This window comes from Diaminobutyricibacter sp. McL0608 (assembly GCF_039613825.1).
Classification (GTDB): domain Bacteria; phylum Actinomycetota; class Actinomycetes; order Actinomycetales; family Microbacteriaceae; genus Diaminobutyricibacter.
The window spans coordinates 3,178,088-3,233,118 of the sequence record NZ_CP154826.1; the positions used below are offsets into that span (position 1 = coordinate 3,178,088).

The 55,031-nt window shown below is 68.2% G+C and carries 57 protein-coding genes (2 of these 57 running past the window's edge); 32 read left to right on the forward strand and 25 right to left on the reverse strand.

What is annotated here, in order from left to right:
• Together AAYO93_RS15225 and AAYO93_RS15230 are read left to right on the forward strand one after the other, a co-directional pair.
• Positions 1-569, forward strand: partial view of a sulfotransferase domain-containing protein gene (locus tag AAYO93_RS15225; RefSeq protein ID WP_345762005.1) — the 3' portion only. It extends 349 nt beyond the left edge of the window; the window shows 569 of its 918 coding nt (coding positions 350-918); its start codon lies off the left edge, out of view; its stop codon occupies positions 567-569.
• Positions 560-1,498, forward strand: a complete 939-nt coding sequence (locus AAYO93_RS15230; protein WP_345762006.1) for a phosphotransferase — start codon at positions 560-562, stop codon at positions 1,496-1,498. Before AAYO93_RS15225 ends, AAYO93_RS15230 begins: the two co-directional genes overlap by 10 nt.
• Here AAYO93_RS15230 and AAYO93_RS15235 read toward each other — a convergent pair.
• The 4 genes from AAYO93_RS15235 to AAYO93_RS15250 form a co-directional block, all read right to left on the reverse strand.
• On the reverse strand, positions 1,483-3,243 hold the full coding sequence (locus tag AAYO93_RS15235) for a glycoside hydrolase family 35 protein (protein ID WP_345762007.1): 1,761 nt from the start codon (positions 3,241-3,243) through the stop codon (positions 1,483-1,485). The genes AAYO93_RS15230 and AAYO93_RS15235 overlap by 16 nt on opposite strands.
• Before the next feature lie 93 nt (positions 3,244-3,336).
• Complete coding sequence (locus AAYO93_RS15240) at positions 3,337-4,686, reverse strand: ABC transporter substrate-binding protein (protein ID WP_345762008.1); 1,350 nt, start codon at positions 4,684-4,686, stop codon at positions 3,337-3,339.
• Between the two features lie 79 nt (positions 4,687-4,765).
• Positions 4,766-5,701: a carbohydrate ABC transporter permease gene (locus AAYO93_RS15245; RefSeq protein WP_345762009.1), complete on the reverse strand. Its 936-nt coding sequence runs from the start codon at positions 5,699-5,701 to the stop codon at positions 4,766-4,768.
• A 1-nt stretch (position 5,702) separates the two neighbouring features.
• Positions 5,703-6,617 (reverse strand): carbohydrate ABC transporter permease, encoded by a 915-nt coding sequence (locus AAYO93_RS15250; RefSeq protein ID WP_345762010.1) that lies wholly within the window; start codon positions 6,615-6,617, stop codon positions 5,703-5,705.
• Between the two features lie 107 nt (positions 6,618-6,724).
• Here AAYO93_RS15250 and AAYO93_RS15255 point away from each other — a divergent pair, with 107 nt between their 5' ends.
• The 4 genes from AAYO93_RS15255 (at position 6,725) to AAYO93_RS15270 (ending at position 11,138) form a co-directional block, all read left to right on the forward strand.
• The gene (locus AAYO93_RS15255) at positions 6,725-7,756 is read left to right on the forward strand and encodes a LacI family DNA-binding transcriptional regulator (protein WP_345762011.1); all 1,032 of its coding nucleotides are present in this window, start codon (positions 6,725-6,727) and stop codon (positions 7,754-7,756) included.
• Between the two features lie 152 nt (positions 7,757-7,908).
• Positions 7,909-9,405: an APC family permease gene (locus AAYO93_RS15260; RefSeq protein ID WP_345762012.1), complete on the forward strand. Its 1,497-nt coding sequence runs from the start codon at positions 7,909-7,911 to the stop codon at positions 9,403-9,405.
• Positions 9,406-9,514: 109 nt separating this feature from the next.
• Positions 9,515-10,075 (forward strand): cysteine hydrolase family protein, encoded by a 561-nt coding sequence (locus AAYO93_RS15265; RefSeq protein WP_345762013.1) that lies wholly within the window; start codon positions 9,515-9,517, stop codon positions 10,073-10,075.
• A 112-nt stretch (positions 10,076-10,187) separates the two neighbouring features.
• Entirely contained in the window at positions 10,188-11,138 is a 951-nt protein-coding gene (locus AAYO93_RS15270; RefSeq protein WP_345762014.1) for a D-2-hydroxyacid dehydrogenase family protein, read from the forward strand.
• A 6-nt stretch (positions 11,139-11,144) separates the two neighbouring features.
• Here the strand turns inward: AAYO93_RS15270 and AAYO93_RS15275 are convergent, their stop codons facing one another.
• Positions 11,145-11,708, reverse strand: coding sequence for an ArsR/SmtB family transcription factor (locus AAYO93_RS15275; RefSeq protein WP_345762015.1), 564 nt, complete (start codon positions 11,706-11,708; stop codon positions 11,145-11,147).
• A gap of 74 nt (positions 11,709-11,782) precedes the next feature.
• On the opposite strand from AAYO93_RS15275, the gene AAYO93_RS15280 reads away from it, so the two are divergent.
• Entirely contained in the window at positions 11,783-13,060 is a 1,278-nt protein-coding gene (locus AAYO93_RS15280; protein WP_345762016.1) for an MFS transporter, read from the forward strand.
• Between the two features lie 48 nt (positions 13,061-13,108).
• Here the strand turns inward: AAYO93_RS15280 and AAYO93_RS15285 are convergent, their stop codons facing one another.
• The 5 genes from AAYO93_RS15285 to AAYO93_RS15305 all read right to left on the reverse strand — a co-directional run bounded on the left by AAYO93_RS15285 (position 13,109) and on the right by AAYO93_RS15305 (position 16,072).
• On the reverse strand, positions 13,109-13,633 hold the full coding sequence (locus AAYO93_RS15285; protein ID WP_345762017.1) for a DUF4231 domain-containing protein: 525 nt from the start codon (positions 13,631-13,633) through the stop codon (positions 13,109-13,111).
• Between the two features lie 94 nt (positions 13,634-13,727).
• Positions 13,728-14,489, reverse strand: a complete 762-nt coding sequence (locus AAYO93_RS15290) for a DUF899 domain-containing protein (RefSeq protein WP_345762018.1) — start codon at positions 14,487-14,489, stop codon at positions 13,728-13,730.
• A 32-nt stretch (positions 14,490-14,521) separates the two neighbouring features.
• Entirely contained in the window at positions 14,522-15,172 is a 651-nt protein-coding gene (locus AAYO93_RS15295) for a DUF2182 domain-containing protein (protein ID WP_345762019.1), read from the reverse strand.
• Between the two features lie 19 nt (positions 15,173-15,191).
• Positions 15,192-15,650, reverse strand: a complete 459-nt coding sequence (locus tag AAYO93_RS15300; RefSeq protein WP_345762020.1) for an SRPBCC family protein — start codon at positions 15,648-15,650, stop codon at positions 15,192-15,194.
• The gene (locus tag AAYO93_RS15305) at positions 15,647-16,072 is read right to left on the reverse strand and encodes an ArsR/SmtB family transcription factor (RefSeq protein ID WP_345762021.1); all 426 of its coding nucleotides are present in this window, start codon (positions 16,070-16,072) and stop codon (positions 15,647-15,649) included. Before AAYO93_RS15305 ends, AAYO93_RS15300 begins: the two co-directional genes overlap by 4 nt.
• Positions 16,073-16,139: 67 nt before the next feature.
• Between AAYO93_RS15305 and AAYO93_RS15310 the strand changes: the two genes are divergently transcribed.
• Both AAYO93_RS15310 and AAYO93_RS15315 read left to right on the forward strand, forming a co-directional pair.
• Entirely contained in the window at positions 16,140-16,667 is a 528-nt protein-coding gene (locus AAYO93_RS15310) for a hypothetical protein (RefSeq protein ID WP_345762022.1), read from the forward strand.
• 9 nt (positions 16,668-16,676) lie between these two features.
• Positions 16,677-16,931, forward strand: coding sequence for a TM2 domain-containing protein (locus AAYO93_RS15315; protein WP_345762023.1), 255 nt, complete (start codon positions 16,677-16,679; stop codon positions 16,929-16,931).
• 104 nt (positions 16,932-17,035) lie between these two features.
• On the opposite strand, the gene AAYO93_RS15320 is transcribed toward AAYO93_RS15315, so the two are convergent.
• Together AAYO93_RS15320 and AAYO93_RS15325 are read right to left on the reverse strand one after the other, a co-directional pair.
• Positions 17,036-17,746: an ABC transporter ATP-binding protein gene (locus tag AAYO93_RS15320; RefSeq protein WP_345762024.1), complete on the reverse strand. Its 711-nt coding sequence runs from the start codon at positions 17,744-17,746 to the stop codon at positions 17,036-17,038.
• Positions 17,743-18,846 carry an ABC transporter permease gene (locus AAYO93_RS15325; RefSeq protein ID WP_345762025.1) on the reverse strand — a complete coding sequence of 368 codons (1,104 nt, stop codon included), beginning with the start codon at positions 18,844-18,846 and terminating at the stop codon, positions 17,743-17,745. Before AAYO93_RS15325 ends, AAYO93_RS15320 begins: the two co-directional genes overlap by 4 nt.
• Positions 18,847-19,011: 165 nt before the next feature.
• Here AAYO93_RS15325 and AAYO93_RS15330 point away from each other — a divergent pair, with 165 nt between their 5' ends.
• Complete coding sequence (locus AAYO93_RS15330) at positions 19,012-20,193, forward strand: sensor histidine kinase (RefSeq protein ID WP_345762026.1); 1,182 nt, start codon at positions 19,012-19,014, stop codon at positions 20,191-20,193.
• Positions 20,190-20,810, forward strand: coding sequence for a response regulator transcription factor (locus tag AAYO93_RS15335; RefSeq protein WP_345762027.1), 621 nt, complete (start codon positions 20,190-20,192; stop codon positions 20,808-20,810). Before AAYO93_RS15330 ends, AAYO93_RS15335 begins: the two co-directional genes overlap by 4 nt.
• 12 nt (positions 20,811-20,822) lie before the next feature.
• Here the strand turns inward: AAYO93_RS15335 and AAYO93_RS15340 are convergent, their stop codons facing one another.
• Positions 20,823-21,974 carry an FAD-dependent oxidoreductase gene (locus AAYO93_RS15340; protein WP_345762028.1) on the reverse strand — a complete coding sequence of 384 codons (1,152 nt, stop codon included), beginning with the start codon at positions 21,972-21,974 and terminating at the stop codon, positions 20,823-20,825.
• Positions 21,975-22,019: 45 nt separating this feature from the next.
• Positions 22,020-22,730 (reverse strand): signal peptidase I, encoded by a 711-nt coding sequence (gene lepB, locus AAYO93_RS15345; RefSeq protein ID WP_345762029.1) that lies wholly within the window; start codon positions 22,728-22,730, stop codon positions 22,020-22,022.
• Between the two features lie 148 nt (positions 22,731-22,878).
• Between lepB and AAYO93_RS15350 the strand changes: the two genes are divergently transcribed.
• A complete protein-coding gene (locus tag AAYO93_RS15350) occupies positions 22,879-23,352 on the forward strand; it encodes an SRPBCC family protein (RefSeq protein ID WP_345762030.1) in 474 nt (157 codons plus the stop codon).
• 7 nt (positions 23,353-23,359) lie between these two features.
• Here the strand turns inward: AAYO93_RS15350 and AAYO93_RS15355 are convergent, their stop codons facing one another.
• A complete protein-coding gene (locus AAYO93_RS15355) occupies positions 23,360-23,491 on the reverse strand; it encodes a hypothetical protein (protein WP_345762031.1) in 132 nt (43 codons plus the stop codon).
• Between the two features lie 552 nt (positions 23,492-24,043).
• Here AAYO93_RS15355 and AAYO93_RS15360 point away from each other — a divergent pair.
• The 12 genes from AAYO93_RS15360 to AAYO93_RS15415 are packed head-to-tail and all read left to right on the forward strand — an operon-like array spanning position 24,044 to position 36,248.
• Positions 24,044-25,765, forward strand: coding sequence for a nitrite/sulfite reductase (locus AAYO93_RS15360; protein ID WP_345762032.1), 1,722 nt, complete (start codon positions 24,044-24,046; stop codon positions 25,763-25,765).
• Positions 25,762-26,487 (forward strand): phosphoadenylyl-sulfate reductase, encoded by a 726-nt coding sequence (locus AAYO93_RS15365; RefSeq protein ID WP_345762033.1) that lies wholly within the window; start codon positions 25,762-25,764, stop codon positions 26,485-26,487. The genes AAYO93_RS15360 and AAYO93_RS15365 overlap by 4 nt, the downstream gene beginning before the upstream one ends.
• The gene (gene cysD, locus AAYO93_RS15370; protein ID WP_345762034.1) at positions 26,484-27,419 is read left to right on the forward strand and encodes a sulfate adenylyltransferase subunit CysD; all 936 of its coding nucleotides are present in this window, start codon (positions 26,484-26,486) and stop codon (positions 27,417-27,419) included. The genes AAYO93_RS15365 and cysD overlap by 4 nt, the downstream gene beginning before the upstream one ends.
• A 5-nt stretch (positions 27,420-27,424) precedes the next feature.
• A complete protein-coding gene (locus AAYO93_RS15375) occupies positions 27,425-28,783 on the forward strand; it encodes a sulfate adenylyltransferase subunit 1 (protein ID WP_434056690.1) in 1,359 nt (452 codons plus the stop codon).
• The gene (locus tag AAYO93_RS15380; RefSeq protein ID WP_345762036.1) at positions 28,780-29,877 is read left to right on the forward strand and encodes an ABC transporter substrate-binding protein; all 1,098 of its coding nucleotides are present in this window, start codon (positions 28,780-28,782) and stop codon (positions 29,875-29,877) included. Before AAYO93_RS15375 ends, AAYO93_RS15380 begins: the two co-directional genes overlap by 4 nt.
• 3 nt (positions 29,878-29,880) lie before the next feature.
• A complete protein-coding gene (locus AAYO93_RS15385; RefSeq protein ID WP_345762037.1) occupies positions 29,881-30,627 on the forward strand; it encodes an ABC transporter ATP-binding protein in 747 nt (248 codons plus the stop codon).
• Positions 30,617-31,543 (forward strand): ABC transporter permease, encoded by a 927-nt coding sequence (locus tag AAYO93_RS15390; RefSeq protein WP_345762038.1) that lies wholly within the window; start codon positions 30,617-30,619, stop codon positions 31,541-31,543. The genes AAYO93_RS15385 and AAYO93_RS15390 overlap by 11 nt, the downstream gene beginning before the upstream one ends.
• Positions 31,540-32,823: a uroporphyrinogen-III C-methyltransferase gene (gene cobA / locus AAYO93_RS15395; protein WP_345762039.1), complete on the forward strand. Its 1,284-nt coding sequence runs from the start codon at positions 31,540-31,542 to the stop codon at positions 32,821-32,823. The genes AAYO93_RS15390 and cobA overlap by 4 nt, the downstream gene beginning before the upstream one ends.
• Positions 32,824-34,203, forward strand: coding sequence for an FAD-dependent oxidoreductase (locus tag AAYO93_RS15400; RefSeq protein ID WP_345762040.1), 1,380 nt, complete (start codon positions 32,824-32,826; stop codon positions 34,201-34,203).
• The gene (fdxA, locus tag AAYO93_RS15405) at positions 34,200-34,532 is read left to right on the forward strand and encodes a ferredoxin (protein ID WP_345762041.1); all 333 of its coding nucleotides are present in this window, start codon (positions 34,200-34,202) and stop codon (positions 34,530-34,532) included. Before AAYO93_RS15400 ends, fdxA begins: the two co-directional genes overlap by 4 nt.
• Positions 34,522-35,511, forward strand: coding sequence for an NAD(P)/FAD-dependent oxidoreductase (locus AAYO93_RS15410; protein ID WP_345762042.1), 990 nt, complete (start codon positions 34,522-34,524; stop codon positions 35,509-35,511). The genes fdxA and AAYO93_RS15410 overlap by 11 nt, the downstream gene beginning before the upstream one ends.
• Complete coding sequence (locus tag AAYO93_RS15415) at positions 35,508-36,248, forward strand: sirohydrochlorin chelatase (RefSeq protein ID WP_345762043.1); 741 nt, start codon at positions 35,508-35,510, stop codon at positions 36,246-36,248. The genes AAYO93_RS15410 and AAYO93_RS15415 overlap by 4 nt, the downstream gene beginning before the upstream one ends.
• Here the strand turns inward: AAYO93_RS15415 and AAYO93_RS15420 are convergent.
• Complete coding sequence (locus AAYO93_RS15420; RefSeq protein ID WP_345762044.1) at positions 36,184-36,780, reverse strand: hypothetical protein; 597 nt, start codon at positions 36,778-36,780, stop codon at positions 36,184-36,186. The two genes, AAYO93_RS15415 and AAYO93_RS15420, sit on opposite strands and share 65 nt — an antisense overlap.
• A gap of 140 nt (positions 36,781-36,920) precedes the next feature.
• Positions 36,921-37,856: a ribokinase gene (locus tag AAYO93_RS15425; protein WP_345762045.1), complete on the reverse strand. Its 936-nt coding sequence runs from the start codon at positions 37,854-37,856 to the stop codon at positions 36,921-36,923.
• A gap of 43 nt (positions 37,857-37,899) precedes the next feature.
• Here AAYO93_RS15425 and AAYO93_RS15430 point away from each other — a divergent pair, with 43 nt between their 5' ends.
• The 6 genes from AAYO93_RS15430 to AAYO93_RS15455 all read left to right on the forward strand — a co-directional run bounded on the left by AAYO93_RS15430 (position 37,900) and on the right by AAYO93_RS15455 (position 45,087).
• The gene (locus AAYO93_RS15430) at positions 37,900-38,088 is read left to right on the forward strand and encodes a hypothetical protein (RefSeq protein WP_345762046.1); all 189 of its coding nucleotides are present in this window, start codon (positions 37,900-37,902) and stop codon (positions 38,086-38,088) included.
• A gap of 167 nt (positions 38,089-38,255) precedes the next feature.
• Positions 38,256-39,965, forward strand: coding sequence for a cation:proton antiporter (locus tag AAYO93_RS15435; protein ID WP_345762047.1), 1,710 nt, complete (start codon positions 38,256-38,258; stop codon positions 39,963-39,965).
• Between the two features lie 100 nt (positions 39,966-40,065).
• Positions 40,066-42,069, forward strand: a complete 2,004-nt coding sequence (locus AAYO93_RS15440) for a cell wall-binding repeat-containing protein (protein WP_345762048.1) — start codon at positions 40,066-40,068, stop codon at positions 42,067-42,069.
• Between the two features lie 74 nt (positions 42,070-42,143).
• A complete protein-coding gene (locus AAYO93_RS15445; RefSeq protein ID WP_345762049.1) occupies positions 42,144-43,361 on the forward strand; it encodes an NAD(P) transhydrogenase subunit alpha in 1,218 nt (405 codons plus the stop codon).
• A complete protein-coding gene (locus AAYO93_RS15450) occupies positions 43,358-43,678 on the forward strand; it encodes an NAD(P) transhydrogenase subunit alpha (protein WP_345762050.1) in 321 nt (106 codons plus the stop codon). Before AAYO93_RS15445 ends, AAYO93_RS15450 begins: the two co-directional genes overlap by 4 nt.
• Positions 43,675-45,087, forward strand: a complete 1,413-nt coding sequence (locus AAYO93_RS15455; RefSeq protein ID WP_345762051.1) for an NAD(P)(+) transhydrogenase (Re/Si-specific) subunit beta — start codon at positions 43,675-43,677, stop codon at positions 45,085-45,087. Before AAYO93_RS15450 ends, AAYO93_RS15455 begins: the two co-directional genes overlap by 4 nt.
• 33 nt (positions 45,088-45,120) lie before the next feature.
• Here AAYO93_RS15455 and AAYO93_RS15460 read toward each other — a convergent pair whose 3' ends face one another.
• The 5 genes from AAYO93_RS15460 to AAYO93_RS15480 all read right to left on the reverse strand — a co-directional run bounded on the left by AAYO93_RS15460 (position 45,121) and on the right by AAYO93_RS15480 (position 50,774).
• Positions 45,121-45,372, reverse strand: coding sequence for a DUF6457 domain-containing protein (locus tag AAYO93_RS15460; protein WP_345762052.1), 252 nt, complete (start codon positions 45,370-45,372; stop codon positions 45,121-45,123).
• Positions 45,369-47,189 carry an NTP transferase domain-containing protein gene (locus AAYO93_RS15465; RefSeq protein WP_345762053.1) on the reverse strand — a complete coding sequence of 607 codons (1,821 nt, stop codon included), beginning with the start codon at positions 47,187-47,189 and terminating at the stop codon, positions 45,369-45,371. The genes AAYO93_RS15460 and AAYO93_RS15465 overlap by 4 nt, the downstream gene beginning before the upstream one ends.
• Positions 47,190-47,203: 14 nt before the next feature.
• A complete protein-coding gene (locus AAYO93_RS15470) occupies positions 47,204-49,495 on the reverse strand; it encodes an FdhF/YdeP family oxidoreductase (RefSeq protein WP_345762054.1) in 2,292 nt (763 codons plus the stop codon).
• The gene (fdhD, locus tag AAYO93_RS15475) at positions 49,492-50,352 is read right to left on the reverse strand and encodes a formate dehydrogenase accessory sulfurtransferase FdhD (RefSeq protein WP_345762055.1); all 861 of its coding nucleotides are present in this window, start codon (positions 50,350-50,352) and stop codon (positions 49,492-49,494) included. The genes AAYO93_RS15470 and fdhD overlap by 4 nt, the downstream gene beginning before the upstream one ends.
• 80 nt (positions 50,353-50,432) lie before the next feature.
• The gene (locus tag AAYO93_RS15480) at positions 50,433-50,774 is read right to left on the reverse strand and encodes a DUF488 domain-containing protein (RefSeq protein WP_345762056.1); all 342 of its coding nucleotides are present in this window, start codon (positions 50,772-50,774) and stop codon (positions 50,433-50,435) included.
• Positions 50,775-50,818: 44 nt separating this feature from the next.
• Between AAYO93_RS15480 and AAYO93_RS15485 the strand changes: the two genes are divergently transcribed.
• Positions 50,819-51,622 carry a phosphotransferase gene (locus tag AAYO93_RS15485; protein ID WP_345764903.1) on the forward strand — a complete coding sequence of 268 codons (804 nt, stop codon included), beginning with the start codon at positions 50,819-50,821 and terminating at the stop codon, positions 51,620-51,622.
• Positions 51,606-51,860 (forward strand): Smr/MutS family protein, encoded by a 255-nt coding sequence (locus tag AAYO93_RS15490; RefSeq protein ID WP_345762057.1) that lies wholly within the window; start codon positions 51,606-51,608, stop codon positions 51,858-51,860. Before AAYO93_RS15485 ends, AAYO93_RS15490 begins: the two co-directional genes overlap by 17 nt.
• Before the next feature lie 22 nt (positions 51,861-51,882).
• Here the strand turns inward: AAYO93_RS15490 and AAYO93_RS15495 are convergent, their stop codons facing one another.
• The 3 genes in view from AAYO93_RS15495 to AAYO93_RS15505 are tightly spaced (at most 38 nt apart) and all read right to left on the reverse strand, a layout consistent with a single transcriptional unit that may run on beyond the window.
• Entirely contained in the window at positions 51,883-53,064 is a 1,182-nt protein-coding gene (locus AAYO93_RS15495; RefSeq protein WP_345762058.1) for an MFS transporter, read from the reverse strand.
• 38 nt (positions 53,065-53,102) lie between these two features.
• The gene (locus tag AAYO93_RS15500; RefSeq protein ID WP_345762059.1) at positions 53,103-54,176 is read right to left on the reverse strand and encodes an amidohydrolase family protein; all 1,074 of its coding nucleotides are present in this window, start codon (positions 54,174-54,176) and stop codon (positions 53,103-53,105) included.
• Positions 54,177-54,214: 38 nt separating this feature from the next.
• Positions 54,215-55,031: the 3' portion of a carbohydrate ABC transporter permease gene (locus AAYO93_RS15505; RefSeq protein WP_345762060.1), read on the reverse strand. Its footprint extends 44 nt past the window's final position; the window shows 817 of its 861 coding nt (coding positions 45-861); its start codon lies beyond the right edge, outside the window; it ends in the stop codon at positions 54,215-54,217.

Here is a 55,031-nt window from a genome sequence, read left to right on the forward strand (position 1 = left end):
AACCCGTGGTCGTGGGTGAGGCGTCGCCTTACTACCTCTTCCACCCGCTCGCCGCCGAACGGGCGGCGGCCATGGTGCCGGATGCCAAACTGATCCTCCTGCTGCGCGACCCGGTCATGCGCACCTACTCCCATTGGAAGGAACGGCGCCGCAACAACGCCGAACCGCTCGACTTCCTCGACGCGCTCGACGCGGAGGACTCGCGTCTCGCCGGCGAACAGGAACGGATGCTCGCTGAGCCGGGCTACTACAGCTACGCGCACGAGCAGCAGTCGTATGCGACGCAGAGCCGCTACATCATTCCCCTCCGGCGCTGGGTCGAACTCTTCGGGATCGACAACGTGCTCGTCATCGCCAGCGAGGACTACTACGCCGATCCGGGCGCGGCGGTCGAGGGGGTCGCCCGGTACCTCGGGATCGACTATTCGCCACTCACCGCCCCCGAGCATCGGAACGCCGCCGCGGGCGAGGCACTCGACCCTGCCGTGCAGAAGATGCTGTCCGAGCGGTTCGCCCCCGATACGAAGGAGCTCGAAGAGCTCATCGGGCGGAAGCTCCCGTGGGTGTGACGGAGACGTATTCCCGGGAGAGCATCCGTTTTCCGCCTTCCGGCTTCGTCTGGGTTCCGCGCGCCGGACGACGAGAAGCCGCTGCCGGCCTGTCCATGTATTCGCCGTGCGCGCCCCTGGTGGTGCTGGCTCAGCGCGCCCTCTATGCGGCGGTGAGGGCAGTCGGGCCGTGGGTGATGCCCGGCCCGCGGGCGAGCTGGGCCGAGCCGGCGGGCGATGCCTGGGATGCACTGTGCGCCGCCTGGCGAGCGACGCTGGGCGAGTGGGATGCTGTGGCGCTCTACCATCGGCCCGACCAGGGTCGCACGGGGTTCGCCCTGCTCCTTCTGAGGGAGGGCCGGCCGCTCGCATTCGTGCGGGTGACGACCGACCCGTCGCGGACCGAACGGGAGTTCGCGGTCCTCGCCGGGCTGCACGCGGCAGCACCCCGTTCGTTCGTCACTGCCGCTCCGATCGCACACGGGGAGGTCGACGGCTGGGGCTGGCTCGCCACCGAATCGGTGCCCAACTACCCGCTCGGAGCGCTCCGCCGCGCCGAAACCCGTCACACGATCGCCGGCGAGATCGGCACCGTCCTGACCGGGATACTGGAACGTCCGGCGGGCACACCTGAGCACTGGATCGCCTGCCATGGCGACTTCTCCCCCTGGAACCTGCGAACGAGCATCCGCGGAACCGTGTGGGTGATCGACTGGGAGGACGCCGCCTGGGCGCCTCCTGGGGTCGACCTCCTCTACGGGGACCTCACGGCGCACACGACGTTCGGCAGCCCCCTGCCCGCGCAGACGAGTGCGGAAGCGGCCGAGTGGGTCGGTGCGATCCTCAGCGCCCGGCTGACCGCGGGCGAGGACCGGTCATCGATCAACAACCGTCTGCTCGCCGCGCTCGCACAGGTACCGCGAGACCAGGAGCACTACTCCTCGCAGTGACCGAGCTCGGGCCGTGAGACGAAGCGGATCGCGGGGGACGACCCGGCGTCGAGTTCCAGGATCGTGACCTCGTTGACGCCGGCGCGCACGACCGGTCGGGGCACGTAGAGGGTACGCTGCGGGCCCCGCGACCAGTAGCGGCCGAGCGCGAAGCCGTTGACCCAGGCGACGCCCTTCCCCCAGCCGGAGGTGTCCAGGAAGAGGTCCGCCGCTTCGTCGAGCGTGAACTCGCCACGTGCGAAGGCCGGACCCGCGAGGCCGCCGTAGACGGGATCGCCCGAATCGAGCGCCTCCGTGATCTCGGCGAAGCGGCCGAGATCGAGTGGCAGCACAGCCCAGGGCCCGAGGTCGGATCCGCCGAGCCGGCCGGCGCCGATCAGGCCTTTGGCCTCGCCGATGCGATTTCCGTAGTCGACGCGGCCGAGGTCCTCCACAAGCAGTCGGAGGGTGCCCGCGCCTGCCGGCACAGTGATGGCGCGCTCGTGATGGTCGCGGGCCAGCACGCCGACCCTGGTGTCGCCGACGAACACGGTCGCGCGGTCGCGCACTTCGGACACATCGAGGACTGCCGGTGCGGCGGGTTCGATCGGAGTGGCGTAGACGGCGAGCGGGCCGAAGTGGCCGACCGCGTCGAAGCTGGGGAGCGCATCCGCCGACACCCAGTCGCCGAGGCGGTCCTCCACAGCGTGAAGGGGGACCGTGGTCGTCAGCGACGCTGTGAGCTCGGGCGCAAGGGACGCGAGTGCCGGCCGCTCGGCGGGAACCGGCGCATGACGGGCGATCACCTCACGGAACGCCCAGAACTTCTCGGTGGGGTTCCCCGCCTCGTCGAGCGGGGCGTCATAGTCGTAACTGGTCACGATCGGCTTGTAGATGCCCTTGTCGTTCGCGCCGTTCGTGAACCCGAAATTGGTTCCGCCGTGGAACATGTACAGGTTGACGGATGCACCGGCCCCGAGCAGGTCGTCGAGATCCGCGGCCGTCTGCGCGGCATCCGTGACGTGGTGGTGGCCGCCCCAGCTGTCGAACCAGCCGTTCCAGAACTCGGAGCACATCAGCGGCCCGGTCGGCTGGTGCCGGCGGAGAGCTTCGAGCCGCTCGGTGGAGCGCGAGCCGAAGGATGCGGTCTTCAGCACCCCCGGCAGCGACCCGTTCTCGAGCATGTCGTCCTGGGGCTGGTCGACCGTGGTCAACGGAACGGTGATCCCGGCGGACCGGGTGATCGCCGCAAGCTTCCCGAGGTAGCCGGTGTCGTGGCCGTAGGCGCCGTACTCGTTCTCGACCTGCACGAGGATGACCGGTCCCGACTGCGAGACCTGGCGGGGCTCGACGATCGCGAGAGTGCGTTCGAGGAAGCGCTCGACGGCCGCCATGAAGTGCGGCTCGTCACGGCGCACGCCGACTGCGGGGTCGGCGAAGAGCCACGCGGGGAATCCGCCGTTGTCCCACTCCGCACAGATGTACGGGCCCGGCCGCACGATGGCGCGCATCCCTTCAGCGGCCACGGTGTCGAGGAAGCGCTCCAGGTCTGCGCCCCCCGACCAGTTCCACTCGCCCGGCTTCGGCTCGTGCAGGTTCCACGGAACGTACGTCTCGACCGTGTTCAGCCCCATCAGCCGCGCCTTGCGGATGCGGTCGGCCCACAGGTCGGGGTGGACGCGGAAGTAGTGGATCGCGCCCGAGATGATCTGGAACGGCTGACCGTCGAGCAGGAACTGGTCGCCGGCGATCTCGAACGTGGACATCGGATTCTCTCCTGGGTGTGGCTGGATGGTGATGGATGCGCTGAGCGCGTGGTGGCCGGCCCCGGGATACGAGGCCGGCCACCTGCGTCGCTGCTACTTCGACGTGACGCTGAAGCCCTGCTGGTTGCCGTAGTCGACGAGCGACTTCTGCCACGCCTGCAGGCCGGTGTTCAGGTCGCCGTTGCTGGAATACGACTGCCCGACGGTGTCACCGAAGATGCTGTTCGCGTAGACCTGGTAAGGCAGGTACTGCCAGCCCGTCTGCACGTCCTTCGCACCCTGCACGAGCACCTCGTTGATCTTCTGGCCGCCGAAGTAGTCGGGGGCCGAAGCGAGGAAGTCGCTCGAGTTGAGGTCCTTCGTGGTCGACGGGAAGCCGCCGGACGCGAGGAACACCTTGATCGACTCGGGGTCGTTGTTGAGCCACTTCAGGAACCCCGCGGCGAGCGCCGGGTTCTTGCTCTGCTTCATGACGACCTGGGCGCCGCCGCCGTTCTCGGAGTTGGTCGCGGTGCCGTCATACGTCGGCGTGGGCGCGACCCGCCAGTCTCCGGAGGCGTCCTTGACGCTCGACTCGAGCACACCGGGCATCCAGGCGCCGGTCACGAGGGTCGCGATCGTCCCGTTGCCGAGGGCCTTGAACCAGTCGTCGCTCCAGCCCGGGATGGTCGACAGCAGCTTGCCCTGGACCAGCTGGTTCCAGCTGCTCGTCCACTTCTTGGTGCCGTCGTCCTGCAGGTTGACGCTGACCTTGGAACCGGAGGCGCTGAATGGCCGCCCACCCGCCTGCCAGATCATGCTGGTCGCGAAGCCGGGGTCGCCCGAGTCACTGGTGATGTACTTGGTGGGGTCGGCCGCGTGCAGCTTCTTCGCGTCGGCCACGTACTCGTCCCAGGTCTTCGGCACGGTGAGCCCGTACTTGTCGAAGACCGCCTTGTTGTAGAAAAGCGCCATGGGGCCCGAGTCCTGCGGCAGGCCGACGAGCTGACCGCCCACGTTGACTGCGTTCCACGGGCCGGGCGTGTAGTCGCTCTTCAGTGAGTCGAAACCGTACTGCTTGAGGTCGACGAGCGCCTTGCCGAGCGCGAACTGCGAGATGGCGTAGTACTCGACCTGCGCGACATCGGGCGCACCCGAGCCGGCCTTGACCGCGTTCTGCAGCTTGGTGTACTCGGTCGTGTTCGTTCCGGCGTTGACGAGCTTGACGTGGACCTTCGGGTACGCCTTCTCGAACGCCGCGACCTGGGCCTCGGCGGACGGGGTCCATGACCAGTACGTGATCGTCCCGCCCTTCTTCAGTGCGGCCTCGACATCGGATGCGCTGCTGGATGACGTCGTCGAGCCGCTCGAGCAGGCGACGAGGCTCGCTCCGAGCATGGCGCTTGCGACCAGCGCCGTAGCGACTCGGCGTGTGATGGCGGCCGAGCGTGTGGTGCTCTTCATGCTGTTCCTTTCACTTCTTCGGGATGAGGACGGGCAGGACGCCCTGGGAGGGGTGGTGGGAATCAGGCAGTGTCTCCCGTCACTGCTTGACGCTTCCGGCGCTCAACCCCGACTGCCAGAACCGCTGCAGGAAGAGGAAGGCGACGACGATGGGGATGATCGTGAGCAGCGAGCCGGTGATGACCAGGTTGTAGATCGGCTGGGCCGCGACGCCGGTCGCCTGGGCGCTCCACTGGCTGAGACCGACGGTGAGCGGATACCAGGTGGGGTCGCTGAGCATGATCAGGGGGAGGAAGTAATTGTTCCAGGTGGCGACGATCGCGAACAGCAGCACCGTGACGATGCCGGGCGTGAGGAGCCGGAGCGAGATCGTGAAGAAGGTGCGGAATTCGCCGGCCCCGTCCATCCGCGCCGCTTCAAGGAGTTCGGTGGGGACCGCATCCACCGCGTACGTCCAGACCAGATAGAGGCCGAAGGGGCTGATGAGGGAGGGCAGGATGACCGCCCAGGGCGTGTTGGTCAGCCCGACCTGGCTGAAGAGCAGGAAGGTGGGCACGGCGAGGGCGGTGCCCGGAACAGCGACGGCGCCCAGGATCACCGCGAAGACGGCGCGCTTGCCGGGGAAGCGGTATTTGGCGAGACCGTATCCGGCGACGGTCGCGAGGATCGTCGCTCCGCCGGCACCGGCGACGACGTAGAGCAGGGTGTTGCCGAACCACTGCACGAAGATCCCGTTGCGGTAGGTCAGCGTATCGGCGATGTTCTGGAACAGGTTGAACCCGTCGCCGAACCAGAGCCCGAACGACGAGAAGAGGTCCGGCTGGGTCTTGGTCGCGTTGATGATGAGCCACGCGAGCGGAACGAGTGCGTAGAGGACGAACAGCACCATGACGATGGTGAGGACGATCGACTTGCGCTCGCGGCGCGAACGAGGTGTGCTCGAGGCGCCCGCTCGGCGGGGACGGAGGGCGGACGGGCGCTGCTGCTTCGCCGCGGGAGGGGTGAGGGTCGCCATGTCAGCGGTTCTCCTGTCTCGTACCGCGCAGCTGCACGATGTAGGCGATGACCGCCGTGATGACACCCATCACGATCGCGACCGTCGCGGCGTAGTTGAACTGCTGGCCGGCGAACGAGAGGTTGTAGGCGTACATGTTCGGTGTGTAGTAGCTGGTGATGGCGTTCGGGGCCAGCACCTTGAGCAGGTTCGGCTCGTTGAACAGCTGGAAGCTGCCGATGATCGAGAAGATCGTCGCGATGACGATCGCGCCGCGCAGGGCGGGGAACTTGATGCTGAACACGGTGCGGAATGCCCCGGCGCCGTCGATCTCCGCGGCCTCGTACAGGTCGGTCGGGATGACCCGCAGGGCGGCGTAGAAGATGAGCATGTTGTAGCCCATGAACTCCCAGGTGACGATGTTGCCGATGGAGGCGAGGATCCACCCGGGAGCCAGCGGCGCGAGATGGGTTCCGAGAAGGCTGTTGACGCCGGCGGTGAGACCGAACTGGTCGCCGTAGATGAAGCCCCAGATGAGCGTAGCCACGACTGCAGGCACCGCGTAGGGGAGGAAGATCGCGATGCGGAAGAAGGCGGCGCCGTGCAGCCGGGCACTGTCGAGTGCGAGAGCTGCGGTCAGCGAGAGCGCCAGCATGATCGGGACCTGAACCAGGAGGAACAGGGTCACCCGGCCGAAGGACTCCCAGAACTTCGGGTCGCTGAGGACCTTCAGGTAGTTGTCGAAGCCGACGAAGTGGTTGCCGCCGATGAGCTGCTCGCGGAACAGGCTGAGGTAGAGGGCGTACACGACGGGGGCGATGATCATCGCGATGAAGACGATCATGAACGGGGCCACGAATGCCCAGCCGCGCCAGTCGCGTCGCTGGCGTCGCAGGCTGCGGCTCGCACTCGGCGTTCGGAGTGACGTCGTCGTCATGGATCGCTTCCTTGTCGGTGTTCGGGCGGATGTTTACGTCAACATCTGCTCAGGTAACATAGCATGTTGACGTCAACATGCAACACTGCGATCGAATGAGGACAGCAATGACGCAAGCTCCGCCGGCGCGCAGCCGCCCCGCGCGCGGCCCCTCGATGGCCGACGTCGCCGAGCACGCGGGCGTCTCGACGCAGACGGTATCCCGCGTGGCGAACGGCCTGACGAACGTCGAAGCGGCCACCCGCGACCGCGTGCTCCATGCTATGCAGGTTCTCGGCTACCGGCCCAACAAGGCCGCCCGTGCCCTGCGATCGGGGCACTTCCGCAGCATCGGCGTCATCATGTTCACCCTCTCGTCCTTCGGCAACATGCGCACGCTCGACGCCATCGCGATCTCGGCCGCACGCGCCGGCTACTCGCTCACGCTGATCCCCGTCGAACGTCCGACCCAGGCGGACGTCAGCGTCGCCTTCGCCCGGCTTCTCGAACAGGCCGTCGACGGCGTGGTCATCGTCATCGAGGCGCACATCGTCGACCAGGCCGACGTCGAGCTTCCGCCCGGGCTTCCGGTCGTGGTCATCGACTCGTCCGAACGCGCCGACTACCCGGTCGTCGACACCGACCAGGCCCAGGGCGCATCCCTCGCCACCCAGCACCTGCTCGACCTCGGACACCCCACGGTGTGGCATGTCGCGGGGCCAGACTCGTCCTACTCGGCCGCGCGGCGAGAGGAATCCTGGCGACAGACGCTGGAGGCCGCGGGTGTATCCGTTCCCCCGGCGTTCCGCGGCGACTGGTCCACCGCATCCGGCTACCGGGTGGGGCTCGAGATCGCCGACCAGCCCGAGATCACGGCCGTCTTCGCTGCCAACGACCAGATGGCGCTCGGCATCCTTCGCGCCCTGCACGAACGGGGTCGCCGGGTGCCGGAGGACGTGAGCGTCGTCGGCTTCGACGACATGGCCGAATCGGACTCGTTCTGGCCGCCCCTGACCACGGTGCACCAGGATTTCGATGTGGTCGGGCACCGCAGCATCGACCTCCTCCTCGCCGAGATCGAAGAGGGTCCGGCTACGCCCGACACCTCGCTCGTCCCGACGCGACTGGTCGTGAGATCGAGCACCGCCGCACCCGCCTGACACGACGGAATCCATCGGATATTTCAGATACGTCTTCGGATCACGCGGCTGTCGTCCGCGAAAGCGACAGATTCCGTCGTAATTCGAGTTGTTCTCACCCGGCCAACACTGCTAACGTCAGCGCAGGTATCGGCAACGAAGCAGGAGAACCAATGACCCGGACAGACGCAACGGCGCGACCGTCACAGGACGGCCCGTCGGGCGAGCACACCCACGACCTGAAGGCTGACGGCGTCAGCGCTGCCGGTTCGGTCGTCATGGCGGTCGCAGGAAGCGCACCCGCCTACTCGATCGCGGCGACGACCGCCACCCTCGTCGCCGCAGCAGGGCTCGCCAGCCCCGCGGCCCTCCTCTGGTGCGGCCTTCCGATGCTCGGAATCGCTTGGGCCTTCGCCTACCTGGGACGCGCCGATGTGAACGCGGGAGCCGCCTACTCCTGGGTGGGCCGCGCGCTGCACCCCATCCTCGGCTTCCTGTCGGGCTGGGCTCTCGTCATCTCGGCCACGATCTTCATGGTCGCGGGCGCACTGCCCGCCGGTGTCATGACTGTCGCCCTGTTCGGCGGAGACCAGAACAACGTGCCGCTCGTGACCGGGGTCGGCGCCATCTGGTTCCTCATCATGGCCGCCTGTGTCCTCGTCGGCGTGCAGATCACCGCCCGCGCGCAGTGGATCATGTCGACCATCGAGGTCGGCATCCTGGCCGTGTTCGCGATCGTCGCGATCATCCGCGCCGCGACCGGCACCCACGCCGGCCCGTCGTTCTCGTGGGACTGGCTGAGCTTCGCGCACTTCACCGGACCCCAAGCCTTCATCGGGGCCGCGCTCGTCGCCGCCTTCTACTACTGGGGCTGGGACGTCTCGTCCAACCTCAACGAAGAGACCAAGAACGGCCACAAGAACGCCGGCCTCGGCGGGATCATCGGCGTCATCATCGTCTTCGTCCTCTTCGAGGTCTTCACCATCGCCACCCTGGTGATGCTGCCGGCCAAGACCATCGAGGAGAACAGCGGCAACATCCTGGGTGCGCTCGGCCAGGTCATCTGGCCCGGAGTGGGCGGCAACATCCTGGTCATCGCGGTCGTCCTCTCGACGATCGCCACCCTCGAGACCACGCTCATCCAGGTCACCCGCTCCCTCTTCGCCATGGGCCGCGACAACACCATCCCCGCCGCCTTCGGACGCACCCACAAGAAGTGGAAGACGCCCGCCTTCGCGACCCTCGTCGTCACCGGTGTCTCGCTGGTGCTGTTCATCGGCTCCAACTTCCTCGGCAGCGTCTACGGCATCCTCCAGAACGCGATCCTGTCGATCGGCCTCCAGATCGCGTTCTACTACGCGCTCGCCGGCATCGCCGTCGTGGTGGCGTACCGCAAGATCATCTTCAAGTCGGTGAAGAACTTCATCTTCATCGGCCTGTGGCCGGCCATCGGAGCGATCTTCATGGTCGTGGTCTTCGTCGCGTCCATCCCCAACAGTGACCCCATCGTGATCGTCATCGGCATCGGAACGCTCGCGCTCGGAATCGTGCCGATCATCATCTACTGGAAGAAGGGCGCAGGGTACTTCCAACGCAAGCCGCTCGAACTGCCGGACGAGCTCGACGTCAAGGCGCCCGAGAACATCGACGAGCGTCCGCCCGTCGCGTAAGAACCACCCAGCTGCCCGAAACGGAAGTGGCCCCAGAATGATCTCGGGGCCACTTTCGTTTTCGCCCGGCGCCCACACGACACGAAGACCTGAACGACAGGAGTGAGCGGTGACCCGACTACTGGTGATCGTCGACATCCAGAACGACTACTTCCCCGGCGGCGCGTACCCGCTGGTCGGCCCCGAAGCGGCCGCCGAACGCGCGGGAGCGCTGCTCGCGCATTTCCGGGCGAGCGGCGCACCGATCGTGCACGTGCAGCACGTGTGGGATGCGCCGGATGCGACATTCATGCGCCCAGGAACGTACGGCGTCGAGATCAACGATGCCGTCGCACCGCTCGCCGATGAGCCCGTCGTGCTCAAGGCGTCGCCCAACTCGTTCCTCGGCACCGACCTCGAGCACCGCATCCGCGACGCCGCCGTCGGGGACGTCGTGATCGTCGGAATGATGACGAGCATGTGCGTGGACTCGACCGTGCGCGCGGCCGCCGACCTCGGGTTCGCGGTGACCGTCGCAGCCGACGCCTGCGCCGCACCCGACCTCGAGTTCGGCGACACGCTCATCCCGGGCGATGTCGTGCACGCCGCGTTCCTGGCCGCCCTCGGCGGCAGTTTCGCGACCGTGACGACCGTCGACGACCTGACCCAGCACGCGACCGCGGACGCCTAGCGCCCCTGGGTGGCGTGCCTCCATCGATTCGCCAGAGATCGACGCCCACCGCAGGCTTCCTGGTCGATCCGTGGCGAACGGATGCTCGGAGGCGGCGGCGTAGTCTGGCGCCATGTCCATCACGGTGACGATTCTCGACGACTACCAGGATGTGGCGCTCGCGATGGCCGACTGGTCGGCGATCCCGGATGCGCGGCTCGACGTCGTCAACGAGCACATCGCCGGCGCCGACGCTCTCGTCGAGCGACTGGCCAGCAGCGATGTGGTCGTCGCGATGCGCGAACGCACGCCGTTCCCGGCTGCGGTGCTGCGCCGGCTGACCTCGACCCGGCTCCTCGTGACCACCGGGATGTCCAACCCGTCGATCGACCTCGCGGCCGCAGGGGAGGCGGGCATCGCCGTGGCCGGCACCCGCGCCAGCGGCTCGGCGGTTCCCGAGCTGACGATGGGGATGATCATCGCGCTCACCAGGCACATCGCGGAAGAGGATGCCGCAGTGCGCGCAGGCGGATGGCAGCACACGATCGGTCCTGGGCTGGCCGGACGCACCCTGGGAATCGTCGGGCTGGGCCGCCTCGGCGTCCCTGTGGCGGGACTCGCGCAGGCGTTCCAGCTGGACGTGATCGCGTGGAGCCCGAACCTCACGGCGGAGCGCGCAGAGCCGCACGGGGTCACCGTGGTCTCGAAAGAGGAGCTGTTCATCCGGTCGGACATCGTCACGATCCACATGCCACTGAGCGATCGCAGCCGGGGGCTGATCGGTGCGGAAGAGCTGAGCCTCCTGGGTCCGGCGTCATACCTGGTCAACACGTCGCGTGGCCCGATCGTCGATGAGGCCGCCCTGGTGGATGCGCTGCGTTCCGGCGCGATCGCCGGCGCCGCACTCGACGTCTACGACGAGGAGCCGCTTCCCTCCGACCATCCGCTCCGCACGCTGCCGAACACCCTGCTTCTGCCGCACATCGGGTACGTCACGACCGACGGCTACCGCATCTTCTACGGTGACGCCGTGGAAGACATCGTCGCGTTCCTCGCAGGCACTCCCGTACGCGTACTGACCTAGCCGCCGCTATTCCGCTAGGCGGTGGAGCACGAACAGGCCTCCGTGCATGGGCTGGTCCATCCGCTCGTGCTCGGTGAGCACGTACTCGTCGAGGATGGCGACGATGCGCAGGTCGAGCTCCTCGAGCTGCGCGGGCGACAGGTGCAGGGCGAAACGCTCGAAGGTCTCGACGGCGCCGGGGCCGGCCTCGCGCAGTTCCTCCTGGAACGCCTCGATCGGCGGAAGGTAGCGGTCCTCCCCGTTGCCGCCGAGCGGATCGTTCAGCCACCACGACTGGCCGGTCGACCGGTACGGCTTCTCGAGTGCGCCGCTCGGCCCGGTGCGGACCGGTGCGGGCAGCAGCAGCCCCGCATCCACGAGTTTGCGCACGTGGTAGAGCACCGTTCCCGGGTCCTGGTCGAGCCGATCGGCGAGCTCTTTGTTGGTCAGTTCGTGCTGTGAACAGAGCCGCAGGATGCGCGCACGCAGCGGATGCGACAGCGCCTTGGCCTCGCTGACGGTCGCCTCCCGTCGCCGGTCGCGCGGGTCGACCGCGAGCCCCGCGGGCGTCCCATTCTGAGTGTCCGTCACCTCTTCATGATAGCCAATGATCGAGATTCTTCCATCACCTTGAGTTTTCTCAATCGATGTGCAATTCTCCATAGGTGACCAGTTCCAACCCAGCCGAGACCACGGACACGGGAGCCTCCGAGGGCGGGTCCGCAGCGAAGCTCGGCGGCTCCTTCTGGCGACTCTGGTGGGCCGACGGGCTCTCCAACCTCGCCGACGGCATCCTCAAGGTGGCACTGCCCCTGATCGCCCTCGAACTCACGCGCAGCCCGACGCTGATCGCCGGCCTCGCCTTCGCGTTCACCCTCCCCTGGCTGCTCTTCGCTCTTCCGGCCGGCGCACTCGCCGACCGAATCGACCGCCGCCGTGCGATGCTCGGCGCGAACATCGCACGTGCGGCCATCGTCGGGGTGATCGCTCTCGGGTCCGCGTTCGGCTTCGGCTCGATCTGGATCCTCTACATCGGCGCGTTCACCGTCGGAATGGCCGAGACCCTCTACGACACGTCGGCGCAGTCGATCCTGCCCCAGGTCGTCAGACGCGAGGTGCTTCCTCGCGCGAACTCCCGTCTCTATGTCGCAGAGACGGTGTCCAACCAGTTCCTCGGGCCGCCGCTCGGCGGGCTGCTCGCGGCCGCCGGAGCTGCCGTGGCCCTCGCCACACCGGCCGGACTGTGGCTCGTGGCGATCGGCGCCCTACTGCTCATGCGCGGCTCGTTCAAGGTCGAGAGGACCGGGCGCACGACCATGCGCGCCGACATCGCCGAAGGCCTGCGGTTCCTCTGGAGGCACACCGTGCTGCGGGTCCTCGCGATCATGACCGGCGTGTTCAACCTCTCCTCCAACGCGGCCTTCGCGGTCTTCGTGCTCTACGCCGTCGGTCCTGAGTCGCCGATGAAGCTCACCGAGCCGCAGTACGGCATCCTGCTGACCAGCTTTGCGATCGGCAGTGTCATCGGATCGTTCATGGCGGTCCCTCTCGAACGCCGCCTGGGCCGGGCGCGCACGATCGCGATCTCGATGATCGGTCCCGCTCTCACGGTCGGTGTTCCCGCGCTGACCACCAATGTGTTCGCCATCGGCGGGGCGTTCTTCGTCGGCGGCATGACGGTCATGATGTGGAACATCATCGTCGTCTCGTTCCGCCAGCGCGCGACGCCGGACCGCCTGCTCGGGCGCGTCAACAGCGCGTACCGCCTCGTCGCCTGGGGCACGATGCCTGTCGGTGCGGCCATCGGAGGGGTGCTCGCCCAGTGGCTCGGCGTGACCGCCGTGTTCGGCATCATGACCGCGGTCGTGCTCTCGATGTTCTTCTTCCTGTTCGTGGTGACGGACGCACGGATGAATGCCGCGGAGGCGCATCCGACCGACTGAACGCGCGCAGCCCAGTCAGGAGCGCGCAGCGCCTCAACCCGAGCGCAGTCACGCCTGGTGCGCGCCGCTCCCGGGCTGGCCGCTCTCGCTCGCCTGCGACGACTTCGCCCACGAGGTCGTCTCACTGGTCGCCAGCGCCTCGACCCGCTCGACGAGCAGCGGGACCGGATCCGTGGTCGCGTAGTCGCCGGCCCGCGCGGCGAACAGGCTCCGCTGCGAGGCGATCGAGCTGGCCGTGATCCGGTAGCGGATCCAGTTGTCGTGCCACTGGAACAACTGCTGCGCGCCCTCGAGCACGACGATCGTCGCGCCCAGACTGGCGGTCAGCCAGGTCGGCGCGCTGACCGCGACGGCGACCGGCACACCGGCAGCGAGCACCAGCTGCACGACCTTGACCGTCAGGTACCAGACGCGCGAGTAGCCGGCGTGCCGCTGGTACCAGGCGAGCTGGGAGGTGATGCGCGCTTCCGAGATCGACGACGGCTCGAGCTCCTGCGGCTCCGCGGTCGGGCCGGGACCGGGCGACGCCGACGACGCCGGCAACGGGATGATCGGGGGTTCGGTTGCAGCCATGGGACATCCTCCGTCCGAGCCGCCGGAGCTGACACGCGCATCCGTGCGGATGGCGAAACCTTAGTGTCCGCGAGGTCGCGACCGCAATGGTGGACTACTGCGCGTATTCGTCGTGCCGGCGCCACCAGAAGCCGGGCTCGTTGCGTCCGAGCGGAGCCCGGTCGAGCCATGGGTACATGCCCCAGAGCGCGTCGACGCCGCGTTCATACGTCGAGTACGTGTGGTAGACGACGCCGTCCTCGAGCACGAACGCGCTCATCCCCGGCCCCTCGCGACGGTAGGTCTCCCAGTCGGTCCCCACCTTCGCCGCCAGTTCGTCATACCAGGCCCGGCCCGCGTCGTCCGGCGGACGCAGGTCGATGGTGCGGTAGTTGTAGTCCACCTCGCCCGCGCGCCACTCCTCCTGTGTATGGGAGGTGTGGAAATCGAAATTGAAGTCGCTCCCGAACGACGACGCCCACGGGAACGTCCACCCCATCCGCTCCCTGTACGCCTGCAGCTTGGGCAGGGGCGCCCGCGAGACGGCGAAGAATGAGATGTCGTGGTTCTCGAGGTGCACGACGGAGCCGTTGAACCCGTCCGCGATCGCCGAGCACGATGGGCAGCCGGCGTCATAGTCCGGTCCGAACATGAAGTGGTAGACGATCAGTTGGGAGCGTCCCCGGAAGAGATCGGCGAGGGATGCGGTCCCGCCGTCGGTCTCGAAACGGTACTCCTTGTCGATGCGCACCCAGGGCAGCTCCTGCCGCCGACGGGCCAGCTCGTCGCCGCGGTGGGTCAGCGCCTTCTCTTCGGCGAGCAGCTCCAGGCGTTCTGCGAGCCACTCCTCACGCGTTGCGGTCCTGTGCTCGGTCATGGTCGTCTCCTTCATCCAGATCAGGTCGTTCGTCACATCGACGGAATGAGCCCTGGGACCGCTGCCGGTGCGACGACGATCAGCACACCGAGTGCGACGATCGCCACAGCGACGGGGATGTCGATCGCGAGCCGGGGCGGAACCAGCTTCTGTGCGACGACCACGGCCGCGATCACGAACATCCACGGAATGCTCATCACGCTCAGCGTCACCAGCAGGAGCATCAACCCGATGCTCGATCCGACGCAGTACAGTCCGAACACGATGCCCGAGCGGATGCCGTCCCGGCACCGCGTGCGGAATCGCCGCTTGAGCGGGGTCAGCTCGTACACGCCCGCCGCGACCGCCACCAGGCCGGCGACCAGCGTCGTATGCGGCCGGTAGAGCGCGTAGACGAGGAGGCCGACGACGGTCCAGACGGCGAGGTAGCTGACGATGAACGCAGGCACCGCGCCGGCGTGACCGCTCGCCTCGGCGCTGCGAACGACCGCTGGGGCTGCGCCGGGCAGCATCATCGCCGCCATCATCGCGATCCACAGCGGAACGAAGAAGGCGAGGGGTCCGAGCCGGGTCGAGACACCCATGTCCATGCCGTTCGCCTGCCATAGCGTGACCGCCCACGCTGCGGCAGCCAGGCCGAGGGTGACGGTCAGCGCGGTCGTGCGGAGTCGTATGGTGTTCATCCCATCCTCCTGCGGTTCCTCAGGCGCGCGGGCTGACGCTGCGCGCAACGGCAAGCTGGTCGAGCGCTTCGAGACAGACGACCCAGCCGCCCGAGTGGGCGTCCCACGCGCGACGGGTCTGCAGGCCCTCGTGGGTCACGGCGACCTCGGTGCCGGCGTCGACCTCGGTGAAGTCGACGGTCACTGTGGTCTCCCTGCCGTCCGTGTTGGGCGACCACCAGGTGAACGACAGCCGGCGCGGACGGTCGATGACGAGATAGGTGCCACGGTGCGGGAGCGACTGCGACGGCGTGTGCACCATGACGGTGAACTCTCCGCCCACGCGTGGATCGGTACTGGCTTCGGCGTGCGTGACGGGACCAGCGGTCATCCACGTCGCGAAGCTGTCGGCGTCGGTCCAGGCGTCGAAGATCACTTCGGCCGGGGCTGCGATGACGCGCTTGACGATGAGTGGGCTGGTCGGAGTGAACTGGGTCATGCGGATGCTCCCTTGTCAGTCGGGGTTGCGGCGGTCGGGGTTGCGGCGGTCGGGGTTGCGGCGGTCGGGGTTGGGGCGGCGCCTTCGGCAGCGGCGAGGGTTCCTGTCACGAAGTGATCGAGGGATGCGAGACGGTCGGTCCAGAAGGCCCGGTAGTACTCGATCCAGTCGGCTGCCTCGGCCATCGGCGCTGCGTTGAGCGACAGCATGTGGGTGCGACCCTGCACGGATCGCCGCACCAGCCCGGCCTGTTCGAGCACACGGACATGCTTGGAGACCGAGTTGAGCGAGATCGAGAAGTGGCGGGCCACATCCGTGACCCGTTCATCCGACGCCGAGAGGCGGGTCAGGATCTCACGCCGGGTCGGATCGGAGATCGCTCCGAACACCCGATCGAGAGTCTGTGTCTGATATTCACCCATATGGGTGAATATACGCCGATGGTGCACAGCTGGCAAGCCCCGCTACACTCCCGACTAGGACCGATCCATGACAGGGGCACTCATGATCCCCAGGAAATTGATCACCGCCACCCTTTCGGCGGCGGTGGGAGCCACGATCGCGCTCAGCCTCGCAGGCTGCGATTTCTTCGTGCCGCAGACCACCGAGACCACGGTCGAGACAAGCGACGGAGTGAGCGGACAAACGGGCAAAGTCTTCGTCGGCAATGCCGTGCTGGTCACCGGTGAGGAGGGGCAGCTGTCCAATCTCGTCGTGACCCTTGTCAACGAGGATTTCGTCGATCACGACGTCTCGATCCAGGACGTCGCCGCGGGGGCAGCGCGTCTCGTGATTGTCCCCGCCGGGAGCACCGTGCAGCTCGGGACGCCTGACAACCAGAAAGTTCTCTTCGTGACCGTCGACTCGCCGCCGGGAAGCCTCCACCCGCTCACCTTCATGACGACGAACTCGCCCCTGCACCTCGCGGTTCCCGTGCTCGACGGCGGCCTCCCCCAGTACAAGGACCTCACCCCGCCGGCTGTGAGCGGGACCACCGCCGCACAGGACACGAAGTAGGAGAGCACGATGCCTAGCACGATCCAGATCCAGGTCCCCGTCGCACCGCTGCGGTCGAAATCGATCTTCGCCGCCTATTTCTTCATGCTCTTCACACTGATCGGCCTGGCGGGGATGCAGCACTTCTACCTCGGCAAGTACGGCCGGGGCATCCTCTGGCTGCTGACGTGGGGCCTCTTCGGTATCGGCTCCTTCGTCGACATCTTCACGCTGCGGTCGCAGACGAAGTCGATCAACGCCCGCCGGGCGGTCGGCATCCGCTGAGCGCCGCCGCGCCGCCGCCGCGTCGTCGCCGCACCAGTAAAGTCCCCGCGCACTAAGTGGTACTAGTGCGCTGGGACTTATCTAGTGCGGCGAGTGGCAGTCCCCTACGCGAACGCCAATTCGCCCGACTCGCCGACGGACGACGTCAGACGCCCGTCGACCAGGTGCACCACGGCGTGCATCCGCGGCAGGTGCACGAGATCGTGAGTGACGAGCAGCGTGGAGGTGTCGAGCTCGTCGGTCAGGCGCAGGATGAGGTCGATGATCTGTGCGCCGCGCTCCTGATCGAGCGCGCTCGTCGGTTCGTCGACGAGCATCACGCTGGGGTCGTTCATCAGCGCGCGCGCGATGTTGACGCGCTGCCGCTGACCGCCGGACAGCTGGTGCGGCCGCTTGTCGCGGTGGTCGCCCAGGCCGACCGCATCCAGCAGTTCGTCTGCGCGGGTCGCCGCAGCCTTGCGCCGCCCGCGGCTGCCGCGCCTGCCGAGTTCATTCATGACCGTGAGCTGCTCCCGGGCGGTGAGCGAGGGCAGCAGGTTGGACTGCTGGAAGACGATCCCGACACTGTCGCGCCGCAGATCGCTCGCCTCCTTCGCGTCCAGGCGGGCAGCATCCAGATCGTCGATGAGCACGCGACCGGAGTCCGGGCGGATGAGCGTGGCCGCGACCGCGAGGAGACTCGACTTGCCGGAGCCGCTGGGGCCCGTGATAGCGGTGACGGTTCCCGGATGCGCGATGAGCGACACGTGGTCGACGGCCGTGATGCGGCTGTCGCCGTCGGGGAAGGTGAGCGTGACGTTGTCGAGCTGGATCATCGGTTGCTCCCGAGGGCGGTGAGTGGGTCTGCGGAGGTGACGGAACGCAGCGCGAAGGCCGCGCCGGCGAGTCCGGCCGCGATCAGGAGAACCGCGGGAAGGATGGTCGTGAAGGGGCTCAGGATGAACGGAAGCGCGGCTCCGGCGAGGCTTCCGAGCAGGGCGACAGCGCCGATCCCGACGCCGACGCCGACGAGCAGCACGACGAAGGCCTGCCCGAGCGCGTCTCGGACCAGCGAGCCGGTGGATGCGCCGAGCGCCTTGAGCACGGCGATGTCGCCTTTTCGCTGCATCGTCCACACCGTGAAGAACGCGCCGATGACGAGAGCGGAGATTCCGAACAGGAGGGCGACCATCATCAGCAGGCTCCCGATCTCGGAGCGGAACGAGCCGATGGCGGTCAGCGACCCGAGCGGGGTCTGGCTGGTCGTGCCGGCCGCGGCGTTCTCCGCCGTCCAGTCAGGTGCGCCTGTCACCGCGAGCACAGTCGCGTACGCACCGGTGTTGCCGGTTGCCGCAGAGTACGACTGCCAGTCGTGGAGTGTCTGGTAGACGACGGGGGTGTGGCTGTACCAGGCATCGCCCCCGACGGACTCGACGATGTATTCAGTACCGGCGATCGTGACGGGGTCACCCGCGGCGACCCCGAGCGCCGTGGCAGCGCCCTGAGAGAGGACGAGCTGCCCGTCCGCTGCCGGATGATCGCCTGCGAAGCCTGCGCCGACACCGAAGAGTGCGACGGATGCCTGGGTTCCGCTGGACTGCGCATCCCCCGTCCCGGCGCTGCCGGCCTGCGCGCGGGTCTGCGAGATCCCGATCGGAACCGACGCCGAGACGTCGCCCGCCGTCGACCACGAGTCTGCCTGTGCCTTCGTGATCGCGGAGTCGGCGAAGCTCGGTCCGTTCGAGGTGTCGGTCTTCGGCTGCGAGAAGACGATCTGGTCGGCGGGGAGGTCGAGCACGCCTGAGACGTTCTGCGACGCAAGGCCGCCGGTCAGTCCGCTGAGGAATCCGACGAGGAGAGTGATGAGGGCGACGACCGACCCGATGAGGGCGAACCGTCCTTTGGCAAAGCGAAGATCTCGCCAGGCGACAAACATGTGGGTCCTTTCTGTGACGCTGTTTTCAGCGACACTTCAACCCTCGTTTTTCGTCGCCTCCGCGTCATCGCCCGTGCGGACGGATTCCCAGCGACGAACTGCGGACCCCCCGTTCGAACTTTTGATGGATGGCACGGAGCCCCCTCCCCCGTATCCTGAATTGACATGACTCACACCGCGTTGACCCCTGTGTTCGTCGGTCTTCGCACCGGCCTGCACGTGGTGTTCGTCGCCCTCACCGTCCTGGTCGTCGTGCGCGCCGTCGTCTCACCGACCCCGTCGAGCGGCGCGGTGATCGTGCTCTGCGTGATCCTGCTGGCGACCTACGCCCTCGGCGGCCTCGGCGTCCGCAGCTCGTTCCGCGGCGCCGGGCTGCTCTGGCTGCTGGTCCTGTCTGTCGAGTGGATCGCGCTGGTCTGGCTCATTCCCGAAGCGGCATATCTCGTCTTCCCGTTGTTCTTCCTCTACCTGCACCTGCTCCCCGGCTGGTGGGGCCCGCTCGCCGTGCTCGCGGCGACGGCCCTCGCGATCGTCGCGCTCGGGCTGCACGGCGGATGGACGGTCGGCGGAATCGTCGGCCCGCTCGTGGGCGCCGGCGTGGCCATCCTGATCGGGCTCGGCTACCGATCGCTCGCCCGAGAATCCCAGGAGCGGGAAGCGCTGATGGCCGAACTCATCGCCACGCGCGACCAGCTCGCCGAGACCGAACACGAGTCCGGCGTGCTGGCAGAGCGGGCACGACTCGCGCGCGAGATCCACGACACGGTCGCGCAGGGCCTGTCGAGCATCCAGATGCTGCTTCACGCCGCCGAGCGCGAAGCTCCCGACGGCCCGGGCGTCGAGTACGTCCGCCTCGCCCGCGAAACCGCTGCGACCAACCTCGTCGACGCCCGCCGGTTCGTGCGCGAACTCACCCCCGCCGCCCTCGTCGACCAGGGGATCGGCGCGGCCCTGCGTCGGCTCGCCGAGACGCAGTGGAGCAGCGACTCGCTGGACGTGCACGTGCGGGTCTCGGATGCGATCGACCTTCCCATCCACGTGCAGACGGCGCTCCTGCGGATCGCGCAGGGCGCCATGGCGAATGTCATGCAGCACGCGGATGCGCGGAACGCGACGATCACCATCGATCGCGACGCCGACACGGTGCGGCTGACCATCAGCGACGACGGCCGCGGCTTCGACCCGGCCGGGGTCGCCGTCGACCGGGCCTCCGGCGCCTCCGACTCGTTCGGCCTCACTGCGGCGCGCGAGCGCGTCGACCAGCTCGGCGGAACCCTCAGCATCGACGCGGCGTCCGACCACGGGTCCACCGTCTCGGTCGAACTGAAAGTCGAGGGCGACGGATGATCCGGCTCGTGATCGCAGACGACCATCCTGTCGTGCGCGCGGGCCTCCGCGCGCTGCTCGACCACGAAGACGGGATCACCGTCGTCGGCGAGGCATCGACCCCCGACGAAGCGGTGGAACTCGCCGAAAAGGAGAATCCCGACCTGGTGCTGATGGACCTGCAGTTCGGTGCCGACGCGACAGGCGCCGAGGCGACCCGGCGCATCCGGGAGCTGGAAGCCCCGCCGTATGTGCTGGTGCTGACCAACTACGACACCGATGGAGACATCCTCAGCGCGGTCGAGGCCGGGGCGAGCGGTTATCTACTGAAAGACGCACCGCCTGCTGAGCTGATCGCCGCGGTCCGCGCTGCCGCGTCGGGCGAGAGCGCCCTCGCGCCCGCCATTGCCGGCCGCCTGCTGAACCGGATGCGCGCGCCGCAGATCAGTCTGAGCCGACGCGAGATCGAGGTGCTCGACCAGGTCGCCGCGGGCCGCTCGAACAGCGAGATCGCTGCGGCGCTCGTGGTCAGCGAGACCACCGTCAAGTCGCACCTCGTGCACATCTTCTCTAAGCTCGACGTGTCGTCGCGCACGGCCGCGGTGTCTGTCGCGCGGCAGCTGGGGATCCTGCGGTAGCTCCCGACGTGGTCAGCTGTCGGCGGCGTCCGGGCCGGGGTGGCCCGAGAAGAAGCCGACCAGTTCGTCCGGTGCGTTCGGGCTGAAGATCATGTCCAGTCCGAACGCGGACTGCTCCGCGGATTCGCGTCCCCGCTCGAAGAGCGACGGCTCGTATTCGGCGAGCGCCGCGTCCAGGTCGTCGCCGTTGCGGATGATCGCGAGCGCCAGCTCCGCTCCGTCGAACATGGCCAGGTTGGCTCCCTCGCCGGCGAACGGCGACATCAGGTGAGCCGCGTCGCCTGCGAGGGTCACGCCGGGGACGCGAGCCCACGAATGGCCGGTCGGAAGGGCATAAATCGCGCGGGGAACAATGTCGTCGTCGCTGTTCCGCATGAGGTCGGTGAGCTCGTCGCTCCAGTCAGCGAAACGTTCGAGCACGGCCGCGCGCGCTGAAACCGGGTCGGTCCAATCGATGCCGCTCCCAGTGATCCAGGTCTCGGGCAGGCGGGCACCGACGCCGACCCACAGGTCCGCGCCACCGTGGCCGCCGATGTACTTGTCGTCGGATGCGGCGAAGAACGAGCCCGTACCCATCGTGGCCGCCTCGCGCGGGTGGCGCGCGGCCGCATCCCTCAGCCGGAACTCGACGAAGGTGATCCCGGTGTAGTCGGGCGTGGCCGCGGAGAGCAGCGGGCGCACTTTGGACCAGGCGCCATCCGCACCCACAACGAGGTCGGCTTCGACCGTGCTGCCGTCTGCGAAGTGCAGTTCGTGGCGTCCCGGCGCGAGCTGCGTGACCTCCACCAGCTTGCGCCCCCACTGGATGGTCCCCTCGTCGAGCGAGTCGATGAGCATTCGGCGCAGGTCGCCCCGGTCGATCTCCGGGCGCCCGCCGGCGCCGTCATCGGTCTTGTCGATGTGCACGGTGCCCGTCTTGTCGAGCACGCGAACCGCTTCGCCACCCGGATGCGTCAGGGCGTGGAACTGGTCGAGCAGCCCGGCCTCGTGCAGCGCGATCTGCCCGGAATCGTCGTGGATGTCGAGCGAGCCGCCCTGGCTGCGTGCTTCGGCGGTGGCCTCGAGTTCGTAGACGGTCGAGCGGATGCCGTTCACCTGCAGGATGCGGGCGAGGACGAGTCCGCTGAGTCCGGCCCCGACGATGGCGATAGTGCGTGTTGTCATGACACCAGTGTCGACCGGGCCTCTTACACCGCGCTTACAGGTCGCTTACGATGACACCTGCCTCGATGTGCCGTCGAAAGTCGCGGGATAACTGTCTACCAAGGCCCAATGCTCGATCGGCCAGGTGATTGCGACCGCTTTCCCGACCACATCCTTCACAGGAACGAATCCCTTGCCGGGGAGTTCCTGATTCAGACTCGAGTCACGCGAGTTGTACCTGTTGTCGCCCATCACCCAGATACTGTCCGAAGGGACCACGACGTCGAATGACCTTGTTGCCGCCTTCGCCCCTCCAGACGGAACAACCGCGTACGGCTCGCTGAGCGGCGATCCGTTGACGGTCAGCTGACCCAGCGCGTTGCAGCACGTCACGTGATCACCCGGCACACCGATGACTCGCTTCACGAGGTATTGGCTGCTGTCCTGGGTGGATATACCGACAAAGGAGAGGGCCGCGTCCATTACCGAGGCGACCGGATTGGATTCGGTGTGGACGGTCTCTGGCAGCCATCCGCCGGGGTCCCTGAACACCACGATGTCACCCCTGTGGACCGCGGTCAGTTTCGGTACCAGTTCGTTGACAATAATCCGGTCGCCGACGTGGAGAGTGTTCTCCATCGAGGCCGAAGGAATGTAAAACGACCTGACGACGAACGTCTTCATGAGGAAGGACGCGAGTACTGCAACCACGAAGATCAGTGCGACGTCGCGTCCCAATCGCCAGTGCCGTCTACCCGAGGCGCGGGAACGCTCCACAAGCTAGCTGTTCAGCGACGCGGTCTGGGTCCCATGGACGTTCACCTTGGTGCTCCTATCGTTTGATCACATTGATTCTAGGATATTTATACCCTAGGTTGGAATGCACCGGCGAACGGAGCGGCGACCAGCACAAACCATCCGACTGATGCGCGAACGCACGACCGGGTGTATGACAGGAACCGTGGCACGGATCACGAACACCATCGACATCCACGCGTCGGCCCAGGCGGTCTATGCCGCCCTCCGAGACCTCGACGCCTACCCGTCGTGGCTCGGTCACTCCATGGTGTATCGCGGAACGAGAGTGGGCACGCCCCAGCCGACCACATCGCTGGTCTATGAAGATTCGACGATGGTCGGGCGGATGCGCGGCGAACTCGTCGAAGACATGCCCGACCACATGCTGGAGTTCCACCAGAGCAAGCCGTCGGGCACGCTGGATGCGCTCATCCGTTACACCGTCGACACCACCCCGGCAGGCACACGCCTCACCAGGGTCGGTGTGATGACGACCCACGGAATGCTGCGCGTCGTGCAGCCCATGCTCCTGCGGATGGCGGCCGGCGAAAGCGAGCGTACGATCAAGGCGCTGAAGGCGTACACCGAGCTCACGAAGTGATTCGGCTCTAGCTCGCCTGCTTGTACTGAGCCAACAGCAGGTGCACACCCTCGCGAACCAGGTCCGCCTCGGTACGCCCGGTGAGTTCGCGCAGGTGGGCGAGCTCGGCGAAGTCCTGCTCGGAAATGCGGGCGCGCACAGTAGGCGAGGGCCCGCGCCGACCGCTGCCAAGTTTTGGCCTTCCGGGAACAACCATCGCCGCCGAAAGGGCTTCCTCGCTGCCATACGCCTGCAGCATCAGTTCGTGGCCATGCGCAGCCGCGTCAGCTCCGTGAAGCACCCGTCCAGGCTCCTGCCTGGACTCTGGAAACTCATGCACCAGAATCTCACGTATTTTGTAGCCGCATTTCGAGGCAATAATTTGTAGCCGACTTTATGCCATCCATTCAGTGGCTTGCTCACTCGTCCTTCGCCGTCGTGGGGCTAGCGCGCTGCCGTCCTTGCCAACGCCAAAGCAGTGTCCTCCTGGGCCTTGGTCAGCGATTCCGGTTCAGGGAGTCCCCTCCGTTCCGGTCGCCGTAAGGCGGTATCTCGCGTCGCGTACCGACCGATCGCTGTCAAACGAACCGCGTCACATGACGCCCACCGTTTCCCCCTGTTGCGTCATGTTGCGCTGACCCTCGACCGCGCAACGCGCACTCGGCTAGCTTGCGGAGCCAACCCCCATCCGCGTCAGTCGAGGAGTTCCGCCATGCAAGACAGCGCCAGCAGCGCGCCGACCGTCGTCGCACCTCGGCGACCACTGACGGGTGGCACCCAGCGCAGCAACGGGCAGTGGAAGGTCGACGGCACCGCCCCGCTCAACGGCAACGAGGCGTGGAAGCAGGAGGATGGCGGCCTCAGCGTGCGCGAGCGCATCGAGTCCACCTACGCGCGGCTGGGCTTCGACAGCATCGACCCGACCGACCTTCACGGTCGCTTCCGCTGGTGGGGTCTCTACACGCAGCGCAAGCCCGGCATCGACGGCGGCAAGACGGCCACCCTCGAACCGGAAGAGCTCGAAGACAAGTACTTCATGCTGCGGGTGCGCATCGATGGCGGTCAGTTGTCGACCGAGCAGCTGCGCGTGATCGGCGGGATCTCGAACGAGTTCGCGCGCGACTCGGCCGACCTGACCGATCGCCAGAACATCCAGCTGCACTGGATCCGGGTCGAGGACGTCCCGGAGATCTGGCGACGCCTCGAAAGCGTCGGACTCGGTACGACCGAGGCCTGTGGTGACGTTCCCCGCGTGGTCCTCGGCTCGCCCGTCGCGGGCATCGCCGCCGACGAACTGATCGACCCGACCCCGGCGATCACCGCGATCACGGAGCGCTACATCGGCGACCCCGAGCTGGCGAACCTGCCCCGCAAGTTCAAGACGGCCCTTACCGGGCATCCGAGTCAGGATGTGGTCCACGAGATCAACGACGTCGCGTTCGTCGCGGTCGAGCATCCTGAACTCGGTGTCGGCTACGACCTGTGGGTCGGCGGCGGACTCTCCACGGCTCCGCGTCTGGCCGAACGCCTCGGCGTGTTCGTCGAACCCGATCGTGTGGCCGAGACCTGGTACGGCGTGACGGCGATCTTCCGCGACTACGGTTACCGCCGCCTCCGCAACAAGGCGCGACTCAAGTTCCTTCTCGCCGATTGGGGTACCGAGAAGTTCCGCCAGGTGCTCGAAGACGAATACCTCGACTACCCGCTCCCCGACGGTCCGGCAGCGCCGACCCCGACGACCCCCGGCGACCACATCGGCGTACACCGCCAGAAGGACGGCGCGTTCTACATCGGCGTCACTCCCATCGTCGGACGCATCTCGGGCTCGGGTCTGACCCGCCTGGCCGAGATCCTCGAAGCCAACGGCTCGCGCCGCCTGCGCACGACGCCGCACCAGAAGCTGGTGCTGCTCGACATCCCCGAAGATCGTGTCGAAGCCGTGATCGCGGCCGTCGACGACATCGGCCTCTCGGCCCGGCCGAGCGCGTTCCGGCGCTCGACGATCGCCTGCACCGGCCTCGAATTCTGCAAACTCGCGATCGTTGAGACGAAGGCCGCCGCTGCGCGCGCGGTCGGCGAACTCGAGAAGCGGCTGGCGAAGGTCGATCTGCCTGCTCCGATCTCGCTTCACGTCAACGGATGTCCGAACTCGTGTGCGCGCATCCAGACGGCAGACATCGGCCTGAAAGGCCAGCTGCTGCCCGACGGCGACGGCGGACAGACTCCCGGCTTCCAGGTGCACCTCGGCGGCGGGCTCGCATCGAATGACCGCGCCGAGCCCGGCCTCGGCCGCACCATCCGCGGCCTCAAGGTGACCACCACCGACCTGCCCGACTACGTCGAGCGTCTCGTTCTCCGCTTCCTGAAGGACCGGGAGAACGAGGAGACCTTCGCCGAATGGGCGCACCGCGCGGACGAGGAGGCACTGAAATGACGACAGCCATCAGCCAGACACCGCTCCGTCGGTCGAACGACGAGCTGCGGGCACTTGCCGAGCGTGGCGCCCGCGAACTCGGCGATGCGCCCGCCGATGCAGTCGTCGCCTGGGTCGCGCGCAATTTCGACACCAGCCTCGCGACCGTCGCCTGCTCGATGGCCGACGCCATCCTGCCGCACCTGGTCTCGCAGTACCTGCCGGACATCGACGTGCTCTTCCTCGATACCGGCTACCACTTTCCCGAGACCTACGAGACACGCGACCGGGTGGCCCGGGAGCTGTCGGTGCGTGTGGTGAACGTGCAGCCGCGGCGCACCGTCGCCGAACAGGATGTGGACCACGGCAAGGACCTCTTCGCGCGTGACCCGAATCTGTGCTGCGCGCTGCGCAAGGTCGAGCCGCTCGGGCGTTCGCTGGAGAACTACGAACTCTGGTTCACCGGGGTGCGCCGTGACGAGGCAGTGACTCGCACAGCGACGCCGGTCATCGCGTGGGATGCGAAGAACGGGCTCATCAAGGTCAGCCCGCTCGCCGCCTGGACCTTCGACCAGACCCTCGACTACGCGTCAGCTTTCTCAGTGCCGGTGAACCCGCTGACGGCCGACGGCTATCCGTCGATCGGATGCGCGCCCTGCACTTCGCGCGTCGCACCCGGGGACGACCCCCGGTCCGGCCGCTGGGCCGGCTTCGGCAAGACAGAATGCGGGCTCCACGAATGACGATCACGAACACGATCGACCGGCCGACCACCGCGACGCCCACCGGCGACATCCTCGACGTGCTCGAGAGCGAGGCCATCCACATCATCCGCGAGGTCTTCGCCGAGTTCGAGCGCCCTGTGCTGCTGTTCTCGGGCGGCAAGGACTCCGTCGTGGTGCTCCACCTCGCCGCCAAGGCGTTCTGGCCGGGTCGCGTGCCGTTCCCTGTGTTGCATGTCGACACCGGCCACAACTTCCCGGAGGTCATCGACTTCCGCGACGCCACGGTCGAGAAGCTGGGAGTGCGACTGTCGGTCGCGCGGGTGCAGGACTACATCGACGACGGGCGCCTCGAGGAGCGCACCGACGGCACACGCAACCCGCTGCAGACCGTGCCGTTGCTCGACGCGATCGCCGCCGGACGCCACGACGCCGTCTTCGGCGGCGCGCGCCGCGACGAGGACAAGGCGCGGGCGAAGGAGCGCATCCTCTCCCTCCGCGACAGCTTCGGTCAGTGGGATCCGCGCAACCAGCGCCCCGAGCTCTGGAACCTCTACAACGGCCGCCACCGTCCAGGCGAGCATGTGCGCGCCTTCCCGATCAGCAACTGGACAGAGCTCGACATCTGGCGCTACATCGAGCGCGAGGGCATCGAGCTCCCCTCCCTCTATTACGCCCACGAACGCGAGGTCTACCGTCGCGACGGGATGTGGCGCGCGGTCGGCCCGGTCTCCGAGCCACGGCCTGACGAGCACGTCGAGCGTGTGCAGGTGCGTTACCGCACCGTCGGCGACATGAGCTGCACGGGTGCCGTCGAATCGGATGCGCGGACTGTCACGGATGTCGTCCGCGAGGTCGCCGCATCCACCATCACCGAACGGGGCGCGACCCGCGCCGACGACCGCATCTCGGAGGCCGCCATGGAGGACCGCAAGCGAGAGGGCTACTTCTGATGACGCTGACCACCGACTATCCGCCGGTGCTCGCCGCCCCCGTGACGACCGGAACGCTCTTCCGGTTCGCGACGGCCGGCTCGGTCGACGACGGCAAGTCGACACTCGTCGGGCGCCTGCTGCACGACAGCAAGTCGATCCTCGTCGACCAGCTCGAAGCGGTCACCCGCACGTCCATCGAGCGCGGCTTCGGTGGGGACAGCGGCGCGATCGACCTCGCGCTGTTCACCGACGGGCTGCGCGCCGAGCGCGAGCAGGGCATCACGATCGACGTCGCCTACCGCTATTTCACGACCGGCCGGCGGTCGTTCATCCTGGCCGACTGCCCCGGGCACGTTCAATACACGCGCAACATGGTCACGGGCGCCACCACGGCGGATGCGGTGATCGTGCTCGTCGATGCGCGCAAAGGCGTGCTCGAGCAGACCCGCCGCCACCTGTCGGTGCTGGCCCTGCTGCGCGTGCCGCACGTGATCGTCGCCGTCAACAAGATCGATCTCCTCGGTTTCGCCGAGGGACCGATCGTCGAGCTGACGGCCGACCTGCTCGCCGTCACCGACGAGCTGGGGCTGCGGGACGTGCGGGTCGTCCCGGTCTCGGCCCTCGACGGCGACAACGTGGTCGAGCGCTCAGAGCGCACGCCCTGGTACACCGGCGAAACCCTGCTCGACCTGCTGGAGACGCTCCCGACGACGGATGAACACGAGGCACGCGAAGCCGGCGATGCCGAATTCCGGCTGCCGGTCCAGCTGGTCCTCCGGCCGCAGGGCGCGGTGTCTCCGTCCATTGCGGAGCCGGATGCGTTCCGCGACTACCGCGGGTACGCCGGCCAGCTCGCGAGCGGCACGGTCCGCGTCGGCGATGTCGTCGACGTGCATCCCGGGGGCGCCTCCACGGTCGTGCGTTCCATCACCGTCGCGGGCCGTCACGTCGCCGAAGCCTCCGCACCGCAGTCGGTCGCGGTGGAGCTGGAGCACGACCTCGACCTGGCGCGTGGCGCGCTGATCGGTTCGGCAGGCAGCCTGCCCGCGAGCACGAGCGGCTTCGAGGCGGAGCTCTTCTGGCTCGGTCACCGGCCGCTGACTGTGGGCGACCGCCTCCTGGTCAAGTCGGGCACCTCGATCGCGCAGGCGAGGATCAGTTCGCTCCTCGGTCGCCGGGACCTCGACACATTCGGACTGGAACCCGCCGATCGTCTCGAACTGAACGACATCGGTCTCGCCCGCCTCGAGACCGGCAGCCCGCTCGCCCTCGATGTCTTCTCCACCCACCGGCGCTCCGGCGCTTTCCTTCTCATCCATCCCCAGGACGGCAGCACGCTCGCTGCCGGCATCGTCCGTTCGATCGAAAGGCCCGTCTCATGACTCGCACCAATCGCCAGAACCAGACCTCCAGCCCCGCCCGCCTCCGTCGCGTCGCCACCGCCGCCACGATCGCCCTCGCCGCAGCCGCCCTGCTCGCCGCCTGCACGTCCGCCGACGCCGCGACACCGTCCACCGGAAGCCCCGCCGCGACCCTCCGCCTCGGGTACTTCGACAACATCACGCACGGCCCGGCCCTCGTCGGACTCCAGAACGGCACACTCCAGGCCGCGCTCGGGTCGACCAAGCTCTCCGAGCAGATCTTCAACGCCGGACCCGCGGAGATCGAGGCGCTCAGCGCCGGCGCGATCGACGCCGCCTACATCGGCCCGAGCCCGGCAATCAACTCGTACATCAAGAGCCACGGCCAGTCGTTGAAGATCGTCGCCGGCGCGACGAACGGCGGCGCTTCGCTCGTCGTCGCTCCGAGCATCACCTCGGCGAGCGACCTCAAGGGCAAGACCCTCGCCACACCGCAGCTCGGCAACACGCAGGATGTGGCACTGCGCTACTGGCTGAAGTCGAAGGGCTACAAGACCCAGGTCTCGGGCTCGGGCGACGTCACCATCAACCCGACGGACAATGCCCAGACGCTCGCCCTCTTCAAGACCGGCAAGCTCGACGGCGCCTGGCTCCCCGAACCGTGGGCCTCCACCCTCGTCGTAGACGCAGGTGCCAAGGTGCTGGTCGATGAGGCGACACTCTGGCCGCGCAAGACGTTCCCGACCACCGTGCTCGTGGTGTCGCAGCAGTTCCTGACAGCGCATCCGGCCACCGTCGCCGCGCTCGTCAAGGGCAACGCGGACGCGATCGCCTGGCTGAACGCGAACAAGGCTAAGGCCGCCGACGCTCTGAACGCGAAGCTGAAGGCCGACACGGGCAAGTCGCTCGCGCCTGCTGTTCTCGACCGCGCCCTCGGCAACGTGACCTTCTCGGCCGATCCCGTCGCGACGGCCTATCCGACGCTCGTCTCGCACGCCGTCGCCGTCGGCACCGGTTCGAGCGGATCGATCTCCGGTCTTCTCGACCTCTCCGCCCTGAACGCCCTGCGCGCCAAGACGGGGCTCGCCCCCATCGCGGTATCAGGCGGTGAGTGACGCATGACCGTCGAGACCGCGATCCGGATCGACCGCCTGTCCAAACGGTACGGGCCGGTCGGGCCGCTGGTGCTCGAAGACGTTTCACTCGACATCGCTGCGGGCGAGTTCGTGTGCCTGGTCGGCGCATCCGGCTGCGGCAAGTCGACCCTCCTGAACATCGTGGCCGGTCTCGAGCCGGCGAGCGCCGGCGAGGTGGACGTCGCCGGCGGCCAGGCCGCGATGATGTTCCAGGAGTCGGCACTACTGCCCTGGCTGACCGCGAGCCGCAACGTCGAATTCGCCCTGGAACTCCGCGGCGTACCCGCGGCCGACCGTCGCGCGCAGGCCCTCGAGCTCCTCGACCTCGTGAACCTCGTCACCGCGGCCGACAAGCGCCCCCACCAGCTGTCCGGCGGGATGCGCCAGCGCGTCGCCCTCGCCCGCGCCCTCGCGCAGGACCGCCCGGTGCTGCTGATGGACGAGCCGTTCGCGGCCGTCGACGCCATCACGCGTGACCTGCTCCACGCCGAACTGGAGCGGATCTGGCTGGAGACGGGCCGCACCATCGTCTTCGTCACCCACAACGTCGGCGAGGCGATCCGTCTCGGCGACCGGATCATCCTGCTCGGTTCGCGGCCGGGTCGCATCGCGGCCGAATGGTCGATCGATCGGGCGACCCGGGCGACCATGACCGCCGACGACCTCGCCGACCTGCAGGCCGACATCACGGGCCGCCTACGCGAGGGGATCAGGGCCAATGCTGCCTGACACTGTGAAGCTGACCGTGCCGGTGGCGCTGCGCGAGCGAGACGAGACCGCCGGCGACGACCTGCGCAGCGTCGAGGCCGGTCTGGATGCGCTTCAGGCGGTGGATGCGCACCCGCGCAGCACCACGCGTCGCGTTCTCCGCGCCGCGCTCCCGACCCTCGCGCTGCTCATCGCGCTCGTCATCGCCTGGCAGATCTTCATCGTGGTCGCGCATCCGCGTCCCGACATCGTGCCGGGCCCCGCGGACGTCGCCGCCGCCTTCGCCGCTGCCTGGAACTCCGGGCAGCTGCAGCTCGCCGTCACCACCAGCCTCACCCGCGGTGCGACCGGTTTCGTGATCGCGATCATCGTCGCGACCCCGATCGGCCTGCTGCTCGCCGAGGTCGCACCGCTGCGCCGCGCGTTCGGGCCGATCATCTCCGGCCTGCAGGTGCTGCCCTCGGTCGCCTGGGTTCCCGCAGCCATCCTCTGGTTCGGGCTCAGCGACGGCGCGGTCTACTTCGTCGTGCTGATGGGCGCGATCCCCTCGATCGTGAACGGTCTGCTGGCCGGCGTCGACCAGGTGCCGCCCTCCCTTCGCCGCGTCGGGCTGGTGCTCGGCGCATCCCGCCGCAAACTGTCGACGAAAGTCATGCTCCCTGCTGCGCTCCCCGGCTACTTCGGCGGCCTCAAGCAGGGTTGGGCGTTCTCGTGGCGGTCGCTCATGGCGGCCGAGATCATCGCGGTCGGGGGGTCGATGGGATTCGGCCTCGGCTCGCTGCTGCAGCAGAGCCGTGACCTCGCCGACCTCGCGTCGGTGCTCGCCACTGTGCTGACGATCCTGGTGATCGGCGTCGTCGTCGAACTCCTGGTCTTCGCCCCCATCGAGCGCGGACTGCTCAGCCGCCGCGGACTCCGACCGACAGGAAGCCGATGAACACCACCCAGCCGCTCTACCCGCTCACGCTCCGCCTCGCCGGGCGCGAGGCGCTCGTCGTCGGGGGCGGCCCGGTCGCCGCTCGCCGCGCATCCGGGCTCATCGTCGCCGACGCGGTCGTCACGGTCGTCGCGCCCGAGGTGTGCAGCGAGCTCGCCGACCTCATCCGCTCCGGTGCCGTCACGTGGCTCGAACGGGGCTACCGCCCCGGCGACCTCGACGGAAAATGGCTCGTCCACACGGCGACCGGCGACCCGCGCGTCGACGAAGCGGTGCTCGCGGATGCGGACGCGGCCAGGGTCTGGTGCGTCGACGCATCCGACCACGAGGCCTCGACCGCCTGGGTTCCGGCCGTCACCCGGCGGCACGGCGTCACCATCTCGGTAGCCGCCGGAGGCGACCCGCGTCGCGCGACGGCTGTGCGGGATGCGGTGGCCGCGGCACTCGACGACGGAACCGTCGAGCCGTTCGCGCAACTCCCGCCGGCCTCAGCGCGCCCTCGTCGCGTCGACTTCCCCGCGGGCTCCGTCGCACTCGTCGGCGGCGGTCCCGGCGACCCCGACCTCATCACCGTGCGCGGACGCGACCTTCTCGCGCAGGCGGATGTCGTGGTGGCAGACCGGCTCGGCCCGCGCACACTGCTCGCCGGGCTCTCCGATCGCATCACAGTCATCGACGCAGGCAAGCTGCCCGGCCACCATCCGGTGCCGCAGGACGAGATCAATGCGATCCTCGTCCGGTACGCACAGGCGGGCAAGCGCGTTCTCCGGCTGAAGGGCGGCGACCCGTACGTGCTCGGTCGCGGCGGCGAGGAGCTCGCGTTCTGCCGGGACGCCGGCGTGCCCGTGCAGGTGGTGCCGGGCGTGACGAGCGCCATCTCCGCTCCGGCCGTCGCGGGCATCCCGGTCACCCACCGCGGGGTGGCGGCCGGCTTCACCGTCGTGACCGGCCACGACCAGCTCGCCGAGCTGCCGGGCGGCCGCGACCACACGGTCGTACTACTGATGGGCGTGTCCGGCCTGGCCAGGTCCGCCGCGACGCTCGCCGCCGGTACGCGCGGCGACGACTGCCCGGTGGCGATCGTCGAGGATGCGTACGGCACCGGAGAACGCGTCACGGTCGGCACCCTCGCCGACATCGGGTCGCTCGCGGAGGCGACCGGCGTCCGGTCGCCGGCTGTCGTCATCGTCGGCGACGTGGTCGCTCTCGGCCACCACGCGCATCCCCAACCTGCCTCAGCCTCGACCCGACCCGAACTCACCCTCACGAAAGGCCTCTGAATGAACCGACCGATCCGCGTCGCAATCGTCGGCGCAGGACCCGCCGGAATCTACGCCGGGAGCATCCTCGCGAACCGCGTTCCCGGGGTCGCGATCGACCTCTTCGAATCGCTCCCCGCACCCTACGGACTGATCCGCTACGGGGTCGCACCCGATCACCCCCGCATCAAAGGCATCGTCACCTCGCTCCACGAAATGCTCGACGGCGGCGCCATCCGCCTGATCGCCAACGTCGAGGTGGGTGCCGACCTGAGCGTCGCCGACCTGCGGGCGTACTACCATGCCGTGATCTTTGCGACGGGCGCCATCCGCGACGCCGACCTCGACATCCCCGGTGTCGAGCTGGCCGGCTCCTACGGTGCGGCCGACTTCGTCTCCTGGTACGACGGGCACCCGGATGTGCCGCGCGACTGGACGCTCGACGCGGCCCATGTCGCAGTGATCGGCAACGGCAACGTCGCTCTCGACGTGGCGCGCATCCTCGCGAAGCATCCGGAGGACCTCCTGACTACGGAGATCCCCGACAATGTGGTCGCCGGGCTCACGGACTCCGCGGTGACCGATCTGCACGTCTTCGGGCGGCGCGGGCCGGCCGACGTCAAGTTCACGCCGATCGAACTGCGCGAACTCGGCGAGCTCCGCGATGTCGACATCATCCTCGACGAGGCCGACTTCGCCGTGGATGCGGTTCCCGCGGCCGGCGAGGGCGTCAAGCCGAGCAACCAGTCCAAGGTGATCGCCCGCATCTTCGGGAGCTGGCGCGAACGCGAAGTGGGCACGGCGAGTCGCCGGCTGCACCTGCACTTCTTCCACACGCCCCTCGAGGTCGTCGGCGAGGATCGTGTGGAAGGACTCCGGTTCGAGCGCACCGCCATCGACGCCGACGGCCGCCTGAGCGGCACGGGCGCGACGCTCGACTACCCGATCGGCGCGGTCTACCGGGCCGTCGGCTACTACGGCTCCCCCGTCAACGACGTGCCGTTCGCATCCGCGACAGGTACCATCCCGAACACCGGCGGACGCGTCGTCGACCCCGACGGCGGCAGCATCCCGGGACTGTACGCGACAGGATGGATCAAGCGCGGCCCCGTCGGCCTCATCGGCCACACCAAGAGCGACGCGACCGAGACGATCGAGAACCTGGTCGCCGACCTCGACACGCTGGTCGACGCATCCGATCCGTCGGATGCCGACATCCTGACCCTGCTCGCCTCGCGCGGGGTGCCGTTCACGACCTGGGACGGCTGGCTTCGCCTGGATGCGCACGAGCGGCAGCTGGGCAGCACGACGCCACTGGCTGTGACACGTGAGCGCGTCAAAGTGGTTCCGCGCGAGGAGCAGGTCGCGATCTCGCGCGACGAGGTGCTGGCCCTCTCATGACCTACGTGATCGCGCTGCCCTGCGTCGATGTCAAAGACCGGGCCTGCATCGACGAGTGCCCGGTCGACTGCATCTACGAAGGCGAACGCTCCCTCTACATCCACCCCGACGAGTGCGTCGACTGCGGTGCGTGCGAGCCGGTCTGCCCGGTCGAGGCCATCTACTACGAAGACGACCTGCCTGACGAGTGGTCGGACTACTACAAGGCCAACGTCGAATTCTTCGACGACATCGGCTCGCCCGGCGGCGCCGCGAAGGTCGGTGTGATCGCGAAGGATCATCCGCTCATCTCCGCTCTGCCCGTCACGGAGGGTTCGCATGAGCTCTGAAACGCAACCCGACGATCTCGTGGACTGCGTCGTGATCGGGGGCGGACCCGCGGGGCTGTCCGCGGCCCTGAACCTCGCACGGGCGGTTGCGACGGTCGCGCTGATCGACACAGGCAGGCCGCGCAATGCCGCGACCCTGCGCTCGCACGGCTTCCTGAGCCGGGACGGCATCCCACCCCACGAACTGCGCAAGCTGGGCGTCGCGGAACTGCGCGAGTATCCGCACGTCCGGATCCACGAGCGCGCGACCGTCACGCGAGTGGCCCGCGAGACGCACGGATCGCATCCGTTCTCCGTCGACGTCGCCTCGCGTGCACCCGGCGGGACCTCCCGGCTGGCTGCGCGCACAGTGCTGCTGGCGACCGGGCTGCGGGAGACATTGCCAGAGGTCGGCGGTCTTCGATCGTTCTACGGCATGAGCGTGTTCAGCTGTGTCGCCTGCGACGGCTGGGAGCTGCGCGACCGCCCGCTCGCCCTGATCGGAGAGACCGCGGACCTTCGCGCGCGCGCCCTGCACCTCTCGCGCTGGACGGATACGCTGACGGTCTTCACGAACGGCGTGGCATCGCTTGGGGCCGGCGAGGCGGCGGAGCTCGCGGCCCGCGGAATCGCCGTCGTCCGTGCGCCGATCGCGGAGCTCGAGGGGCATCGCGGGCAGGTGGCAGCGGTGCGAATGGCCGACGGAACCTCCATCGCCGTCGAAGGCGGCTTCGTGCGGCCGACGTGGGAGGCGCCGCTCGAGTTCCTCGGGGAGGCCGCACCCGCGATCGATGACGACGGCTTCGTGGTCGCCGACGCCGACGGGCGCACCCGCATCCCCGGGCTGTATGCGGCCGGCGATCTGGTCGCGCCGGGTCCGCAGCAGCTGATCATCGCCGCTGGCGCCGGTGCTCGTGCGGCCTCTGGCGTGGTCGCCGATCTCGTCGCAGAACGGGCGCCGGTCGCCGCCGCGGCTGCAGGCGCGGACGTGTTCGGATGACCTCCACCGAGACGATGCTGGTCCTCCCCTCCCATGGCACAGGAGACCTGCAGGGCCAGGCGGCCATCCGCGCGCTCGTCGACGCCGTCGCCGATCGGGTGGCCGCGCCCGTGCTGGACTGCTTCGTCGACGTGCAGCAGCCGGATGTGCCCACCACGCTCGCCGACGCGCCCGGCACGTCTCCGCTGATCATCGTGCCACTGCTGCTGTCCACCGGCTACCACGTGCGGGTCGACATCGCAGAGGCAGCGCAGAGCATCGCCCCGCGTCCGACGCTGGTCACCCCGGCGCTCGGTCCGGACGACCGGCTCATCGACGTTCTCGCGGTCCGCCTTCGGGAGGCCGGGCTGCGCGACGACGACCAGGTCGTGCTGGCAGCCGCGGGGTCGAGCGATCCGGATGCGGTCGCCGACTGCGAATCCGTCGCGGCGGCGCTCGGCAGCCGCCTCGGACGAGAGGTCACAGTGGGCTTCCTTGCGTCAGCGGAACCGCGCCTCGACGCTGCGATCCAGGCGGCGCGGGATGCGCATCCCGAACGACGCGTGGCGGTCGCAACCTATCTGCTCGCACCCGGCTTCTTCGCCCGTCTCGCCGCCGCGGCAGACTCGGACCTGATCACAGCCCCGCTCCTTCAGGCCGAACGGCCGCCGGCCCAGGAACTGGTGGACCTCGTCATCGATCGCTACTCGCAGGCCGCTCAGGCGCTGTCGCAGCTCCCGGCGACCGGCGGTCGATGATCCACCAGTGCCGCAGGTCGCTGCGGCACTCGGCGGCAGGAGACCTCTCGTCGACCACAGGACGCCGGCCGGCTTCATCCGGTTCGTCGTGCCAGCGCACGGGCCGGTTGTAGAACCGGAGACGCGAGCCGCATTCCGGGCACTGTCCGGCGTACTTCTCGATCACGAGCCGGCCGTCTCGCTCGACCACGGCGGGCAGGGTCGGCGATGCGGTAACCCACTGCCCGTCGCGGGTGACGACGCGCCACAGCCTCCAGGTCGCGGCGACGACGACCGACCCGAGGGCCACAACGAGGAGGAGCATGACGCGTGTGCCGTCAATGGTCTTCGGGGTTGCGGTGTCGGCTGGTGATGTGGCGTTCGTCGCGAACGCGATGACGAGGGCAGCGGCAGCGACGACAGTGACGACCAGGGCAAGAAGTCCCAGCGCGACGCTCACGCGAGCGCCCGCGCGCAGCCCAATGGACCAGCGCCGCTCGAAGCTCAGCTCGCTCGTCAGCGGCGGCTCTGTTCCCAGTCCGTTCACGCCCATCCGGGGATGGTAGTTCGCAGTGCGACGCCGGCGACACCCCCGACGCCACACAGCGTCACATCCCCGCGGACCACTAGACCCAGAGGCCAGTAACTCCCTTTCACCGCGACCTTTTCCGTGAGTTCGTGACGACTCGAGCGTCAGAGGGTCGCGCGAAAGGCCTGGATCTCTGCGAGGGTCGGGATTGACGGGACGGCACCAGGCCGCTGCACAGAGAGCGCCGCGGCGACGGTGGCGAATTCGGCGCATCGCACGAGGGTCCCGAGGTCGAGAGCGGATGCGCCCGAGCGCTCGAGCTCGGCGACGAGAGCGCCGCAGAACGTATCGCCGGCTCCGGTCGTGTCGACGGCGTCGACGGTCAAGCCCTCCACGAAGGCGTTACCCGCACTGGGGACGCTCACGACGGCGCCGCGCACACCGAGCGTGACGATCACGGCGAACCCCGACTCGGCGAGTGCCGTTGCCAGGGCTTGCTCGCTCAGCCCCGCGGGATCCTCGTCGCGCAGGTCTTCGACGAGCAGCGCGGCCTCGTGCTCGTTCACGACGAGCACGTCGATCGTCTGGAGAAGGGCCGGCGAGAGCGTGCGGATCGGGGCGGCATTGAGCACCACGATCGTTCCGGCAGCGCGGGCGACCGCAGCAGCCGCGGCGACGGTCTCCGGCGGAGTCTCCAGCTGAAGAAGCAGAACCCGCGCATCGCCGATAATCGCTCGTTCGTCGGCCGTCAGGTCCTTGAGCATCCGATTGGCGCCGGAGTCGACGACGATCGAGTTCTCGGCGCGGTCGTCCACGTAGATGACGGCGGTGCCGCTGGGCGCATCCGTTCGCCGCAGGTGAAGATCGACGCCGCTGTCGACGAGACTCGCGACCAGCCGGTCGCCGGCGGCATCAGCGCCGATCGCCGCGATGAAGGATGCGTCGGCACCGGCACGCGCGGCAGCGGTCACCTGGTTGTTGCCCTTGCCACCCGGCGCCGAATCGAAGCCTTTCGCAAGCACGGTCTCCCCCGCCGCCGGGATGCGTTCCACCCGGTAGACGAGATCGAGGTTGGCACTCCCGACGACGACGACGCTCACCGGGCCACCCTAGCGCGGGTTCGCAACCCTCGGCGCGCACTGGGTGACCGCGGTCATCGACGAGGACAACATCCGCTCGGTCGCCCTCGCCCGGCGACTCGGCTATGGGCCCGTCGCCCGCACCGGCACGAGCCTGACCTTCCTGAAGACGCGCCCCTTCGGCGCGGGCGAGATCGACCTGGCAGTCGTTGTCGCCTCAACCCACGGCGGCGCGACAACAACTGCCAACTGAGCGCACCGCGCACCCTGAGGCGAATGAGTGGGCGCCCACTGGGCCCAATACGTCCCAAAGCCGTCCCCAGACGGACACTTCGGGCCCAGTGAGTGCCAGCTCACGAGCGAGCGCGGGAGGCGCCTCCAGCGCGCCCGCCCGTAGGATGGGGTCCATTCCGACCACGGGTGCGCACGTACGGGGGTGAGCCGATCGAAGCGCTGATGATCGCCGTCGCCGGGCTGCTCGTCGTCGCGGCCGCGGCCGCTCTCGCGCCGCGCCTCCGGATCGCGGCCCCGATCATCCTCGTCGTCCTCGGCATCGCGATCAGCCTGCTGCCGTTCGTGCCGCCCCTGCACGTGAGTTCGGAGCTGATCCTCGCGGGCATCCTTCCCCCGCTCCTGTATTCGGCCTCCGTCCAGATGCCGGCCATGAACTTCCGCCGCGAGTTCAACGCCATCGGCGGTCTGTCGGTCGCACTCGTCGTCATCTCGTCGATCGTGCTCGGTTTCTTCTTCGCGTGGGTGATCCCGGGTCTCAGCATCTGGTGGGGTATCGCGCTCGGCGCGATCGTGAGTCCCACGGATGCGGTGGCGACGTCGATCGTGAAGCGGGTCGGCATCCGGGGCCGGGTGGTCGCTGTGCTCGAGGGCGAGAGTCTCCTGAACGACGCGACCGCCCTCGTACTCCTGCGCACGGCCGTCGCGGCGACCGCGGCCGCGATCTCGTTCTGGGGCGTGCTCGGCAGCTTCCTCTACGCCGTGGTGATCGCCGTGATTCTCGGTTTCGTCGTCGGCCACCTGAACCTCTGGGTGCGTTCGAAGGTGCCGGATGCGACGGTCAACACGGTCATCTCCTTCACGGTGCCCTTCCTCGCCTCCATCCCGGCTGAACTGCTCGGGGCATCCGGTCTCGTGGCGGCCGTCGTCGCCGGGCTGGTCACCGGCCACGGCGCCGCCCGCCGCCTCCCGCCCCAGCACCGCCTCTCGGACAGCCAGAACTGGCGCGCAGTGGAACTCGTCTTCGAGGGCGCGATCTTCCTGCTGATGGGTCTCGAACTGTTCGGCATCATCAACGAGGTGCAGTACCGGAACGACGGTCTCGGGCCGGCCCTGGTCGTCGCGGTCGGCGCCTTCGTGCTGACCCTCCTCGTGCGCGCCGCGTACGTCGCCGCACTGCTCGCCGGCGTTGGTCGGCGCGCGAGGCGGAGCGAGTTGGTGAAGCCGCAACTGGATGTGATGCAGCAGCGGCTCGACAGTCCGGACCCTCCCTCGGGTCGGCCGGGCTCTCAGCGACCCGCGCCGGGACCGGAGCAACTCGAACGGGCCAAGACCCACACCCGCCGCGTGATCGCCGACATCGACTACCTGCTCGCGACACCGCTCGGCTGGCGCGAAGGCGGCGTGCTGGTGTGGGCCGGGATGCGCGGGGCGGTCACCGTGGCCGCCGCCCAGACCCTGCCTCCCGAGACACCGGACCGCGCCTTCCTCATCCTGGTCGCGTTCGTCGTCGCCGCCATGTCACTCCTGATCCAGGGCGGCACGCTCAGCGTCGTCGTCGGCTGGCTGAAGCCTGCGGCACCGGACGAGCAGGCGGAGCTGGAGGAACGTGGAAGGCTGCTCGCCATGCTCACCACCATCGAGCGCGACATCCGGGCCGCCAGCGCGCCGGTCGTCGAGCTCCCGACCGACACTGCTGCCGACGCGGCCCTTCCCACGCCAGAGAGTTTCGCCGCACTCAAAGCGCTCACCATCCACATCATCGAGGCGCAGCGAACAGCGCTCCTGGATGCGCGCGACGACGGAACATTCAGCGCCGAGATCCTGAACCATGCACTCGACAACCTCGACGCCGACCAGATCAGTATCGAGTTGAAGGGCGCGCCAGCGGACCAATGACCGGGATCACGTCGTCCATGGAGGATTCAGGTAGACAGCATCGTATATAGTCGTCCGGCGGGTCCGATCTGGCTCCCCATCTCGAGCGGAGTTATCGAACATGCATCATCGCGCCGTGCTGGCCTGGGTCGTCGCGTTCGGGCTGGCGCTTTCCGTCGGCGTCGCCGTCCCCGCCGTCGCCGCGGCAGGTCCGGCTGCCGCCTCGCCCGCAGACCCGGTGATCGCACCTTTCTCGGCCGGCGTCACCCGGCTGAGCGGCCAGACCCGTTACGACACCGCGATCGCCGTTTCGCAGCGGTACTCGCCCGGAGTTGAGGCCGCGTTCGTCGCGACCGGCGCGGACTTCCCGGATGCTCTCTCGGCCGCCTCCGCGGCTGCCGAGCTCGGCGGTCCTCTCCTGCTGACCCAGCCGAACCAGTTGCCCGCAGCCGTCGGCGCCGAGCTCACCCGACTGCAGCCACAGCACATCTATGTCGTCGGAGGCACGGGTGTCATCAGCGCGGGCGTCGCCACGGCTCTGTCGCACATCGCGTCGACCGAGCGCCTGGCCGGTGCCGACCGATACGCAACGGCTGACGCGATCATCCGCACCGCGTTCGCCCACACCGACCACGCGATCATCGCGACCGGACGCTCGTTCCCCGACGCCCTCGCCGCAACCGGTGCGGCAGGCGCCCGGCACGCTCCGATCGTGCTTGTCGACGGCAGCAGATCCACCGTCACCGGCGCGGTGCTCAGCCGACTGTCGGCGATCGGGGCCACCACGATCAGTATCGTCGGCGGCCCATCCGTCGTTTCTTCCGGCATCCAGGCGCAGCTCTCGAAGGCCGGCATGACAGTCACCCGTTACGCCGGCAAGGATCGCTACGCGACTGCCGCGCTCCTCAACGCGGCCTACTTTCCTGCGGGCTCATCGCCGACGTCCTTCCTGGCCACTGGGCTCGACTTCGCAGATGCGTTGTCGGCGGGAGCGCTCGCCGGCCGGTTGGCAGCTCCGCTCGAATTGAGCGCCCGCACCTGTGTCGATCCCGCAGTGGGGGATCAGCTCAGCACTCTCGCGGCCACGAGCAACATCGTCCTGGGTGGCGAATCGGTGGTCTCCTCAGCGGCGGCACTCAACACGCACTGCGTCTACCCGATCGTCACCGAACCACTCACCGGATGGGCGACCTCGGGATGGGCCCTCTCCACCACAGCGGATCTGCCGTACTCGGACCGGCCGCCCGTCGACGTGAACAGCTCGTCCGTCAAAGTCGACTCGACCGGGCTGGTGATCTACACCCGTCGCGACAACGGAGCGCGCGCCGATCATCCGGTCGCCTATGCCCAGTACGGCATCTCAGCGCTTCTCGAATACCAGAAAACCGGAAACACGCTCTGGCTCAACCGTGCGATCCGTCAGGGCCAGCAGCTGATCGCGATTCATACCGTGAGCAACGGCTCCTGGTGGTTCCCGTACAGCTTCCCGTGGACCTACTACGACCGAACGCTCAAGGCGCCCTGGTACTCGGGGATGGCGCAGGGCGAGGTGCTCTCCCTCTTCGTGCGGCTCGCGGAGGCGACCCACGACAGCGTGTGGGACAACGCGGCAAACAAGACAGTCACGAGTTTCACGCAGCAGCACTCCGCGAGTGCGCCCTGGGTGAGCCTGGCCATCGATCACCACCTCTACTTCGAGGAATATGCCGGCAACCAGCCCCCTCTGCTGGTTCTGAACGGGCACATCTTCGCCTTGTTCGGCCTGTACGACTACTGGCGTCACACCGGCAATGCCACTGTCGCCGGCCTGATCGACGGCGCGGCGACGACGGTGCTCGAGCGGATGCTGCCCGCAGTCCGGGTGGTGGGCGGCGTCTCGTACTACTGCGTGCAGGCGGTTTACTGCCAGAGCCCGCTCTGGCAGAACGCAAACTATCACCCGATCCACTCGTGGCAGCTGGATACGCTCGCCAGACTCACCGGAGACACGCGATTCTCGACCTGGGCGCAGTTGCTCCGCTCCGACTGGGCACCGATCGCTCCGTTCTCGCTGGCGCCGCGTTCCGTACCGCTCGCACCGCAGCCGCAGCCCCGGGACCAGGCGCCCGACCTCGGCACCTGGTAGTCGCAGCACCATAGCCGCGGGGAGCACAGCCGCGCATCCGCGACGAACGCTCCTCCGCGACCTATGCTGCTGATATGACGTCGCTGTCACCGAACCCGCCTGGCGACCAGCGGGCTGCCCTGTCGATCGGCGTTCTTCGCGAGACCGCCCCTGGCGAGCGCCGCGTGGCCGTCGATCCCGATGTGGTTGCCGAGTTCGGGAGGAACGGTCACCGCGTGCTCCTGGAGAGCGGCGCGGCCGGGCCGGCCGGATGGGCGGATGCCGACTATTCCGCTGTCGGTGCGACGATCGCGCCGCGCGGCGAGGTGATCGAACGCGCCGACGTGCTCGCGGCGCTGCGGCTCCCGCCGCCGGAGGTCACGTCGACGCTGCGTGAAGGCCAGGGCCTCGTCGGCCTCCTCGATCCTCTGCAGAACCTCGACCTGATGGACGAGTTGTGTGAGCGCGGTGTCACCGTCGCGGCGTTCGAGCTGCTGCCCCGCACGCTCAGTCGTGCACAGTCGATGGATGCGCTGAGCTCGCAGTCGGCGGCCGCCGGCTATCGGGCGGCGATCGTGGCCGCCGAGGCCTTCGGCGGGTTCTTCCCGATGATGATCACCGCCGCCGGAACCGCTCGCCCCGCTCGCGTGCTCGTCATCGGGGCCGGTGTCGCCGGGCTCCAGGCGCTGAGCACTGCACGCCGGCTGGGCGCCGTGGTGACCGGCTACGACGTGCGGCCCGCGTCGCGCGGCGAGGTGGAGTCGGTGGGCGCATCCTTCGCCACCTCCTCGGTCGCCGCGGGAGCGGGCTCAGGCGGCTACGCGCGGGCCATGACCCCTGACGAGCTGGCCGCGCAGCAGCAGGAGCTCTCCCAGCTCATCACGAAGTTCGATGTGGTGATCACCACGGCCAAAGTTCCCGGAAGGCGACCGCCGGTGCTCGTGCCGGAGGACACGCTCGCGTCGATGTCCCGCGGCTCCGTCTGCGTCGATCTCGCGAGCGGCCCGCTGGGCGGGAACGTCCACGGCTCCACCGACGGTCAGCGGTTCGTCACAGCGAACGGGGTCACGGTGATCGGCAGCAGTGATCTCGCGACGACCATCCCCACAGCGGCGTCCCGGATGTTCGCGAAGAACGTGCAGGCGCTTGTCACCGCGCTCACCCACGAAGGCCGGTTCGCCCCCGATCTCGGTGACGAACTGCAGCGCAGCGTCGTGGTGTGTCATGACCGCGAGATCGTGAGTCCTGCTGTCCGGACGGCGATGGGACTGGGCGACAGCACCACGGCCCGATCGGAGGAGGTGCGCTCGTGAGTACAGAACTCTTCACGGGAATCACTGTGTTCGTCCTGGCGCTTCTGGTCGGCTTCGAGGTGATCAGCAAGATCCCCTCGACGCTGCACACGCCGATGATGTCAGGGGCGAACGCCATCCATGGTGTCGTGATCGTCGGCGCCATCCTCACCGCGACCGCCGCGGACACCCCGATCGGCTACCTGCTGGCCGGGATCGCTTCGGCGTTCGCCGCGGCCAACGTGGTCGGCGGCTACCTCGTGACCGATCGGATGCTGCGGATGTTCCGGGCGCCGAAGAACCGACGGCCGGCCGAGACGAAGGAATCCGTGAAATGACTCCTCTCGAGCTCGGAACCGGCCTCGCCTATCTCGCTGCCTCGGTCGCGTTCGTGGTCGGCCTGCACCTCATGCGCACTCCGTCCACTGCGAGACGCGGCAACCTCCTGTCCGCGTCAGGGATGGCTGTCGCGATCGTCGCCACCCTGGTGCTCGCGATCGCCGGGTCGGGTTCGCCGACCGGCTGGATCGTGCTCGCCGTGGGCATCGCCATCGGCAGTGTCGCCGGCGTGCTCGGGGCGACTCGGGTGAAGATGACCGCGATCCCGCAGCTCGTCAGCCTCTTCAATGCGGTCGGCGGTGGAGCGGCAGCGGCGATCGCATTGGCCGAGATCCTCACAGCGCCCACGAGCACGACGCTGGACCTGAGCGTGTCGATCCCGATCGTGCTCGACGTGCTGATCGGTTCTGTGACGTTCTCCGGCTCGCTCATCGCCGCAGGCAAACTGCAGGGTGTGGTCTCCGGCAGGAGCATCCGGTTCTTCGGGTCCCGCGTCCTCAACGTGCTCGCCATCGTGATCGCCATCGGCGCCGCGCTGGCGATCATCCTGCTTCCACCCGGCCCCGTCGCCGTGATCGGCCTGCTCGTCGCCGCTCTCGCGTTCGGCGTGCTGATGGTCCTCCCGATCGGTGGGGCGGATGCTCCGGTCGTCGTCTCACTGCTCAACGCGTTCACGGGTCTCGCGGTCGCGATGGCCGGGTTCGTGATCGGCAACGAAGCCATGATCATCGCGGGCGCCCTCGTGGGCGCTGCGGGTACCATCCTGACCCTGCAGATGGCGGCGGCGATGAACCGGTCGGTGGCGAACATCCTGGTCGGTGGTTTCGGGGCTGGGTCCGGCGGATCCGCTGCCGACGCCGGGGAGGATGCCGATGTGCGCAGCCTCAGCGCCGACGATGTCGCCATCCAGCTCGCCTACGCCCAGCATGTGATCATCGTCCCGGGCTACGGGCTCGCAGCCGGTCAGGCGCAGCACGAAGTCGCCGAGCTGGCAGAGCTGCTCGAGCAGCACGGGGTCGACGTGAAGTACGCCATCCACCCGGTCGCCGGTCGCATGCCGGGGCACATGAACGTGCTCCTCGCCGAGGTGGCTGTCCCGTATGACGACCTGCTGCAGCTGGAGGAGGCCAACCGTGCCTTCGAGAACTGCGACGTCGCCCTCGTGGTCGGCGCGAACGATGTGACCAACCCTGCTGCCAGGCGCTCCGGCAACCCGGTGTCGGGGATGCCCATCCTCGACGTCGACCACGCGAAATCGGTGGTCGTGCTCAAGCGGTCGATGTCGCCCGGCTACGCGGGCATCGCCAACGAGCTCTTCAGCCTGCCGAAGACCGGCATGTACTTCGCCGAGGCGAAGCAGGGTCTCAGTCAGCTGGTCTCGGCGGTGAAGCAGTACGTGACCAACTGACACCGCGCGGCTCGGCCCGGCCGGCCGGCCGAGTCAGTCGCCCGGCTGCGGCCAGCCCTCGGCGAACACCCTCGCGCGTTCGACGATCGCGGCCTGCGCGCGCTGGTCGGCCTGGGCGAGACCCGCGGCATAGCCGGCGACATATGCCGAGAGCGGGGCCGCGGGTCGCTGGATGGCGTGTGCAGCATCCCGTGCAAGATCGAGGACCGCAGGAATCAGGTCCGGCGAGATCTCGCAGCCGAGTTCTTCGGTGAGCGCCGCGAGCCATTCGTCGAGCGTGGTCATACGGGGTCCTTTCGGTTCCAGGGCAAGGGAAGCGCATCCACGAGGTCATCGGCCGGAGTGCCGCCGGGCGGCACGACCGCGACAAGGTCTGCCAGCGCGAGACCGCGGAGCATGCCGGAGTCGGTCCAGTCGGCCGGCGCCGCTGATCCATCGGGCGTCATGCGGGACGGTACCAGCAACGCCCCAGGACGGGGATTGGGGATGCCCGACCCGAGCCGCACCTGCGGCAGAGGGTTCAGGGGCCGCCCGAGCATTCCGTCGAGCATCGGGCACAGGAGGACCAGGGACGCCAGCATCGCTGCGAGCGGGTTGCCCGGAAGACAGATCACCAGGCTGCCGCTCTCGAGGTGGGCGACCAACGCCGGTCGGCCCGGACGCGACAGGATTCCGTCGATCAGGAGGCGGGCGCCCAGGCCGTTCAGCACCGCCCGGGTGTGGTCGGCATCGCCCAGCGATGTGCCACCCGTGACGACGATCACGTCTGCCGCGCTGCGCTGGATCGCCGTCTCGATGTCGGGTGCGTGGTCGCCGACGCGTGCCGCACCGGTGGCGCGCCCGCCGATGCTCTCGATCAGCGGTATGAGCTGCGGCGTGAGCGCATCCCGGATCTTGCCGCCGCCGGAAGTGCCGGCACCGACGAGTTCGTCGCCGACGACCACCAGTTCGACGGTCGGCAGGTTGCGCACGGACACGGTGTCGACACCGCACGCGGCTGCGAGCCCGAGGCGCGGCGGCGTGAGGACCTGGCCGCGACGAAGCACGGCCTCGCCCGCTGACGCCTCCTCACCTGCGGGCCGGATGTGGTGACCACCGCGGGGCTGCGGCAGGCCTTCCCGAAGGGAGAGCTGCGGGGTGCCGGCCGGCACTGCGACGTCGATGCCGTCCTCCCGGCGCACCACAGCCCAGGTGCCGGGCGGAACTTCAGCGCCCGTCATGATCCGGTGGGCGGTGCCCTCCTCCAGTGGCGACTCGTCGATGTCGTCGCCGGCGTGGATCGGCTCCCCGAGCCGCCACGGGCCGGGGCCCGCCACCGCCCAGCCGTCCATGGCCGAATTGTTGAACGCCGGAACGGCTGTCTCGGCGACGACATCGTCGGCGAGAGTGAGGCCTGCCGCGGATTCCACCGCGAGTCGGCGGTGACCGGTCAGCCGTGCCGCCCCGAGTTCGTGCGCCCGGAGCCGAGCATCCGCCACCGTGGGCGCCAGCAACGTCGGAGCCGGCGGAAGCCCGATGCCGAGCGCCGCCGCCTGCTCCGGAGTGTCGACATCGGCGGTCGCGCCCGCGCCGACCGCGACCTCCACCAGGCGCAGCGATTCGAGAAGCCGCTTCATCGAGCTGTCTGCGACCCCGCCGATCGCATCGCGCGCGGCGCGAAGCGCAGCGACACGGTACAGCCCGATCAGAACCTGGCGGTGTCCGTCCCCGTCGACCGGAACGAATCCGTCGGCGTCCGGATGCGCATCCGCCCCCGCCAGGAGCACGCCCGTCACCTCCGCGGAATGTACCACGTCGCAGGCGATCACAAGCGCCCAGGTCGCCGTCGAACCGGCGGAGGCCAGAGCGTCGACGCCCGCCATCACAGCGCTGGCCGGACCCGAGTGGACGGGCTCCTCCCGGACGACCCGCACGCCAGGAGGCACGCTCGCGGGAGCCGCGTCGCCGACCACGATGCGATGGGCCGCGCCATCCGCGGCCGCGAGCGCGCGCTCCACAAGGGTGCTCCCCTCGAAGACGAGCGCGCCCTTGTCGAGGCCGCCGAGCCTCCGGGCGCGACCGCCCGCGAGGATGACCGCATCCACGTCGGCTCTCGCCGGCACTACCAAGGCTTTCGTCACTCGACCGGCTCGAGGCGCACGAGGATCGCCTTCGAGACCGGCGTGTTGCTGCGTTCGGCGGCGCTCGCCAGCGGAATCAGCACGTTGGCCTCCGGATAGTACGCGGCAGCGCATCCCTTCGCCGTCGGATACGAGACCACCCGATAGTTGCGGAGCACCCGGTCCGGCTCGTCCTTCCACTCGCTGAAGATGTCGACGCGCTGGCCGTCTGCCAGGCCGAGCTCGGCGATGTCGTCAGGATTCACGAAGATGACGTCGCGACCCTTCCTGATGCCCCGGTAGCGGTCGTTGAGGCTGTAGATCGTCGTGTTGAACTGGTCGTGCGCACGCACGGTCTGCAGAATGAGCCTGCCCTCCGGCCGCTCGATCGGCTCCAGCCGGTTGACTGTGATCATCGCCTTGCCGGTCGCCGTGTTGAACGTGCGGGAGTCGCGGGGGCCGTTGGGAAGGACGAAGCCGCCCTTGCGACGGACATCCTTGTTGAAGTTCTCGAAACCGGGCACGACATGGCTGATGTGGTCGCGGATGAGGTCGTAGTCACCCTCGAAACCGGTCCAGTCGATGCCGAACCGGTCGCCGATGGTCGCGCGTGCGAGCCGGCAGACGATCGCGATCTCGGAGAGGATGCCCGGGGCGACCGGAGGAACGCGACCGTGCGACCCGTGGACGGCACACACACTGTCCTCGACGGAGACGAACTGCGCGCCCGACTCCTGGATGTCCACCTCGGTGCGTCCCAGCGTCGGCATGATGAGCGCCGCGCGGCCGGTCACGACGTGCGAGCGGTTCAGCTTGGTCGAGACCTGGACCGACAGGTCGGTGCCGCGCATCGCCGCCTCGGCGGCCGCAGTGTCGGAGATCGCGCTGACGAAGTTGCCGCCCATCGCGATGAAGACGGAGATCTCCCCCCGCTGCATGCCCTCGATCGTCTGGAGCGCATCCGTTCCGTGCGTGCGCGGCGGGTCGAAACCGAACTCGCTTTGGAGCGCATCCATGAATTTGTCGGGCATCTGCTCCCAGATGCCCATCGTGCGGTCGCCCTGCACATTGCTGTGGCCGCGGATCGGCGACGCCCCGGCGCCGGGTTTTCCGATATTGCCGCGCAGGAGCAGCAGGTTGATCAGCTCGCGCAGCGTCTCGACCGCTTTCTTCTGCTGCGTCAGCCCCATCGCCCAGGTGATGATCGTGCGGTCGGCCTTGATGTAGCGGTCGGCGAGTTCGTCGATCTCGTCCGAGGTCAACCCGGTGGCCGTGAGGACGTCGGCTTCGTCGAGGTCCGCCAGGTGCGCCTTGAGCTCCTCGAGGCCGAGCGTGTATCGATCGAGGAACTCGTGGTCGAGCACCGTGCCGGGGCTGGCCTCCTCGGCCTCGAGCACGCGCTTGCCGACGGCCTGCAGGAGCGCCATGTCGCCACCAGAGCGGATCTGCAGGAACTGGTCCGCCAGCGCGGTGCCGTGCCCGACCAGCCCGCGCACGGTCTGCGGGTTCTTGTACCGGATGAGGCCCGCCTCCGGCAGCGGGTTCACCGCGACGATCGAGGCGCCCGAGCGTTTCGCATCCTCGAGTGCGGTGAGCATCCGGGGATGGTTCGTGCCCGGGTTCTGGCCCATGATGATGATCAGGTCGGTGTGCTCGAAGTCGTCGTAGGCGATCGTCGATTTTCCGATGCCGATCGTCTCGGTGAGGGCGGTCCCCGTCGACTCGTGGCACATGTTCGAGCAGTCGGGAAGATTGTTCGTGCCGAACGCGCGCACGAACAGCTGGTAGAGGAACGCCGTCTCGTTGGCGGTGCGGCCGCTCGTATAGAAGGCGGCGCGGTCGGGAGAGTCGAGCCCGTTCAGGGTGTCGGCGACCAGACCGAACGCCTCGTCCCAGGACACCGGGCGGTAATGGTCTTCGCCCGCCGGTTTGAAGACCGGCTCGACGAGCCGCCCCTGCATCCCGAGCCAGTATTCCGACTTCTCGAGCAGGTCGGTGACGGAGTTCTCGGCCCAGAAGCTCGTCGGCACGGTGACCGGTGTCGCCTCCCACGTCACCGCCTTGGCCCCGTTCTCGCAGAATTCGAGGGTCTTGCGCTTGTCCGGGTCGGGCCAGGCGCAGCTCATGCAGTCGAAGCCGTCCTTCTGGTTGATCGCCGTCAGCAGCTTCGCAGTGCGGGCGGGTCCGAGCTTGGCGAAGGCGGGCTCCATCGAATAGAGGATCCCGGGGATGCCAGCGGCCTCGTGCTTGCTCGGACCGACGGTGAGATCGGGGTAGTCCGTCCCGTCGTCGAGCGGCTTCTTCGTCACGCTGCCGTCACCTTCTCTGCGGGTTCCGGCTGCAGGATGCGCTCATCCGCGTTGTAGACGACCATCGAGTTGCCGCGCAGGAAGCCGACCACGGTCATCCCGATCTCCGCCGCCAGTTCGATGGCGAGCGACGACGGTGCCGACACGGCAGCCAGGAGCGGGATGCCCGCCATCGACGCCTTCTGCGCCAGCTCGAAACTCGCGCGGCCAGACACCATCAGCACGGTTCCGCTCAGCGGCAGCCGATCGTTCGTGACCGCCCAGCCGATCACCTTGTCGACCGCGTTGTGGCGGCCCACATCCTCTCGGAGCACCAGCAGCTCGCCGGTCGCACCGTCGAACAGCGCAGCCGCGTGCAGTCCGCCCGTCTTGTCGAACACATCCTGGCCTTCCCGCAAGCGGTCCGGGAACGTCACCAGAAGCTCGGCCGGGATGCGCATCCCGTCGTCCCGCACCGGATGCGCGGAGAGCGTGCGAACCGCGTCGATGCTGGCCTTGCCGCACAGCCCGCACGAGCTCGTCGTGTAGAAGTTGCGTTCGAGGCTCGGATCGGGCGCCGCCACCCCCTGGCCGAGCGTCACATCGAGCACGTTGTAGGTGTTCTCGCCGCCCGGTGTCACGCTCGCGCAGTACCGCGCCGCGCCGAAATGCTCGCTCCGGCTGATCACGCCCTCGGAGACCAGAAAGCCCGCGGCCAACTCGAAATCGTGGCCCGGCGTGCGCATCGTGATGGCGAGTGCCGTACCGCCGACCCTGATCTCGAGTGGCTCCTCGACCGCGAGCACGTCCTCACGACGCGACGGAGGGGAACCCACAGTGATTCGAGTGACGCGACGGCGCGCCGTGATCCGGCCCATGGTCCATCCTCAGCATTCTGCAGTCGGCATTGTTCACGTTGAATGCAATCCTCCGTCCATCCCCGGCCGGAGGCAACTCGCTAGGCGAGGTAGTCGGCGAGGACGACGGCATGGTTGTGCACTTCGTCCCTGGCGCCGTAGACGAGCGTGACGACCGGATGCTGGCCGGTCAGGTCACGGAGGTCGCGGACGGCGCTGTTCTGCTCGAGTTCGGCGACATAGCGCACCCGGAATTCGGCGAAACGCGCCGGATCGTGGCCGAACCACTCGCGGAGCTGCGGAGTCGGCGCCACCTCCTTCGCCCAGAGATCGATCGCCGCACGGCCTTTGGAGACACCGCGTGGCCAGAGCCGGTCGACGAGGACCCGGAAGCCGTCCTGCGGTTCCGCAGAGTCGTACGCCCGCTTGAGCTGGATCGTCATGCGTCCACGGTAACGCGTCGGCCAGGAGTACGGTGTCTGTCGTGATGCCGTCTCGTGAAGTCCTCGCCGCGTTCGGGGCGAGCGAGACGCCTGTGGCCCTCCCCGGCGGTCGCGGAAAGTCGTGGCGGAGCGGATCCCTCGTCCTCAAGCCGATCGACACCCCGCTCGAAGCGCTGGACTGGATGGATGTGACAGTGCGCGCCGCTTCGGTCGGAGGCATGCGGCTCTCGCTCCCCGTCCGGAGCGAGAGCGGCGCGCTGCTCGTCGACGGGTGGACGGCGTTCCCGTTCCTCGAGGGGAGCCATCCCGTCGGGGACTGGCAGCTGCGAGCGGAGGTCGCACGACTGTTCGCCTCGACGCTTTCGCCTCTCCCCCGACCGTCCTTCCTCGGCGTGCCGCGCACGCATGCCTGGGCGCAGGCCGATCGCATGGCCTGGAAGGAGGAAGCACTGGATGCCGCGCCACCGTTCGGCGACTCGCTGGCCGCCCTGTTGGAGGCGTGGCGCCCGGTGTCGGCCCGGGACACCCTCATCCACGGCGATATCACTGGAAACGTCGTGGTCGCGCCCGGGCTCGCGCCCGCCGTCATCGATCTCACGTTCTATTGGCGTCCGGTCGAATACTCCGTCGCCATCCTCGCGGTCGACGCGGTGTGTTTCGAGGATGCCCCGCTCGCGCTGCTGCAGACGATCGACCCCCACCCGGATTTCGACCAGTTCCTGGTCAGGGCGGTGCTGTTCCGCATGGGAACGGACGCGCTGCTGAAGGTGGCCGACACCGGCCGCTACCGCGAAGCCGCTGCGTTCATCCTCGAGCGGGCCGGGAGGCGTCGTGAAGCTGAAGCTTGACCTGCACGAGATCTACAACAACGGCGCCGAGATCGATCGGGCGCTGCGCGCGATCATCGACGAGGCGGTCGCCAAGAAGGCGCCCCTGGTCGAGATCATTCCCGGCAAAGGGTCCGGCCAGCTGAAGAAGCGGGTGCTCCGCTTTCTCGACCAGAAAGAGATCAAGGCGCTCTACCACCGGGTCGAGAAGGACACCGACAATTTCGGGCGGATCTTCGTGCACTTCCGCTGGAAGTGAGGTGGGCTCCATTCCGGCTCGGCTACGGGGACGCGGGGAACGACTGGCGCGCGACGACGACGATGATCAACCCGGCGAGCACCAATGCCGCACCGACGTAGGGCAGCCAGCCGATTCCCGGGCCGGCCAGCACAGCCGCTCCGATCGCCGCACCTCCGCCGATACCGATGTTCGCCGTCGAATTGACGAGCGCGCCGATCACTTCGGGTGACGCACCCCAGGTGCGGATCGCCGCCGTCTGGAACACGGAGGCCACGCCCCCGAAGCCCGCACCCCAGAGCGCTGCGGCCGCCACGACGCCGGCCAGGGCAGGGAACATCGCGCCGAGCGCAATCAGCCCGACGGTGATGACGCCGAGCAGGAGGGTCACCGTCACGCGCGGGCGACGATCGAGGTTCGCTCCTGCGAACCAGAGACCGAGCAGGCCGACGGCTCCGACCCCGAGGAGGACGGGACCGACGCCGGCAGCTGAGAGGCCGGCCGTCAGCAGGAGGACCGAGATGTAGGTGTAGACCGTGAACTGTCCGAGGTAGACGACCGCATTCACCGTCGAGACGATCGCCAGCCGCACTCGGCGCAGCGCCGCTCCCGCTCCCTTGTGGCTGCTCCCTCCACCAGGCACGGCGGGCAGAAGCAGAGCCACGATCACGACCGTGACCGCGCAGACGCCCGCCAGCACACCGAACGCGGCCCGCCATCCCAACGCCGTTCCCAGCGAGGTCGACAAGGGCACGCCCAGCACGAAACCAGCGGATGCTCCGGCTGTGACGAGAGCGAGGGCGCGGCCCGTGAAGGCCGGCTGCACCAGGCGGGAGGCGTACCCGATGCTGACCGAGAAGAACAGTGCGTGGGCGATGCCGCCGAGCGCACGGCCGGCGGCGAGCACGGCGAAATTCGGCGCGACGGCGACGAGGGCGTTGCTCACGGTGTATGCGACCAGCGTGACCAGAAGGAGGCCCTTGCGTGAGAAGCGTGCCGTCGAGAGGGTCAGCGGCACGGCGAGAGCCGCGACCATGAACGCGTAGACCGTGACGAGAAGCCCCGTGATCGAGTCGGACACCCCGACCGCAGCGCCCATCGGCCGGAGAAGGCCGACCGGAAGCATCTCCGTCGTGACGGCGAGGAAGGTCGCAACGGTCAGCGCGACGAGACCCCCAGCGGCGGTGCGCACGGTTCCGGGTCGCCAGACCGACGCGACAGGCATGAAGCGATGCTAGCGCGCTGAGGGTAAGCCGGAATTCGTCAGTCGTCCAGCGAGAGGATCCGCCGGGCGTTCTCTGCGTAGACCGCGGCGAGCGCCTGCGCATCCAGCCCGAGCGCAGACACCGTCCATCGTCCCTGCGGAGGTATCGCCTCATCCGGCGCGTAATCGAACGACTCGTCCTCCGTCTCGAGAAAGCGGAAGTAGAGCGCGTACGCCTCAGCGGAGACGGGGTAGATGTCGGTGCCGAACAGGACACGTTCAGGGAATCGCCTCACGAGTGCGGCGAACCTGCGCGGCTGCCGACCGATCTCGGCCATCCGGCCGCCCATGTCGACGTGGAAGTTCGGAGCCTGCTCGAAGAGTCGTTCGACCCAATCCAGGTCTTCGCCGACACAGCCGACATGCGCACCGATGTAGGTGGTTCCGGGTGTCGCGATCACGAGCCGCGCTAACCCGTCGACCAGCCGGTCGAACGTCGGGTAGACGTCCGTGTCGCCGAACCACCAGTCCCGCTGGCCGCGCAACTCGTCGATGCGCTCGTTGGTCTCGTCGAGCGGGGCGAAGAACGCCTTCGGGTCCGCGACATGGATGAGCACCGGCAGTCCCAGACGACCCGCGTGCTCGAGCACCCGGATCACACGAGGATCGTCAGGCAGGATCAGTGCCCCGTCGCTGTCCCGAACGGACAGTCCGAGGTTCTTCCAGACCTTCACACCACGCGCCCCCCGCCGCTTGCTGTCGTCGAGGGATGCGATCAACCGGTCGGCCCCGTCGGGTTCGGCCAGCTTCGCCCACTCGAGCTGGCAGAAGGTGGCGAAACGCCCGGGGTAGGCGGCGTCGTATCGCTCGATGTTCTCACTGAGCTCATCCCCCCACATCCCGTCGAGGTTGACGAGCGTCCTCACGTTCGATTCGTCCATGATGTCGATCAGATCCGACACGTCGTCGTACATCCACTCTCCATCGTTCAGCCAACGGCCGAGGTGATTGTGAACGTCGACGGACGGCACGGCGCTGCGTGGGACATCTGTCGCAGGCACGCTCAGTTGCGAGCGCGGCGTCCAGGACTTCAATTGCAAGGCTTCGAGTTCATCCCAGTCGGATTGATTCACGCGAGTTCCATCCCTTTCACAGTTCACTTGTTCGAACGTCAGCCTTTGATGCCGCTGGAAGCGATGCCTTCCAGCATGTTCTTCTGGAAGATCACGAAAAGCAGGATCATCGGGATGCTGGCCAGAAGAGACCCGGCCATCAAAACGGGGTAGTTCGTCAGGAACTGCCCCTGCAGAGTGGCGAGGCCTGCTGACAGAGGCATCTTCTCGGGATCGTTGTTCACCACCAGTGGCCACAGCAGATCGTTCCACGACCAGATGGCCGTGAGGATCCCGAGCGCCAGCATCCCGTTCTTCGCAAGCGGAAGCATGACGCGCCAGAAGACCTGGAACGGGTTCGCTCCGTCGAGCCTGGCGGCATCGTCCAACTCCTGCGGCAGCTGCATGAAGAACTGACGCATCAGGAACGTACCGAACGCGCTGAAGATACCCGGGAGGGCCAGGGCGGCCACCGTGTTCAGCAGGCCGAGAGACTGCATGATCTCGTACTGGGAGAGCAGAAAGAGCTGCGAGGGGATCATCAAGACGGAGAGGAACAGGATGAAGATGGCGTTCTTTCCGGGGAATTGGAGCCTCGCGAATGCGTAACCGGCGGCAGCGCAGAAGAACACCTGGCCAACCGTGCGGGCGACTGTCATCGCGACCGTGTTGAAGAATTGCTCACCGAACGGCAAGGACTGGAACACACTCACGTAGTTGTTCCATTCGAACGTCGGGAGCAGCTTCGGGGGCAGCGCCGTCGCATCCGCATAGGTCTTCAGAGAGGTGGAGAATTCCCAGAAGAACGGCACGACCATCACGATGGCGCCGACGATCAGGATGACGTGAACGAAAGTGTTCCCGTTCGACGATCGT

What these genes read in the sequence shown, in the direction of transcription:
- AAYO93_RS15235 (WP_345762007.1), bottom strand. Translation starts at nt 3,243, where the DNA reads ATGTCCACGTTCGAGATCGCCGGCGACCAGTTCCTGCTCGACGGTCAG.
- AAYO93_RS15240 (WP_345762008.1), bottom strand. Translation starts at nt 4,686, where the DNA reads ATGAAGAGCACCACACGCTCGGCCGCCATCACACGCCGAGTCGCTACG.
- AAYO93_RS15245 (WP_345762009.1), bottom strand. Translation starts at nt 5,701, where the DNA reads ATGGCGACCCTCACCCCTCCCGCGGCGAAGCAGCAGCGCCCGTCCGCC.
- AAYO93_RS15250 (WP_345762010.1), bottom strand. Translation starts at nt 6,617, where the DNA reads ATGACGACGACGTCACTCCGAACGCCGAGTGCGAGCCGCAGCCTGCGA.
- AAYO93_RS15255 (WP_345762011.1), top strand. Translation starts at nt 6,725, where the DNA reads ATGACGCAAGCTCCGCCGGCGCGCAGCCGCCCCGCGCGCGGCCCCTCG.
- AAYO93_RS15260 (WP_345762012.1), top strand. Translation starts at nt 7,909, where the DNA reads ATGACCCGGACAGACGCAACGGCGCGACCGTCACAGGACGGCCCGTCG.
- AAYO93_RS15270 (WP_345762014.1), top strand. Translation starts at nt 10,188, where the DNA reads ATGTCCATCACGGTGACGATTCTCGACGACTACCAGGATGTGGCGCTC.
- AAYO93_RS15285 (WP_345762017.1), bottom strand. Translation starts at nt 13,633, where the DNA reads ATGGCTGCAACCGAACCCCCGATCATCCCGTTGCCGGCGTCGTCGGCG.
- AAYO93_RS15290 (WP_345762018.1), bottom strand. Translation starts at nt 14,489, where the DNA reads ATGACCGAGCACAGGACCGCAACGCGTGAGGAGTGGCTCGCAGAACGC.
- AAYO93_RS15295 (WP_345762019.1), bottom strand. Translation starts at nt 15,172, where the DNA reads ATGAACACCATACGACTCCGCACGACCGCGCTGACCGTCACCCTCGGC.
- AAYO93_RS15300 (WP_345762020.1), bottom strand. Translation starts at nt 15,650, where the DNA reads ATGACCCAGTTCACTCCGACCAGCCCACTCATCGTCAAGCGCGTCATC.
- AAYO93_RS15305 (WP_345762021.1), bottom strand. Translation starts at nt 16,072, where the DNA reads ATGGGTGAATATCAGACACAGACTCTCGATCGGGTGTTCGGAGCGATC.
- AAYO93_RS15310 (WP_345762022.1), top strand. Translation starts at nt 16,140, where the DNA reads ATGACAGGGGCACTCATGATCCCCAGGAAATTGATCACCGCCACCCTT.
- AAYO93_RS15315 (WP_345762023.1), top strand. Translation starts at nt 16,677, where the DNA reads ATGCCTAGCACGATCCAGATCCAGGTCCCCGTCGCACCGCTGCGGTCG.
- AAYO93_RS15320 (WP_345762024.1), bottom strand. Translation starts at nt 17,746, where the DNA reads ATGATCCAGCTCGACAACGTCACGCTCACCTTCCCCGACGGCGACAGC.
- AAYO93_RS15325 (WP_345762025.1), bottom strand. Translation starts at nt 18,846, where the DNA reads ATGTTTGTCGCCTGGCGAGATCTTCGCTTTGCCAAAGGACGGTTCGCC.
- AAYO93_RS15330 (WP_345762026.1), top strand. Translation starts at nt 19,012, where the DNA reads ATGACTCACACCGCGTTGACCCCTGTGTTCGTCGGTCTTCGCACCGGC.
- AAYO93_RS15335 (WP_345762027.1), top strand. Translation starts at nt 20,190, where the DNA reads ATGATCCGGCTCGTGATCGCAGACGACCATCCTGTCGTGCGCGCGGGC.
- AAYO93_RS15340 (WP_345762028.1), bottom strand. Translation starts at nt 21,974, where the DNA reads ATGACAACACGCACTATCGCCATCGTCGGGGCCGGACTCAGCGGACTC.
- AAYO93_RS15350 (WP_345762030.1), top strand. Translation starts at nt 22,879, where the DNA reads ATGCGCGAACGCACGACCGGGTGTATGACAGGAACCGTGGCACGGATC.
- AAYO93_RS15360 (WP_345762032.1), top strand. Translation starts at nt 24,044, where the DNA reads ATGCAAGACAGCGCCAGCAGCGCGCCGACCGTCGTCGCACCTCGGCGA.
- AAYO93_RS15365 (WP_345762033.1), top strand. Translation starts at nt 25,762, where the DNA reads ATGACGACAGCCATCAGCCAGACACCGCTCCGTCGGTCGAACGACGAG.
- cysD (WP_345762034.1), top strand. Translation starts at nt 26,484, where the DNA reads ATGACGATCACGAACACGATCGACCGGCCGACCACCGCGACGCCCACC.
- AAYO93_RS15380 (WP_345762036.1), top strand. Translation starts at nt 28,780, where the DNA reads ATGACTCGCACCAATCGCCAGAACCAGACCTCCAGCCCCGCCCGCCTC.
- AAYO93_RS15385 (WP_345762037.1), top strand. Translation starts at nt 29,881, where the DNA reads ATGACCGTCGAGACCGCGATCCGGATCGACCGCCTGTCCAAACGGTAC.
- AAYO93_RS15390 (WP_345762038.1), top strand. Translation starts at nt 30,617, where the DNA reads ATGCTGCCTGACACTGTGAAGCTGACCGTGCCGGTGGCGCTGCGCGAG.
- cobA (WP_345762039.1), top strand. Translation starts at nt 31,540, where the DNA reads ATGAACACCACCCAGCCGCTCTACCCGCTCACGCTCCGCCTCGCCGGG.
- AAYO93_RS15400 (WP_345762040.1), top strand. Translation starts at nt 32,824, where the DNA reads ATGAACCGACCGATCCGCGTCGCAATCGTCGGCGCAGGACCCGCCGGA.
- fdxA (WP_345762041.1), top strand. Translation starts at nt 34,200, where the DNA reads ATGACCTACGTGATCGCGCTGCCCTGCGTCGATGTCAAAGACCGGGCC.
- AAYO93_RS15410 (WP_345762042.1), top strand. Translation starts at nt 34,522, where the DNA reads ATGAGCTCTGAAACGCAACCCGACGATCTCGTGGACTGCGTCGTGATC.
- AAYO93_RS15415 (WP_345762043.1), top strand. Translation starts at nt 35,508, where the DNA reads ATGACCTCCACCGAGACGATGCTGGTCCTCCCCTCCCATGGCACAGGA.
- AAYO93_RS15420 (WP_345762044.1), bottom strand. Translation starts at nt 36,780, where the DNA reads ATGGGCGTGAACGGACTGGGAACAGAGCCGCCGCTGACGAGCGAGCTG.
- AAYO93_RS15440 (WP_345762048.1), top strand. Translation starts at nt 40,066, where the DNA reads ATGCATCATCGCGCCGTGCTGGCCTGGGTCGTCGCGTTCGGGCTGGCG.
- AAYO93_RS15445 (WP_345762049.1), top strand. Translation starts at nt 42,144, where the DNA reads ATGACGTCGCTGTCACCGAACCCGCCTGGCGACCAGCGGGCTGCCCTG.
- AAYO93_RS15455 (WP_345762051.1), top strand. Translation starts at nt 43,675, where the DNA reads ATGACTCCTCTCGAGCTCGGAACCGGCCTCGCCTATCTCGCTGCCTCG.
- AAYO93_RS15460 (WP_345762052.1), bottom strand. Translation starts at nt 45,372, where the DNA reads ATGACCACGCTCGACGAATGGCTCGCGGCGCTCACCGAAGAACTCGGC.
- fdhD (WP_345762055.1), bottom strand. Translation starts at nt 50,352, where the DNA reads ATGGGCCGGATCACGGCGCGCCGTCGCGTCACTCGAATCACTGTGGGT.
- AAYO93_RS15480 (WP_345762056.1), bottom strand. Translation starts at nt 50,774, where the DNA reads ATGACGATCCAGCTCAAGCGGGCGTACGACTCTGCGGAACCGCAGGAC.
- AAYO93_RS15485 (WP_345764903.1), top strand. Translation starts at nt 50,819, where the DNA reads ATGCCGTCTCGTGAAGTCCTCGCCGCGTTCGGGGCGAGCGAGACGCCT.
- AAYO93_RS15495 (WP_345762058.1), bottom strand. Translation starts at nt 53,064, where the DNA reads ATGCCTGTCGCGTCGGTCTGGCGACCCGGAACCGTGCGCACCGCCGCT.